Source organism: Halanaerobium salsuginis (genome assembly GCF_900114545.1).
GTDB lineage: Bacteria > Bacillota > Halanaerobiia > Halanaerobiales > Halanaerobiaceae > Halanaerobium > Halanaerobium salsuginis.
The window spans coordinates 1-47,843 of sequence record NZ_FOTI01000024.1 but is presented as its reverse complement, the minus strand read 5'-3'; the positions used below and the strand labels follow the sequence as shown (position 1 = coordinate 47,843).

The window sequence follows — 47,843 nt, the reverse complement described above, 5'->3', positions numbered from 1 at the left end:
GGAGTCTAAAAAAGATAACCAGATTTAGTCCCTGAAAAACTGAGAGTTCAACAGCCTCGCCATTAGTGTTCACCAGTAAGTTTTGAGTACAAAGGCAGCTGCCTGCTAAAGCAGCAGAAAACAAATAGGACACAGCATACGTGTTAGGAGTTCATATCAGTCTCAGGGGATCAGACTTTTAAAGTAGTCATGTAATTACATGCCACAAGGGGGATCAAAATCTACCCTGGATATCTTTAAATATCATTATATCAGGGACTAAATCTAAAATTAATGGAAACAAGAAAGTTTATATTTAAATGGTGATATATTTCAATATCACTAAGTATATTATACGAGGAGGAATTGTTTTGTATTTATTAACTGTCGGGATTAATCATAAAACAGCACCTCTTGATATTAGAAATAGTTTATCACTGCAAGAAAAAGAGCTTAGAAAAAAACTCTTAAAGAAACAGCAAGAATTAAAGATGAATGAATTTCTAATTTTAAGTACCTGCAATCGTTTTGAAATTTATATTTTTTCGGAAAGTGATAATTATAAACAGCAATTTTTAAAAGATTATTTTTATCAATTTTTCTATCAAAATTTGCGAGAAGATCTGCATTATAAGTTAGATAGTCTTAGTAATTATCTTTATTTTAAATTTGATTTACAGGCAGTAGAACATCTTTATCGAGTTGCAGCTGGTCTAGACTCGCTTGTTACAGGTGAAACACAAATTCTGGCCCAATTAAAGCGACAGTTTAACGATTACCAGACTCATAATCTAACCGATAGCTATTTAAATCAGCTTTTTCTGGAAGCAATCCGGATTGGTAAATTGGTTAGAACTGAAACTAAAATCAGTGAAAAGGCTGTTTCAGTTAGTTATTCGGCAGTTGAGCTGGCCCGAAATATATTTGGCGATTTACAGGGAGAAAAAGTAATGATTTTAGGAGCAGGAGAAACTGCTGAACTGCTGTTAAAAAATTTAGTTAACTATGGTGTAGAGGGAATAATAGTTGCTAATCGAACCTATAGTAATGGTCAAAAATTGGCTGATAAGTATGGCGGTGAAGTTATTCACTGGCAGCAATTAACTGATCGCATTGCTGAGGTTGATATTATTATTGCTTCAACGGCTGCTCCTCATACTGTTTTACATAAAAATGACTTGAAAGCAGCAATGCAAAAAAAGCATGGTCCAATGTTTTTAATTGATATTGCTCTACCACGTGATATTGATTGTCAGGTTGAAGAACTGGCTGGAGTCCATCTTTATAATATTGATGATCTTCAGCAGGTAGTTGATCATAACCTTGACATAAGAGCTGGTGAAATTTCTAAAGCAGAAGCTATTATTGCACAGGAAAAATATAAATTCAGACGCTGGCTGCGTGAAAGAAGCTGTGTGCCTCTAATTAAGGAAATGCGGGCAGATGCAGAACAAATTAAAGCAGACGAGGTAGCAAGGGCTCTTCATCTGCTGGCTACTTCTGAATTGTCGGCTGAGGAAATTATTGAACAGTTAGGGCATCGACTTTTAAATAAATTATTACATCAGCCAACGATAGGATTAAAAGCAATAGCAGCAGAAGAACCGGTTCATAAAAAAGAAAAGTTAGCAGTTATTAAGAAAATATTTGCAGTTGGAGATTAAAAAATGGGAAAATATCCAGTTAATTTAGAACTTAAAGATAAAGCAATTTTATTAATCGGTGCTGGTTCGGTTGCGCTGCGTAAATTTAAACGTTTAGCAGCATCGGGAGCAGTAATTACAGTAGTTAGTCTCTATTTTTCAGCTGAATTTCGAAATTATTTAATTAAGGAGCTTGAGAAAAATAAAGCTGTTCAGCAGGCGGCAGCTGTAATTAATTTATGTCAGCAAAATGATAAGTTTAAGCAGGATAGTTTAAAATTAGAATTTAAGTTAGCAGAGCAGAGCTGTAAAATATTATTAGTTAAACGAGCTTTTAAGGCCGATGATTTAACTGGAAAGTTTTTGGTCTTTGCAGCTACAGCAGATTCTGAGTTAAATTATCAAGTCTTTAAATTAGCTCATCAAAATGATATTTTAGTTAATATAGCAGACGCTAAATACAGTAATTATTCTGATTTTACTCTACCGGCTTTAATCCAGCAGGGAGATTTACAATTGACAGCTGCAACTGGCGCTAATTTGCCGGCTCTTGCTAAAAATATAAAACAGCAATTAGCAGATCAATTTGGTTTTGAATATCAGCTTTTATTGGCTGTTATGGCTGAAATAAGACCGCTTGCTCTTAAGAAACTTAAATCAGCAGAACGCCAGCAATTTTTTAGAACCATTGCAGCAGCAGATTTTTTAAATAACTTAGCTGAATTAGGAAGAAATTTATCGAAAGTGGAATTACAACAGCAGCTTAATCAGATAAGCCAGGGGAATAAAAATTCATGGCTTTATCAGACTGCCCGTCAAAAAATTATTAAATTATTAGCCTCATATCAGAAAAAGGCCAGGTAATTGAACAGATAAAGGATGATAAATTTGCAAAAAAAATTTGTAATTGGAACTAGAAGCAGTAAGTTAGCTTTACAGCAATCTCAATTAGTCCAGAAAAAGCTCCAGCAGCTGGCTCCAGAATTTGAATTTGAAATCAAAAAAATTTCAACTGAAGGTGACCGCAAAAGAAATAAACAGTTAAGTGAGTTAGCAACTAGCGGACTTTTTATTCGAGACTTAGAAATTGCTTTATTGACAGGAAAAATTGATCTGGCAGTACATAGTTTTAAAGATTTACCAACTATTCTACCTGAGCAGCTTAAAATTGGTGGAATAATTGAACGCGCTAACCCCCTCGATGTTCTGGCTGGATCTACTCAAAAATTAGCTGATTTACCGCCTGGAGCAAGGCTTGGCACAGGTAGTTTAAGACGTAAATCGCAATTATTGGCGTATCGACCTGATTTGAAAATTATTCCAATTAGAGGTAATATAGAAACTAGATTAAATAAAATTAAAGAAGTTAATCTGGCAGGAGTGATTCTGGCAGCAGCCGGTTTAGAGAGGCTTAATTTAACTGAAGAAATAACTGAGTATATCAGTCCTGGTATTTGCCTGCCAGCAGCTCGCCAGGGTGCAATCGCAGTTGAAATAAAAAAAGATAGCAAACAACTACAAGAACTTTTGAAAGCAGCTGAAGATGAACAAATTGCGATTCCAGTTTGGGCAGAACAACAATTTTTAAAAAAAATGAATGCTGGTTGCCATGCTCCGCTTGCTTGTTATGCCAGGCTAGAAGCAGAACAGCTTGTTATTACTGCTGCAGCAGCTGCTCTGGATGGTAGTAATTTAATTCGACAGCAAAAAATATTGGAAAATTATACTTTAACTACAGCTGTTAATACAGCTGTTCAGCTGGCTGAAGAAATGATGGCAGCAGGTGCTGAACAACTAATTGCAGCAGTGAGAAAATAAAGGAGGGAAAACAGCTAATGGCAAAAGTTTATTTAACCGGAGCTGGCCCAGGAGATCCAGCCCTATTGACTTTAAAAGCAAAACAGGCTCTGGCTAAATCAGATGTTATTTTATATGATCGATTGGCTAACCAGCGTTTTTTAGATTATGCTTCTGAGACAGCTGAGAAGATCTATGTTGGCAAAAAAGCAGCAGATCATCGCTATACTCAGTCTGAAATAGAGTCACTAATGCTAGCTAAAGTAGAGGCAGGCAAAACAGTTTGTAGGCTTAAAGGTGGTGATCCTTTTGTTTATGGTCGAGGAGGGGAAGAGGCTTTGCGTTTAGCCGAATTAGGAATTGACTTTGAAATTATTCCTGGTATTAGTTCGGCCCTGGCCGTTCCACTTTATGCTGGTATTCCACTTACTCAAAGGCACCTGGCTTCTTCTTTTGCTGTAATTACTGGTCACGAAGCAGCTGCTAAGAGCAGTAGCACTGTTAAAATTGAAGAAATAGCAGCAGCAGTTGATACGCTTGTAGTTTTAATGGGAGTTGGTAAACTTGCTAAAATAGTAGAACGGGTAATAGCAGCAGGACGTGATCCAGAAACTCCGATTGCCTTGATTCGCTGGGGAAGTCGTTCCCAGCAGCAGGTTATTAAAGGCAAATTAGCCAACATAGTTGTTAAAGTAAAAACAGCTAAGCTCAAGCCACCAGCTGTAATTATAATTGGAGAAGTTGTCAGGCTAAGAGAGCAATTAAACTGGTTTGAAAAGAAGCAACTTCTGGCCAGAAATATTTTAGTAACTAGGCCAGCAGAACAGGCAGCAGAATTTGTAGAGTTAATTGAAAGCGAAGGAGGACAAGCAATTCTGGCCCCAGCAATAAAAATTAAAGAGGCTGCTAACCCACTTCCACTAAAAAAAGCTATCCGGGAATTAACTGCTTATAATTTTATTATTTTTACATCAGTTAATGGAGTTGAATTTTTCTGGCAGGAATTACAGCAGGCTGGTCTGGATGCAAGAGCATTTGCTGGCCATAAAATAATCTGTATTGGTAGTAAAACAGCAAAAAAATTAGCTGAGTTTGGCCTGCAGGCTGACTATCTGCCTGCTGATTACTCAACAGCGGGGATTTTAAATTTATTAGAAAATTTAGCTGCAGCAGGTGAAATTAATTTTGCTGAAAGTAATTTTCTACTTCCGAGAGCTAATCTTGCTTCCCGTGATTTAGCAGATCAATTAATTAACTGGGGAGCTGCGGTAACTGATCTAACAGCTTATCAGACTGTGCCAGCTGAACTACCAACAGACTTAATTAAATTAATTAAAAATAATCAACTTGATTTGCTTACTTTTACCAGTTCTTCAACAGTTAGTAATTTTATGAATGGCATTAAGAATTTAGCAGCAGCAGAAACTGACCTGGAAGATTTGATGTTAAAATTGCAAGAGATTCCTGTTATTTGTATTGGACCAGTAACCGCTGCTTCAGCCAGACAAGAAGGACTAGCAGTTAATTTAATCGCCGAAGAATATACAATTAATGGTTTATTTAAAGCAATTATTAATTATTTTACTAAATTGGAGTGAATAAATATGCATTTAGTTAAACGTCCTCGACGTTTGCGTAGTTCTAAAAATATTCGTAATTTGGTCCGGGAAACTATTTTAAATCCAGCTGATTTTGTTAAACCATATTTTGTAGTACCAGGCCATGAGATTAAAGAAGAAATATCTGCTATGCCAGGTAATTATCATTTTTCGATTGATCAATTATTGCTTGAACTAAAACGAGTCAGTCAGCTTGGACTGCAGTCAGTTATCTTATTTGGCTTACCTGAATGTAAAGACAGCGAGGGTTCAAGTGCCTGGCAGAAAGATGGTATTGTTCAGCAGGCATTACGGGCAATAAAAGCAGAACTGCCAGAATTATATTTAATTACTGACCTTTGCCTCTGCCAATATACTGATCATGGACACTGTGGAATCATAAAAAATGGTGAGATTGTAAATGATCTTACCTTAGAAAGGCTGGGCAAGATTGCTCTTTCTCATGCCAGGGCAGGTGCAGATATGATTGCACCTTCTGATATGATGGATGGTCGAGTAGCTAAAATTAGAACAGTACTCGATCAGAACTCTTTTAATAATATAGCAATTATGGCTTATTCTGCTAAATACCAGTCAGCTTTTTATGGACCATTTAGAGAAGCTGCCCATTCTGCTCCTGGTCAGGGAGATCGCAGCACTTATCAGATGGATCCTGCAAACAGCAGAGAAGCACTGCGAGAAATTGAACTTGATCTGGCAGAAGGTGCTGATATAATTATGGTTAAGCCAGCACTGGCCTACCTTGATATTATCAAGCAGGCAGCAGTGAAATATAATGCCCCTCTGGCTGCCTATAATGTCAGTGGTGAATATGCAATGATCAAAGCTGCAGCAGAAAAGGGTTGGCTGGATGAGAAAAAAGTTGTATTGGAAAGTTTAACTGCAATTAAAAGAGCAGGAGCTAAGATTATTATAAGTTATTGGGCTGATCAGGCAATTAAATGGTTAAAGCAAGATAGAGCATAATCTAATTTTAAGCTTAGAGTTAGATCTTGCAACAGGCAGCGAAACTGTTGTTGAGCAGTTTAAATAAATCATAAAGGGTGTTTTTATGGATAAAGTTAGTAATTTACTAGCACAGCTTTCCGAAAAACTGATTAGCTTTTGCTTTTATAGTTATATTGATTTTGTTTATAAAACAAGTAAAGTTAATTTAGTTGGACAGGCAGAATTTTTTAAAAGTGATTACCCAGAAAAATTTGTTTTTTTTATCTGGCATGGTGATAGTTATTGCTTTTATCCACTTTTAAAAGGAGAAAGACTAAATATAGTAACAACTAAAAATAAGCGAGGTGGAGTAATCAGCAGAATTAGTCAGGCCTTTGGCTATGATGTAATTAGATTACCTGATTATTCAGAGAATGGTGACTATATTTTTAAATTAAGGAGCAAAATTAACTCTGGTGGTAATTCAAATCTAGTTGTTTCGGCTGATGGACCACTCGGTCCTTATCATGAACCAAAAGAATTTGCTTTTATTATGGCTCTTTTTTCTCGTCGGAGAATTGTACCAGTTAATATTGAAGTAAAGCGCAAGATTGAACTTAAAAATCGCTGGGATAAATTAAAATTTCCACTGCCTTTTAATCAAATTAATGTAAGTGTTAGTCAACCAATCAAACTTAGTAAAGCAGATCGGAAAGATAGATTTGCTGCTGCCAGAGATAAAATAAAATCAGTTATGGATTAACAATTAATTTACTAATCGAGAAAGTTTAAATTTAAGATAAGGAGTGAACAAATTATGGGGATTAGTTGGTCAAAGTCAAGCCAGGCTTTTGCAAGAGCTAAGCAGTCTATTCCAGGAGGAGTTAATAGTCCAGCCCGGGCTTTCACAGCTGTAGAAATGGATCCTCTTTTTATTGAAAGGGGAACAGGTGCTTATTTATACGATTTAGATGGTAATCAATACATAGATTATGTTAATTCCTGGGGACCGATGATCCTGGGGTATAATCATCCTCATGTATTAGCTGCTTTAAAAGATCAGCTGGCAAAGGGGAGTAGTTTTGGTGCCCCAACAGAGGTTGAAACAGAATTGGCTGAATTAATTAAAGAATTTTGTCCAGCTATTGATAAAGTCCGAATGGTTAATTCAGGGACTGAAGCAACTATGAGTGCAATTAGATTGGCTCGTGGTTATACCGGCAGAGATAAGATAGTTAAAATTGAGGGCTGTTATCATGGTCATGCAGATAGTTTATTAGTGGAGGCTGGTTCTGGAGTGGCAACTCTTGGCATCAAAGGCAGCCCGGGTGTTACCTCTAATACAGCTTGCGAAACAATTGTAGTTCCTTTTAATGATCAACCAGCTGTAGAACAGGTATTTACTGAATATGGTTCTGAAATTGCAGCTTTAATTTTGGAACCAGTTACCGGTAATATGGGAGTAATTGCTCCTCAAACTGCTTATTTAAAATTTTTACGTTCAATTACTAAAAAATATCAAAGTTTATTAATTTTTGATGAAGTTATGACTGGTTTTCGCCTGGCCAGAGGTGGTGCTCAGGAATTATATAATATAGCAGCTGATCTAACTACTTTTGGAAAGATAATTGGGGGAGGAATGCCGGTTGGGGCTTTTGCTGGCAAAAAAGAAATTATGGATTACATTGCCCCAGATGGACCTGTTTATCAGGCAGGAACTCTGTCGGGTAATCCAATGGCTATGCAGGCAGGTTTAGCAACTCTAAAAGAACTAAATGATTCGCAAAAATATCAAAAATTGGCTGAGTTAAGTCAGCAGCTAGCAGCGGGAATTGAAAAAAATATTGCTGAGCTTGATTTTCCAGCTCATTTGAGTAAAGTTGGTTCTATGTTTACCTTATTTTTTAGTAAGGAGGAAGTTAAAAATTATCATGATGTTCAAAATTGTCGGCTTGATCTGTTTGCTTCATATTTTAAGCTGATGCTGGCCCAGGGAATTTATTTGCCTCCATCTCAATTTGAAGCTAATTTTATTTCACTTGCTTTAAGCAAAGCTGATTTAGAAAAGACTATTGCTGCTAATTATCAGGCATTAAAGCAGTTAAGGACTGATTTATAATGAAAGAAGCTTTATTAGTAGTTAGTCATGGTAGTAAAAATCAAGCAAGTAGGCAGGAATTTGCAGAATTCATTAATAAATTAAGGACAGTTAAGCAGAATTATTTTAGCAAAATTGATGGAGCTTGTCTGGAATTCGCTGATCCTCAGTTAGAAACTGCAGTTAAGAAATTAGTTGCAGCAGGATATTCTAAGCTGGTAATTTTACCACTTTTTATTTTTGCAGGTTATCATGTCCGTAAAGATATTCCAGAGCGTCTTGACTCATTAAAAAAAGAGGTGCCAGAGTTGGAATATAAAATTTTGCCTCATCCGGCTAGTTCTACAGATTTTGCTGACTATATTTATCAAATAGCTCATAATTTTACAATTAACTAATTTGCTAGATAAATAAATTTAAATAAATTAAAACCGAACTCTCTTCAACTGAATGAAGAGAGTTCGGTTTTTTAGTTAATAATTACTATAATTTACTAATCATTTCTTTAATTTAATAATCAAATTCACCAAAGTCAGGATCAATTAGCCTATTATTAGTATTTAATTTATCCATTTCTGTTCTGGCTTCTGCAGGAAATTCCCAGTCAAAAAGAGAAAAATTAGATTTTAAATGCTCTTCAGAACTTGCTTTAGGAATGGCAACAATATTTTTATCAATCAGCCATTTTAAAGCTAGTTGAGCAGGGGATTTATCATATTCTTTAGCTAATTTTTGAATTGCTTCACTTTCAAATACTTCTCCCCGGGCCAGCGGACTGTAAGCTGTTAAAACAATATCATTTTCCTGGCAAAATTCCAGCAGATCTTTCTGATAAAGACTTGGATGAAATTCTACCTGATTGACGGCTATTAAATCCGGATTAATCTTAAGTGCGTCCTGTAGATGATGGATAGTAAAATTACTTACTCCAACATTTTTAGTTAAGCCAGCTTTCTTAACTTCTGCTAGAGCTTTTAAACTTTCAGTTAGCTCAATCTTATGATTAGGCCAGTGAATTAACAAGAGATCTAAATAATCAATTTGCAGTTCAGCTAAAAATCTTTTTGTATTAGTTTTAATATCTTGATAAGCTAGATTTTCTGGTTTTATTTTAGAAGTGATAAAAACATCGTTTCTATCTAATGAACTATTCTTTAAACCGGTTCCCACTGCCTGATGATTATCATATCCGTCAGCAGTATCAATATGCTCATAACCCATTGCTAGAGATTTTTCTACTATTTGACTACATTCTTTTCCTTTTAAACGCCAGGTTCCTAATCCTAAAAGCGGCATTTTATCACCAGATTTTAATTCGACATAATCCATTTGATCATCCTCCAGTTTAGTTGTTAAGATAACTTATTATTCTTTAAACTGATTAAATACTAAAAAAGGTTAATTTAAACCTACCTACTACATTATTATACTTAAGTTGAGATTAATTATCAACTTAAGTATAAAAAAAGGATATTCACTAATTTTGTTGAACTAAAATGTTAGAGGAAAGTTAAATTAGTAGTTAAAGAGTTTAGACTAAACTTATTGATAAGTCAGTAAAAGTTAAGGAGTTAAAATTGAAATTAAAAATTCTGCATAATATTGAAAATAAAATATATTTTATTCCATCGCTTTATGCAATTTCAGCTACTTTTTTGTCAATAGCTGTTATTTTACTTGAACATAGTTATGGTAGAGTGTTAGCTGATCTTTTACCAGCTTATTTTTTTACTTCATATGATTTATCTAAGACTATTTTATCTACAATTGCTGGTTCTTTATTTGCTATGATTACAGTATCTTTTTCAACAATAATGGTTGTATTAACAATGTATTCTTCGCAATTTTCACCCCGAACTATGCAGGACTTTTTGAAAAATAAGATTACATTAAAAGTTTTGGGGGTATTTATTGCTGGATTTATTTATTCGATTCTAACCCTACTTTTTTTAAATGATACTTTACAGGGGACAGGTGATGCTAATATATTTTCAGCAATGATTGGGGTTATTGTTGCTATTGTTTGTCTGGGGTATTTTGTTTATTTTATTCATCATGCTGCTAATTCAGTTCAGGTTAATTTATTGATAGAAAATCTGAAAGACGAAGTTATTGAAATAGTTGACTCAATAGAAGCAAGAAATAATAGTAATGACCAAATTAGAAATGATCCACCGGCTAATTTAAATACTTTAACTAATCGGGAAGCCTATCAAATCAAGCCCCAAAAAAGTGGCTATATCCAGAAAATTTATGATCTTGAACTGACAAAATTAGCAGATGAGCAGGATCTAATTATTAGGGCTGAAAAAATGATTGGTGATTATGTAACTGAAAATACCGTTATATTTAAAGTGTGGCAGCTTTATCCAGCAGCTGAATTTAAGGAAGATTTTACTGACATTAGTGAAAAAATATTAACTAATTTGGTAATTAATAATGAACGTAGTAAAAAAAATGATATTGAGTTTGGATTATTAAAACTAACTGAAGTTGCTTTAAGAGCAATTTCACCGGGAATTAATGATCCTAATACAGCAATCTTTTGTATTAATCAATTAGGCTGGGTCTTATCTCGAATAGCTGTTGCTAATTTAGAGAATACTTACTATTATAATGATAAAGATGAGCTCTGCTTTATTCTAGAGGATATTTCATTTTGGGATTTACTCTATAAGACTTTTTATCAACTGAGTCATTATGGTAATCAAGATGTTTCTGTTGCTGGTTCAATTCTTGATGCTCTAGTAATTATTGCTGAAGGAAGTCCGCAGTCAGTTAAAGAACAGGTCTGGCACTTTAGTCATTATATTTTAGGAGGGTTTTCTAAAGAAGTATTAGAACAGGAAGATAAGAAATTTCTTAATCATAAAATTTATCGGCTGGCCCGGGAAACAGGTCATAAAAAAGAAAAAGAAAACTATTATCAAGTAGAAAATTCTTAGATCAGTTAATTATTCACTTTTATTTTAGTTATAAATAAGTTAAATTAAAGTTAATGATTAAATTGGGAAAATAAATATTTTTAGTTAAGAATTTTATTTGCAGCTAAATCTGAGCTGTTAATAAATTTTAAAAGAATAGATTTGTGTTTGAAAATCATACTTTATTTGAGGTGAATAAAATGAAATTAACAGGCAAAAAAATTGCAATTTTAATTGGCCCGGGTTATGAAGATCTTGAATTCTGGGTTGTTTATATGAGAATGATTGAGGAAGGAGCAGAAGTAGATATAGTAGGTGTAGAAAAAGGTAAAGAATATAAGAGCAAACATGGCTGTTTAACTAAAGCAGCTGATTATACTGCTGCTGAGGTTTTAGAAAAAGATTATGATGGTATTCTCATTCCAGGTGGCTGGACTCCTGATAAAATTCGCCGTGATAAAGATATAATTAAACTAGTTAAAAGTAATTATCAGGCAGATAAAATAATTGGGTTGATCTGCCATGCAGGATTGGTAGCCATTTCAGCTGGAATAGTTGCTGGTCCAGCAACTGGGTCGTTAGGAATTAAAGACGATTTAATTAATGCAGGGGGGAGCTGGGTAGACAAACCAGCTTTTCGTGATGGTAATCTTGTCTGGGGTAGAGTTGTTAAAGATATTCCAGACTATTGTCGAGAATTAGTTGCTGCTCTGGAGGAGGGATAGGATGGCTGATCAAGAATTTTATCGCCAAACCGCTCAGCAGACTCTGAGTGATCTTAAGAGTTCTAAATCTGGTTTAGATGAGTCTGAAGCAGCTAAAAGATTAAAGGCAAATGGTAAAAATGAGCTTGTTGCTGGTCAGCAGAGATCTTTAGTTAAAATATTTTTACTGCAGTTTAAAGATGTATTAGTAATTTTACTACTTGCTGCTGCTTTAATGTCATTTATAATTGGTAGTTATCGTGATGGAACTGTAATGTTGGCTATTGCGATTATTAATTCAGTAATTGGTTTTATGCAGGAGTTTAAGGCAGAAAAGATAATGGATTCTTTAAACAAGCTGGTTAATTCACCTTCAAAAGTAATTCGTTCAGGTCAGGTTAGTGAAATTCCACAGCAAAATTTGGTTGTAGGAGATTTAGTTAGTCTGGAAGAAGGCGACAAAGTCCCGGCTGATTTGAGGATTATTGAATCATTTAATTTAAGAACAAATGATGTTTCTTTAACTGGTGAGTCAATGCCTCAAGAAAAACAATCAAATCAAATTAAAGAAGAAAAACCACTGGCTGATCGAGATAATATGGCTTATTTAGGAACTACAGTTGCTTCTGGTTCAGCTAAAGGAGTAGTTGTCAGAACAGGTATGGAAACTGAAATGGGTAAAATTGCGGCTTTAACTCAGGAAGAGGATAAGTCAAAATCACCTCTGCAGAGTGAACTGCAGTCAGTAGCCAATAGAATTGCAGTTTTTGCAGTTGTTGTGGCCTTACTTTTGTTTGGAGTAAGTATCTATCAGGGTTATGGTATTAATTTTGCTTTAATTTATGCTCTGGGAATTGCTGTTGCTGTTGTACCACAGGCCTTACCAATGCAGGTAACTGTTGCTCTTTCGCAGGGAGTAGATCGTTTAGCTAAAAAAAACGCAGTTGTAAAAAAGTTATCTTCAGCCGAAACACTTGGTTCGACTAATGTTATTTGTACTGATAAGACTGGTACACTGACTAAAAATGAAATGACTGTAAAAAAGGTCTATTTTGATGGCTCTGAATATGACGTAACAGGTTTAGGTTATCAACCAGAAGGAGAAATTTTAAATTCTGATCAAGAAGCTTTAACAGAAGAAGAAATAGCAGAGATGGAAATTATCTTTGATGCAGCAACTATGGCTTCTAATGCTGAAATTCATAAACCAGATGATGAACATCCTGGTTGGTATGCAATTGGAGATCCAACCGAAGCTGCTTTGATTACTCTTTCAACTAAACTGGGTACACGTTCACCAACTGAGGATCAGGATAATCCAGAATTACATGAATTTAGTTTTGATTCTGATCGGAAACGAATGAGTTCAGTTAGAGAGTTTGAAGATGGCAATTATTTAAAAATGAAAGGTGCTTTAGGAAGTGTACTTTCAGTAACTAAACATATTTTGAAAGATGGTAAAATAGTAGAATTTACAGCAGAAGATCGTAAAGAACTAGAAGAGTTAAATCAAAAGTATTCTAGGCAGGCAATGCGGGTATTGGCAATTGCTTACCGAAAATTGGAAGCTGATGAAACTGATTATGTGCTGGAAGATATTGAAAAAGATGTAGTATTTTTAGGCTTAGTTGCGATGATTGACCCCCCAAAAGAGGGGGTTAAAGAAGCAATTGCCCAGTCACACAATGCTAAAATTGATACCTATATTATGACAGGTGATCATGCGATTACAGCTCAAGCTGTTGGAAAAGAGATTAAGCTTGATGAAAGTGGGCAGGATGTTCCGGTCTTTACCAGTCAGGATTTGGCTGCCATGAGTGAAACTGAATTAAGGGAACTAATGGAAGCAAATCAATCTTTAATTTTTTCCCGAGTTTCACCAGAAGATAAATTAAGAATTGTTAAAAACTTAAAAGATCAGCAGAAAATTGTTGCTGTAACTGGAGATGGAGTAAATGATGCTCCAGCATTAAAGAGTGCTCATATTGGTGTAGCGATGGGACAGATGGGAACTGATGTTTCGAAAGAAGCTTCTGAACTTATCTTGTTAGACGATAGTTATCCAACCCTTGTTTATGCAATTAAAGAAGGTAGAACTATTTATAATAATCTTAAAAAAACAGTTATTGCTTCTCTAACTACTAATGGAGCTGAACTTACAATAGTACTGCTTGGTTTACTTGCTGCTGCTTTATTTGGACTGCCAATACCGATTCTAGCAATCCAGATTTTGTCTATTGATTTACTGGCAGAAATCTTACCCTTAACTGCGCTAACTTTTGATCCAGCTTCAGAAAGGTTAATGGAATCACCGCCGCGTAGTCAGTCAGATCATATTGTAAACAAAAGGAGTTTTAGTGAGGTTGCTTTTCTGGCTATTTTAATGGGAAGTCTTGCTTTTACAAACTTTTATTTATTTATCAATGATCAAACTCAGTTGGTTGAAGCAGGTAGTCAGCTTTATTCAAGAGCCACTACAATTTCATTTTTAACAATTGCTTTTTCTCAGTGGGTTAATATCATGTCAAGACGTTATGAATTAACGAGTATTTTTAATTCAAACTTTTTTAGTAATCAAAAGATGATCTATTCTATTCTTATTTCTATAGCAATGGTTTTATTGATAATTTATACTCCAGTTAATTCACTGCTTGGTTTTGCTGCAGTAACTGGAGCTGATTGGTTAAGAGTTGTTGCTGGCGGAGCTATCTTTTTGTTGGGACATGAAGTAATTAAGTTTTTCAAAAGAAAAAATAATTAAATGTTTATCTGAATGCAGGAGGTAAGTTAAATGTTTGCAATTGAATTAAAGCGAGAAAGTGGGCAAAATTTATATAATCAGATCTATGAAGCAATTAGAGCTGAAATTCTGGCTGATTTATATACACCAGATACTAAATTGCCTTCTATTAGAAAACTAGCTTCTCGACTTGATGTTAATCCAGAAACAGTCGTAAAGGCTTATGATTTGCTAGCTGCTGAAAATTTAATTTATAAAAAGGAAGGCAGTGGTAGTTATATTGCACCGGCTGCTTCTAAAACTGATCCAGCAGACCATCGACTTAGAATTTTAACTTCTAAGACTTATACACCTCCTGCTGAAAATATTGATTTACGAGGTCCATCAGGTAAAAAAGAATATCTGTCTGAATATGCTTTTGATTTAATTTATGACCGTTATTCTGCTGATGAGGCTGGAGCAGTTTTTAGTTCAAAACCTAATGGATGTTTAAGCTGGTTTAAAAAGCTCAAAGAACAGGCTAAGAGATATTCTTTTTTAGATCAGCATCTAGTTTTTAATTCTAGAGTGCAGCTGCAGCATATTTTAGCTAACATAATTGATCTGCAGGCAGAATTTTTATTTGCTGGATTGAGTGATTTTTCTCTGCTTACTGAAATTTTGCAAGAGCAGAATCAACCAGATAATTTATTTAATTCTGTTTCAGCTGATTATGAAAAGCTAGTTGATTATCTGGATCAAGCTAAAATTGATTATTTAGTAATTAGTGATGAAACTGCAGCTAAAAGTATCTTTAACTGGCCGCAATCTAAATTGAATTCACTATTTGAATTAGCTAAAATGTTAGAATTTAAATTAATAATTATACAGTTTTATTCCCTTTATGAAAATCAGCCACAATTATCGAAACAATTGTTGAGCGAATATAGTCAGCATTTAATAGTAGTAGAAAATTTAACTGCCAGGGTTTTTCCTGGCCTTAATTTAGGCAACATCTATTTTGAAAAGGAAGCTAATTATAACCAAATGGAAACTAGTTCTCTACTGGCTAAATATAGTTATCAACAGCAGTTTAAGCGAAATGATTTTTCAGCTGGAGATAATATAGTTAATAATTTGCTTAGTTATTATATTGACAATAACTATCTAGATAAAAGAATTAAACTGCTTGCCCAACGTTTACTAAATCGCAGACTGATAATTAAAGAAGAAATAAAAGCTCATTTTAAAGAAGCTGTTCTAAAAATTGAAAATAATGCTCTTTTCTATTTTAAATTAACCTTAAATCAACCACTTAATCAAGCTGGTTTTAAAGCTTTTGCTGCTAAGAACTCTGTTTTACTGCCAGACTATCGATTGTTTTTACAAACAAAGCTAAACTCAGATTTAATAGTATCTGTGGCCGCTTTAGATCAATTTGAACTTAAACAGGCAGTGATGGCTTTAGCTAAAATATATTGGCAGTTTGTTAATTAGTAATTTGTTAGTTTATGTTTAAAAAAATACATTTTATAAATTTAGAACTCACTTAATCAGTGTTTATTGATAAGTTAAATTAATAGGGGGTAAATAAAGATGGCAGAAGTTAAGTTAGCTATTTTAAAAGATCTTATTCAGACTGAATCAGAACCCTGTGTGTCAATTTATATGTCAACTAAGGCTGTTCATAAAGGCGAGTTCAAAAAATTGATGATTAATTTTAAAAACTTAATTCAAACTGTAAGAAAAAAATTAAAAGAAAACTGGAATCTCAAGTCAGATTTAATTGACGATTTGCTGACTCCTGCCTTAAAATTGCAAGAAAATAGTGGTTTTTGGCAGCAGCAGCAAGAAGGACTGGCTATATTTATTGCTCCAGATAAATTTGAATACTTTAAACTTGCTGTGGATGTACAGACTGAAAACTATGTTAGTCATTATTTTAATATTAAACAATTAATTTCTGAGTACTGGGATAACAGAAGTTATTATTTATTAGCATTGTCTCCAAGCTATAATCAACTTTTCTTGGCAGATAAAAATAATTTAACAGAAGTTAAAATAACAGAATTACCAGCAAATTTGCGTGACTTTTTGAATTTAGATACTGAAGCTGAAGAAAGTTATCACTCCATTACTTCAGGTGGAGCTGATGCAGTTTTCCACAGTCAAGCTGCAGAAAAAGATGATCAGGCAGATTTAATTCATTATTTAAAAGAAATTAATTCTATTTTAAAAGATAAGCTTGAAAGCGAGCCATATCTGCTGCTTGCTGCAGATGATAATATATTTTCGCTGTATCAGCAGTTAAATAGTCATGCTAATTTATTACCTGAAAACTTAAGTGGTAATTTTCAGGATCTAAATAAAAAAGAATTAAAAGAAAAAAGTTGGAATTTAATTAAACCTCATCTGCATGATTATTTACAGAAAGATAAAGATCGCTATTTAGAGCTTAAAGCTAGTAGTAAAACTGCTGCTGATAAGGCAGAAATTGTGGCAGCTGCTTATTATGGTAAAATAGATGTTCTATTTTTAAATAAAACAGTTAGCTGGTTTGGTAAATTTAAAGCAAAAACAGGTCAAATAAGTGAATCAACAGCTAAAGATAGTTATGATCTTTATAATTTTGCTGCTTTACAAACTATTTTAAATGGTGGTAAAGTATATGCTCTAAATCAGTCAGAAATTTTTGGGGAAGCTGATTTATTAAGTATTTATAGATATTAATTAGAAAAAAATATTTCAAATAATTTATTAAAATAGATATTCAGCTTTAAAGCTGAATATCTATTTTTTTTTAGTTGCAAAGATTTTAAAATATATAGTATAATAAAAGCATTCGATTTTAAAGTTGATAATTAAGGTATATTATAAGTTTGATTTATAAGTAGGGTATTTATGCAGTTATGGAGGTAGTAGAGTTGCCTAAAATACTTATAGTGGAAGATTTAAAGTTTGACAGTTCAATTATTAAAGAAATTATAACTGAACTAAATTACACAATTAGTGGATGTTTTGAAAAGGCAGAAGATAGTTGGGATTATTTGAATAGTTCTCTTAAAAAAGAATTACCAGATTTATTAATTATTGATTTAGTATTAAAAGGTAAAATGACGGGTCAGCAATTAGCTAAAAAAATAAAAGAGAAATATAATTTACCAATTATATTTTTGACAGCTAAAACAGAGGAATTCAATTTTGCTCAAAGTGATTTGCATAAATATTGTGATATATATTTAACTAAGCCAATTAAAAAAAGTGAGCTTAAAAACAATATTGAAATTATATTTAATCGTGATAAAATATTTAACTATTGTTCGGGGGATATAAATCCTAAAATACTGGCTGGTTTTGATAATATGATCTGCTGTTTTAGTGATCCATATACATACAGTGTAGTTAATAAAAAATATGCTAGTTTTATTGGTAAACAGGCTGCTCAACTTAAAGGAGAAAAAGTTTTTGATATATTTCCTTTAAAGATTGCAGAAACAATTGTAAGAGAAAATATTAGAATTATGCAGAATAAGCAGCCTGTAAAGAAAGAAAAATGGATTCTAAACTATAGAGGAGAAAATAAACTTTTAGCTATTAAAAAGCAGCCTATTTTTACCAGTGATGGCAAAGTTAAAAGTATTATCTGTGAAATGGAGGATATTACAGAAAAAAATATTCTGGAGAAAGAATTAAGAAGAAATAGAGATAATCTCCAGAAAATCATCGAAACAATTCCTGATTTAATTTTCTTGATTAATGAATATGGTAAAATTATTGATTTCTGGACAGTAGATGAGAATAATTTATTATTTAGTAAATCAGAATGTATTCAGAAGAATATCAAGGATATTTTAACTCCTGATTTAGCAGCAGATTACTTTAAAAAAGCCGAACAGGTTTTAAAAGGCCAGGAACCAGTGACTTTTGAATATTCTTTACAAAATAAACAAAATAAACAGGAGACACTTTATTATGAGGCTAAAATGACCAGTTTAGAAGATGATACATCTGCAAAAAAATTATTAATTAGTGTGCGTGATATTTCAGCTAGTAAAAAAATTAGATTGGAGTTAGAACAGCTTTATCATGAATATGAAGTAATACTGTCTAATATTGATAATTCTATATTTTTATTAAATGTTGAAAATGAAAGTTTTCGCTATCAACGCCTCAATAAATTTCATCAAAAGTACATAAAAATTAAAGCTGTAGATATTGAAGGAAAAACTCCTGTTGAAGCTTTTGGAGAAGAATTGGGTAATAAATTTGCTGAAAAATATAGTAAATGTCTTAGACTTAAAGAATCAATTAGTTATGAAGAAGAAGTTGTTTTTTCCCAGCAAAAAAGAATTTTCTTAACAAAATTAACTCCCGTTTTTAATCAGACTGGCGAAATAGAGAAAATAGTAGGAAGTTCTCTTGATATAACTGAAGAAAAAGCTAGAGATGCAGAAATTAAATATTTATCATTTCACGATGAAATGACAGGGCTATATAACAGGCGTTATTTTGAGAAGAAGCTAAAAGAAGTAGAAGTTGATTTTAAACTTCATCCAGCTGCAATTATGATAGCTGATCTGGATGGTTTAAAGTTTGTTAATGATAATTATGGACATAAGTGTGGAGATAATTACATCAAAATGGCTGCCAAATTAATAAAATCAGTTACAGAAAGTAATGAAATTGTTGCCCGAATAGGTGGAGATGAGTTTGCGATTATTTTAACTAACACAACTGAGACTAAAGCGCAAAATTTATTAGCTAAAATTAAAGCAGCCAATGCAAATGTACAGAAAGCGAAAAACTTAAAATATAAATTTTCAATTTCAATTGGTTATGCGGTTCAGAAAAAAAAGGATAATACTGCTATTTCCTTAGAAACAGTTTTTACTCGAGCAGATCGGAAAATGTATTGTGATAAAGAAAAAAACAAGTCTAATTTAGCAGCTGACAATTCGGCTAGTAGAGCTTAAACTAATTGTTACTAAAATAATCTTTTAACTTTTGACCAGCCAGATAAGCAGTCGAAAAAGCAGCCTGAAGATTATAACCACCAGTATCTCCATCAATATTTAATATTTCTCCAACTGCAAATAATTTATTACATAGTTTTGATTCCATTGTACCAGGATCAATTTCTGTTAGATCTATACCACCAGCTGTAATCATTGCTTTATTAAAACCTGCTAAGTGAGAAATATCAACTTTAAACTCGCAAAATAGCTGAGCAATTTTATGAGCTTCCATTTTACTTAAATGAGCAGAGTTTTTATTAATATTGAGCTGAGCCATTGGTAAAATTTCTGTAATAATACGGGTAGCTAACTGATATTTTTTTAGCAAGTTTTTTAAATTCAAGCTGCCATATTGCTGACTTTTTTTAAGTAAATCATTTTCGAAATCTGTTTTATTTTTAAAGTCAACTAAATTTAATTTTAGCTGATCACCTATTTTAAAATAGCGAGAATAGTTTATAATAGCCGGACCAGATAGTCCCTGGTGAGTAAATAAAATATCATCCTGCCATTTCTGCAAAAAATTGTTATTTCTCCAGAGGGAAATTTCTACATTTTTTAAAGAGATACCTGCTAAATTAATTAAGTGCTTATTTTTATTAATGAGAGAAGTTAAAGCAGGCTGAGGAGTGATAATTTTATGACCTAGCTGCCTGGCAAATTCGTAACCATCACCAGTCGAACCGGTTTTAGGATATGATTTACCTCCGGTAGCTAGAACTAAATAATTGCTTTTATAAATGTTTTCAGCAGTTTCTATAATAAAAACTCTCTTTTTTTTATCATAGTTAACCTGTTCTACAGCAGAATTAAAATTAAATTTAATCTTTTTTACTTTGCATTCTGCTAATAGAGCTTCTAAAATATCAGCTGCTTTATCTGATTCAGGAAATATCTTTCCCTGTTCATTAGTAATAAATTTTAACTTGTGTTGATTAAAATAGCTAAGTAAACGAGAGTTATCAAAGCTATAGAGAGCACTCATTAAAAATTTATTATTTTTACCATAATGGTTAAAAAAATCTCTAATATCACCAGAGTGAGTTATATTACATTTTCCTGAACCAGTAATTAATAATTTTTTACCAGCCGTAGAATTTTTTTCTAAAATGAGTATATTTTTATTATTTTGAGCAGCATTAATTGCTGTAAAAATTCCGGCAGGTCCTGCCCCAATGATTGTTAAGTCAACTTTAATCATACGAAAATCTCCTTTTAAAAATATATAAAAAAAAGACCGCTCAGTTAAGAACGGTCATCATAGTTGATATATCAATGGTGCCGAAGGCGGGGGTCGAACCCGCACGACCGTAAGGCCACTGGATTTTGAATCCAGCGCGTCTGCCAATTCCACCACTTCGGCATCAACACTGACTATTTTAACATAGAAAGAACTTAAAAGCAAGCAAGAATAATTAAATGCCAAAACAGATATTTCGACAAATTATGCTGATTATAGCTCTTGAATTATAGTCTTTAGTTTAGTAAAATATATATATAAAAATGATATTTTATTACATATATGGGCAAAGCTGTTGTGAAGCAGCGACGCAAAGCCATGGGTCTTCTTAGTTAAGATTGCCAGGTTGCACTTATTTACTTTATTTATTGCCCGACCAATTATGGTCGGGTTTTTTATTTGGAATGATTATTTAGTAGTTGAGCAGCTAAAGTAAAACAATGCTAACAGAAAGTTGATTTTTGAAAATAATCTTAATTACAGGAGTGGCAGCATGGATATCATTTTCAAGTTAAAAGAAAAAATAAAAAAAAACAATCCTGATCGAGAAAGTTTAATCTTAATTACCAAATATTTAGCCCTGGGGTTTTTTTGGTTAATAATTTTCAAAGGCTTTTGTAAACTAATTTTACCAGAAGAACATCCTTTTACAATTTTTTATATTTTAAGTGAATTAATTTTTATTATAATATCTGCTATTTTTATTTATCTATTGCTAAAGAAAAAGTTGTTGAATAAGTATAAATTCAACCAGGAAATTATTAATGATATTGAAGAAATAGAACAACAAGAAGAAAAAAATAGTCGCTTTAATTTAATTGAAGATATGGTTGACATTGGTATTTGGGAATATGATTTACGAGAAAAAAAACTTTATCTTTCATATTGGGCTCAAAATAAATTAAATAAACATTATAATTATATAAACAAAGATCCAATAGAAATGATAATTGATTTTATTCATCCAGAAGATAAAGAGCAGGCCAGGCATAAATGGCAGGATTATCTGACTGGTAAAACAGAAAAATATTATAATACTTTTAGAATATATAACAATTCCAAATATATATATTTAAAACACAGTGGGCGCTTTGTGAATGACAACTCTGGGAACAAAACTAAAGTGATTGGAATCACTAATGAAATAACTAGAGAAAAAGAACTAGAAAATGAATTATATCACTTAGCCTATTATGATGATCTTACAGCTTTGCCAAATGAAAAATATTTTCAGGATAAATTAGAGAAATTGATCAAAGAAACTCGTCAAAAAGAGCATATTTGTTTTGCTGTTTTTTATTTAGAAATTAGTGATTTAGATAATATTTCTAATATAGTTTGTTCTTCACATGCAAATTATACTGCACGAATAATTGCAGCTGAGTTAAAATACGATTCTGATCTGAAATTGTTAGGTTATTATTATGGTGATAAATTTTTACTTCTTTATCAAGGAATTAATTCTAAAGAAGAAATAGCAGAGAAAGCTAATAAAATCTTGGCTATACTTAAAAATCTCTGGGAAAAAGATAAGATTGAATATTATTTAAACTGTAAAATTGGGATTAGTCTTTATCCTCTTAATGGAGGTGATGCCCGAACTTTAATAACCAGAGCTCATCATGCAATGCATACTATTGAAGATGCTAATACTTTTTTTCATATCTATAATCAGGAAATGTATTATAAAAAGTTAAATAACGTCCGTCTTAAAAATGATTTACGCAAAGCAGTAGAAAATAAGGAATTATATCTTGTTTATCAGCCAAAATTGGATCTTAAGCAGAAAAAAATAGTTGCTTTAGAAGCATTAACTCGCTGGAAACATCCACAGATTGGTAGTATTTCACCCGAGTTTTTTATTCCAATTGCAGAAAATAGTAATCTAATCAATAAAATAGATAAATGGGTAATTAAACAGGTAATAAGTGAATTAAATAAAAATGATATTTTAAAAAAATATCAAAAAACAATTTCAATTAATTTATCTCCTTATGATTTAAAAGATAACTCTTTACCGATTTTTTTAGAAGAGTTAATTGAAAAAGAAAAAATTAATACAAATCAAATTGATTTTGAAATTACTGAATCTGTTTTACTTGATTCACTTAGTAATGAATTAGATAATTTGAATAAATTAAAGGAACTAGGTTTTTTGATTTCACTTGATGATTTTGGTAAAGGATATTCATCTTTAAGTTATTTAACTAAACTTCCTTTAGATATTCTTAAAATTGATAAGTCTTTTATCAAAAATATTAATTTTGGTAGTAATAAAATTTTAATTGAAAAAATTATTGAATTATCACATCAACTAAATTTAAAAGTTGTTGCAGAAGGAGTAGAGAATAAAAAAGAAGTTGAAATTTTACAGAAGCTAAATTGTGATTTTGTTCAGGGATACTATTATTACAGGCCAATGCCACTTGAGGAAATAGCAAGAATTATTGACAGAAATTGAAAATATAACTTGACATGATATAATATTTATAAGAATTAGACAAATATTTGCCTAATTATAATAACGGCAGTATTAAAGGGGATGGGAAAATGTTCAATTCAATTCGCAGTAAAATGTTAATAGCAATTTCAGTTTTAGTTTTATTAGTTGTTGCAGGTACTGGAATTTTATTGTATAGACAGTCAGCAGAAATATTGCAGGAAACTATTCAGGATAATGCAGTTAATAGTGCAGAGCAGAACTCTGCTATTATTGCTGAATGGTTGTCAGGAGGAGAAGTTTTTCTAAAAAATCTGGCTGAAAATAATGATATAAAAACAATGATGTGGAGCAGTCAAGAACGTTATTTAAAAGAAGTTAATAACCCTGATCTGGAGAATATAGCTATTGCACATCTAGATGGTAAAACTAATGTTGTTAATGGGAATACTGTTGATCTTAGTCAGGATGAATTTTTCCAACAGGCTATAAAAAATGAAGGGGTAAGTTATTCAGGAGTTAAAACCAGCAGAGTTAATCAAAATAAAGTTATTTATATAGCTGTACCAATTGAAGATATGTCAGAAAGAGTTGGGCTGTTAATTGGCACAGTATCTATTGACTATTTACAGAATTTAATTAATAAAATGAAATTGAATGGAGAAGGTTATGGCTGGATAATTGATCAGAATAAAAATACTATTGCCTATCCCCAAACAGAATATCTAGCTAATTCTAAATTGGCTAATGCTAATGAACAATTGGGTAAAATTACGGATCAGATGATAGCAGGAGAAGGTGGAACTAGTTATTATCAATATCAGGGTGCTAATAAAATAATTGCTTATAATCCTGTCGGAATTAATGGTTGGTCGGTTGCAATGATAGCTGATCGAGATCTTGTTTTAAGTAGTATGAATAAAATGAAAAATAGTAGTTTAATTATAGCAGTAGCAGCACTAATTTTAGGGATAATTATTGCAGTAATTATTGCAAGCTATCTAGCTAATCCACTTGATTACGTAAGTGAAGTAGCAGCCCAAATTGCAGCAGGTGATTTTCGAGTTGAGATTAAAGATAAATATCAAAAACGCCAAGATGAAATAGGGAAACTGGCTAATTCTTTTAAAGAAATGATAGCTAATCTAAAAATTATGATTTTAGACGTAAAAAATATTTCAGAAAAAGTAGCTGCTTCCAGTGAAGAATTATCTGCCAGTGGTAATCAGGTTGGGGAAACAGCTCAGGAAGTAAGTAAAGCAATTCAGGAGGTAGCTTCAAATACTGAAGAACAATCAGCTCAAGTTGAAGAAACAACTGCTACCATTACAGAATTAGATAAACAGATTAAAATGATTACTACTTCTTCAAAAGCAATGGATAGACAGTCAAATGATGTTATGACTAATATAGCAAAAGGCAATCAGTCAATTGAGCAGTCAGCTCAGGAAATAGGCAAAGATATTTCTTCTCAGACTAATCTGCTGGCTTTAAATGCAGCTATTGAGGCAGCTAGAGCTGGAGAAGCTGGTCGTGGTTTTAGTGTAGTAGCTGATGAAATTCGTGAATTAGCTGAACAGTCAAATAAGGCTACAGATGAAATTGCTGATCTAATTACAGGTATTCAAGCTGATATTGGTAGTTCAGTAGAGAATATGCAGGAAACAGGTCAGGTAGTTGAAAGCAGTGTTAATTCAATTGAGGCAAGTGGAACTGCTTTTACTGAAATTGAAAATGCAGCTCAGATTTTAGGTAATATTATTGAAAACATTAATAATAAAGCTCAGGAAATGAATGTTACCAGTGGAGAAGTAGAAACAGCAGTTAAGCAGATAGCAGCCGCCAGTGAGACAGCGGCAGCTAACTCAGAGGAAGTGGCTGCTTCAAGTCAGGAACAGAATGCAGCTACAGATGAGATAATAACAGCAGCCCGCGAATTAGCAGAAATGGCAGAAAGACTGGCAGAATCAACGGCTCAATTCAAACTAAATTAACTAAAAATAAGCTGTAAAGCTGAAGTTTAATTAGTTATTTTTATCAATAATTTATGTAGTTTAAATTAACTTCAGAAAAATTTGACAAATGAAAAAAATGGTGATATATTGAACTTGCTGAGTATTCTAAACTATTTTCATTTACTCAGTTTAAATCTTAGGAGGAAGATATTAATATGGTTTACACAGGTACAGTAAAATGGTTTGATGGTAAAAAAGGATATGGCTTTATTGAAAGAGAAGATGGTGACGATGTATTTGTTCATTTCTCTGCTATTCAGCAGGAAGGATTCAAGACTCTTGAAGAAGGACAAGAAGTAGAATTTGAAATAGTTGAAGGCGACCGTGGTCCTCAAGCAGAGAATGTTGAAGTAATATAATTTAAATTGAAATGTAAAATGCCCTGGTAGGATTTTAGTCCTGCCAGGGCTTTTCTACATTAATTTATTAATGAGCTTTTAAACTTATAAATCTGTTGCAATATAGGTTAATTAAATTTAATTATGTTTGTTTAAATTTAATATTGATTTTTAAAGAAAGTCGAGATACAATAATATTTACAGAGTTAATTAGTTTTGATTCTGTAGTTAACTTTAGTTGGCAATAAATTGTAGTGGAGGTTATTTAAATGGACTTTAGGATATTGGTTGACAGTTGTTGCGATTTAACAAAAGAATTGCGCAAAAGATTTAATATTGTTACTGCTCCTTTAACAATAAATATTGAGAATAAAACTTTTATTGATGATGAAAATCTTGATAAAGAAGATTTATTGAAGACAATGCAAGCGAGTAATGAGGCTCCTAAAACTGCCAGCCCTGGTCCAGAACCATTCCTTAAATTTTATCAAAAACATGATAATGTATTTGTAGTTACTCTTTCTAAAGAATTGAGTGCAACCTATCAAAATGCTGTTTTGGCCAAAAATCTTGTTCTGGAAGAAACTGAGCATAAATTCATAAAAGTGTTTAATTCTTTTAGTGCTTCGGTAGGAGAAACTATGATTGCTGTTAAATTAGGAGAATTAATTGAGTCGGGTCTAAAAAAAGAACAAATTTTAGAAAAAGCAGACAAATATATTAGTGAGATGCAAACTTTATTTGTACTTGATTCACTTGATAATTTAATTAAGGCTGGACGGATGGGAAAAATAAAAGGTAAAATAGCTTCCTTTTTTAATATAAAACCTATTTTAGCTGGTTCGGAAGCAGGAACAATTACTTTACTTGATAAAGCTAGAGGAAGTAAGAAGGCAATTAAAAAGATGATTGATAAGATTGGTGAAAAGGGAGAAAATTTAGAAGATAAGATACTTGGTATAGCTCATTGTAATGCGTTAGAGAGAGCTGAGTTTATTAAGCAGGAAGCTGCCAAAAAATATAATTTTCGAGAGATAATTATTGTTGAAACAGCAGGGATTAGTTCTGTTTATGCTAATCAGGGTGGTATTGTAATCGCTTTTTAAAATCTGCCGGTGTAGCTCAACTGGCAGAGCAGTGGTATCGTAAACCACAGGTTGCAGGTTCGATTCCTGTCATCGGCTCCATTCAAAATTTAATTATGCAAAGTAAAAGCTGCCCTAAAATTATTTTATATAAATTTTTTCAGAGGCAGCTTTATTTTATAAATTTCTATTTAATAGATTTTTTTAATAAAGAGGAATATTATACCTAAATTAACAATTAAAAAAGGATTTTTAGTCTCTATAAGGAATAATAATATAAGTAAAAGATTATTTATAAATTTATACTGCAAAGGATAATTAGTATGGAGAATTTAAAAAATAGTAAAAATATTTCTATTCAAACTTTAATTATTATTTCTTTTATAATTATTATCCTTACTACTTCTTTGCTTATTGGTTATATTATTTTTAAAGGTTGGCTGGGACTTGCTGATCGCAGCATTAAGCAAACTTTAAGCCATGTTGATAAAGAAATATTAAGCCAGGTAAATCAATTTATCGATATTCCTATTCATTTATTAGAAGTAAATAAAGAACTAATTAGTCAAGGTGTGATTGATTTAAATGATCAAAATCAGCGAGAAAGTTTTTTTACCAGTGTGCTTGCTAATCATAGTCAAGATATAATTTATAGTTTTAGTTTTGGCAGCAGTAATGGCAATTATTATGGGGCAAGAAGGAATTTATCAAATAAGATAGAAATAATGCGAAATAATCAGGCTACTGCTGGTCATTCCTGGTATTATTCAGTAGATAATAATTTTAGAGCTGCTAAAAAAACTGTTGATGCTGGTCAATTTGATCCCCGGACTAGGGCCTGGTATAAAAGAGCAATAGATAATGATCAAATTGGATTTTCTGAAATTTACAAACATTTTGTGATGGATGACTTAACTGTTTCCACTTCGACTGCTATTTATAATAAACAAGGTGGTCTGCAGGGGGTCTTGGGAGCACATATAGTTTTACGAGAAATTAACAAAATGTTGAAAAAAATATCAGATGAAGAACAAACAGAAACAATTATTGTAGAAAAAAATTCGGGTAAACTGGTTGGTAATTCATTTAATTTAGTTAATTTTAAGAATTTAAATGATAATGATTTTACCAGAATAAATATTAAGGAAATAAATAAACCAATTCTCACTAAAGCTTATTCTGAGTACTTAACGCAGAACAGGCCAGGATTTGACTATTATTTTCGTAATCAAAAATTTTATTTAAGTGTGATTCCTTTCAATAGAAATGGTCTTGACTGGTTAATAATTTCTTCAATTCCGGTAAGTATTTTTTCTAATGCTATTTATCATAGAATGAAGTTAGCTGGCCTTTTAATTTTAATTTCCCTTTTAACTTCAATCACAATTTATCTATATTTAACCAATAGATTTTTAAATCCTATTAATCAGTTAATTGAAGTAACTGAAGATTTTTCGGCTGGGAAGCTTTCCCAAAGAGCTGAAATTACTGGGAGTGATGAAATTGCCCGCTTGGCAATTTCTTTTAATAATATGGCAGCTACAATTAATAACTTAATTAATAATCTAGAAGAAAAAGTAGCAGAAAGAACTGTTGAATTAGAACAGAGTAATGATGCCTTAAAAGATAATATAGAAGAAATTAGTTATATTAGTTATCATGATTCTTTAACTGGACTTTATAATAGAAAATATTTTGAAAAGCAGTTAAAAGAGAAAGATAAGCAGGAAAACTTGCCAATTGCTATTATCTTTGCAGATTTAAATGGCTTAAAGCTAACAAATGATATTTTTGGACATGATGCAGGAGATGAACTTTTAATCAAAGCAGCGCAGATTTTGAAGAATTTTTGTCGGAGTGGAAATGATCGTTCAGAAGACATTGTAGCCCGAGTTGGAGGAGATGAATTTGCAGTTTTGCTGACTAAAACTGAGCTTAAAGTTGCTAATTCAATTATTGATAGAATAAAAAAACAGTTTAATCAAGAAAAAATTAGAGCTGTCAAAGCAAGTATTGCTATGGGCTGTGATGTTAAAGATCATATTTTTCAGAACCTGGAACGGATTATGGATAATGCTGAACATGAAATGTATAAAAATAAAACTTTAAACAGAAAAAAAGTTAATCATCAGATGATAGAAACTATTATGGATACTCTACATAATCGTAGTTCTAGAGAACGAGAACACTCTTTATTTGTTAGTCAGCTGGCTGTTAGGCTGGGTAGAAAATTAGGTTTAAATCAGGGTAAGTTAAAACAGCTTAAAGTAGCAGCTTTTATGCATGATATTGGTAAAATAGTTTTAAAGAGTGATTTATTGGAAAAAATAAGTAATCTAAACGAGGAAAAAGGCTTAACTTTTTTAAGTGAAGAGGAGAAAAAATCTGTAGAAGAACATCCAGTTATTGGTTATAGGATTTTAAACTTATTTGATGAAACTGTAGAACTAGCAGATATAATATTATCACATCACGAAAATTGGGATGGAAGTGGTTATCCCCGTGGTTTAAAAGGAGGAGAAATTCCAGTTATGGCTATGGTTATTAAGTTAGCTGAAAATATGAATTGGACACTTAATTTTACAGATGAAGAAAAAAGTTATGCAGAAATTGCTGCTGAGTATAAAGCAGATGCTGGTAAAAGATATGATCCTGAATTAGTAGCAATTTTTTTAGAGGTTATAAAAGAAGCTTACTTTTTCAAATCTAATGAGGAATGAGGTAGATTATGAACCAGTTAAATAATAATAAATAAACTATTTAATTATTGTGGCCAGATATTTCATAAAAGCAAAATTATTAAAAGATAATTACGCAAAGCAAGGGGTCTAAGGCTAAATGCTATGATAGCCCGGCTGCCACCTAAACTAAAGTTTTGATGAGTTCATTATGCTAAATAAAGTAGGTGAGATAATGGGAAATAAAGATGGTACAATTGAAATAAAAGCTGAGCAGGTTAAGGTTGTTAATCCAACTGGTTCAGGTAGTTATCCGCTTTTAAAAGTGGATCAGAATGTCAATGTTTACTTAGATGGTGAAAAAATAGATGAAGAAACAGTAGTTTTTGCTGATAGTAAAATTGAAATAGAAAAAATTGAAGAAAAGTCTCAAAAAGATTTAAATCTAAAAATTACTCAGGAAGCTCTGCAGGCTTATCTAAATATAAATATAAAATCAGGCTATAAAGTAAAGATAAAAGATCATCCCCCTGCTTCTGTAGTGAAATTAGAAACAGAAAAAATAATAACTGACCCAGTAGAATTAACTGAGTCTGATATTTCAATTTTATTGCTAAAAAATAGAGTTCGTTATGGAGTTAAAAAAGAACTTTTAACTAAAATAATTAATAATAACCAGACAGGAGAATTTTTAATTGCTGAAGGAGATAAGCCAGTTTCTGGTCAAGATGCCCGGATCAATTTAATCGAAAAAGAAGATGAGCAATGTAAATCAGGTGATTTTAATTGTATAACTTCTTTTGCTGAAGGAGAAATAGTTGCAGAAAAGCAACCAGCTGTACCAGGAAAAGATGGCATAAATGTTTTAAGAGAAAAGATTACTGCGCCACCTGTTAAAGATTATCAATTAGTGGCTGGTAAAGGCAGCAAATTAATTAACGATGGTAGTCAGGCAGTTGCTACTGAAGTAGGCCGTCCTAAATTAGAAAAGAAAAAAGACCAGTTTATTGTTACAATTGTGCCTCAATATATAATTGAAGGTGATGTTGACAAAACTACTGGAAATATTCGCTATCAGGGAGATTTAATTGTTCAAGGTAATATCTTTGATTATTTTGATGTTAGAGTTGGCAATAATCTTCATATTGCTAAAAGTATTGCAGGTTGTAATGCTAATGCAAATGGTGACATTATAGTTGGACAAAATATAGTTAACAGTCAGATTAAGGCTGGCCTATATTTATCGCGAAAATTAGTTGCTGATCTGAAAAAACTTTTTAAAGAACTTGAAGATATGATTGCAGCTGTAAATGAAATTTTAGGAGCTGCTCAGGAGAGAATGGGTTTTTTGCAGAGAAATCTGCAGTTAGGCAGGATCTTAAAACTATTATTAATAGATAAGTTTAAGCAGATCCCTATTTTAATTAATAAGTTAGCTGATAAAACATCTACTTATGATTATGATTGGGAAGCAATTTCTACTATCTCTGAAATGAAGCAGCTTTTTAAAGGTTATAAAAAAATATTGCGAATTAATGATTTAGATATTTTCATTAAATTAAAGGATCAGCTAGAAGTTATCATTGATGCACAGCATAATTTAAAAGAAGCTAATGTATCAGCAGACTATATTCAAAATTCAACTATTAATGCAGCTAGTAATGTAATTATTAGAAATAAAGGTTGTTATAATTCAGAAATTTCTGCTGGCAAAAATATAATTAATATTGGTCAGCAGGGTTTTGTCAAAGGGGGTAAATATTCAGCTGAAGATTTTATTTACCTTAAAGTAGTTAATAGTTCATTAAGTAGAACTGACTTTCGAATTGGAAAGGGAATTTATGTTCAATATATAGAAAGTAATGTTAAAATTGAGAGTGACAATGATGTAATTTTTATTGATCAGCCCCAGAATAATCTTTACTTAGCAGTTAACTCTAAAGGAGAGTTAGAGCAGCAAGCTGGTAGTCCTGATTTTAAAGAATTAAAAAAACTTGTTAATTATCAATCAGAAAGCAGTAAAAATTAGTTATAAAGTAAAGGGGGAGATTTATGATGATCAATAAAGAGTTAAAGTTAATTTTGTTAGTACTTGAAGCACATGATCTCCATAATCAAAATCATGTTCAACGGACTGCTATTTTAGCAGATAAATTGGCTCAAAAACTTTTGCTGTCTGATCAACAAAGAGAAAAGTTAAAAACAGGGGCTTTATTACATGATATTGGTAAATTAATGCTGCCTCATGCTATTCTTAACAAGCCAGGTAAGTTAGATCAGGATGAAAAAGAAATAGTTGAATTGGTAAAATATCATCATGAGTGGTGGAATGGAAGTGGCTATCCAGAAGGATTAGCAGGCGATGATATTCCTATTCTGGCTCAGGTAGTTGCTATAACAAGTTCCTTTGATATAATGACTACTGAAAGGATTTATGATAGTTTATTGACACCTGCTGAAGCTTTAGCTGAGTTAAAAGATTATAGTGGACTTCAATTTTCAAGTGAGTTGGTTAAAATATTTAGTGAGTTAATTAAAAAAATTAATTAACTTTAATAGCTTATAGATGCTGTTTTTATTCTGTTAAGATATAATCCAATAAATTAAAGATTCATTATCTTAAAAACAATTTAATTTAGCTTGACAGTGAAGGGTTATAAGTTATAAAATCTATATTAGACCGTAAAATTATTGGAGTGATTTTTGTGAGTGATTTATTAATAATGACACCTGGCCCAACTGAGGTCAGCGAAGAAGTTAGAATGGCTATGAGCCGTAAAATTACTAATCCTGATCTTGATCCTGAATTTTTTGATTTTTATCTTGATGTAAGCAGTAAATTACAGCAAGTTTTAAAAACCAAAAATGATGTAATAATTATGAGTGGAGAGGGAATTTTAGGACTTGAATCTGCCTGTGCTTCTCTAATTGAACCAGGTGATAAAGTTTTAGTCTTAGATAACGGGATTTTTGGTCATAGTTTTGCTGACTTTGCTGATCTTTATGGGGCAGATGTTACAAGATGGGAATTTTCTTATCAAGCAGAAATTGATATTGAATTACTTGAACAAAAATTAGCAGAAAAAAATGATTTTAAATTTGCTACGCTTGTTCACTGTGAAACCCCGACTGGAATTATTAATAATTTAGCTGACATAACTGCTTTGTTGAATAAATATAATATTTTATCAGTAGTAGATTCTGTATCTGCTATTGGTGGTGTCCCAATAGAAGTAGATAAATGGGGAATAGATATTATTTTAGGTGGTTCTCAGAAATGCCTTTCTGTACCACCAGGTTTGACTTTTATGAGTGTCAGTGATGCTGCCTGGACAGCAGTTAATCAGAGAAAGACTGCTGTAAGAGGTTATTATACAAATTTACAGCTCTGGCAAAACTGGTATGAAGAAAAATATTTTCCTTATACACAGGCAATTAGTGATATTTATGCACTTGATGCAGCCCTTGATAAATGGTTAATTGATAAAGATATTTTTAAAAGACACCAAAATATAGCAGCAGCTGTTCGAAAATCATTTCAACTTTCTAATTTGAATTTATTTGCCCAAAATGGTTATTCAGATACTGTAACTGCAGTTGAAATTCCTGCCGGGATTAATTATGCTGAACTAAATCAGCTAATGACAGAAACTCATAATGTTATGATTGCTTCTTCTTTAGGGAAATATGAAGAAAAACTGCTGAGGATTGGTCATATGGGAGAAAATTGCTATGAAGGCAAATTATATAGAACTTTAAAAGCTCTTGATCAGAGTTTACGTGAGTTAAACTTTGACCCAGGTATTAAATTACATAAAACATTTATTAATGAAATGTTATAAATCTTATTTAAAAAAAGGTAAAAAATTAAATTAAATTTAAAATATAAATTTAAATTTTCAAAATATTTTACTTGCTATTGACACCGGCATCTTTTAGTGTTAAACTAAGTCACAATAACAAAAAAATATTAGATCCTTTTAAATCAGTCCAGAGAGGCTGGAAAAGGTATATAAACAGGGAATAAAGCTGATAAGTTAGGAAAACTATATTGTTCTTATTAGTAGACTTAACCTGTCCTATTATGTAATTTGACCTTCAAGCCATTCTTTCTGGTGAGAGGGTTTTATTTTTATAAAAGCCTTTATTAATTTACCTTAGCAAAGTAAATTTAATAATATTTGTTTTTAATTAGTAGTCTAGTAGGCAATAAAAAGTGGAGGTAGTTAAATGCAAAAAGCAAAACTTGTTCTTGAAGAAGGGAGTATTTTTGAAGGCACTATCTTTGGTTCAGTTCAGGAAAGTAGCGGAGAAATTGTCTTCAATACCAGTATGACAGGTTATCAGGAAATCTTGACTGATCCTTCCTATAAAGGAGAGATAGTTTGTATGACTTATCCTTTAATAGGTAATTATGGGATTAATGCAGTGGATTTTGAGTCATTTAAGCCACATGTAAATGGATTTATTGTAAAAGAATTTGCCCTGGAACCTGAAAACTGGCGTCTGCAGAAAAAATTAGAGACATATCTGAAAGAAAACCAGATTACAGCAATTAGTGGGATAGATACCCGTGCTCTAACCAAAAAGCTGCGACGACAGGGAACAATGCGAGGAATTATAACTACTGAAGATTTATCTAAACCGGAATTAACTAAACGAGCTCAGGCTGCTCCAGGTCTTTCGGGTAGAGATTTAGTTGCTACTGTAAGTAGAAAAGAAGTTGAAAAGTATGGAGTAGGAAATAAATATCGGGTAGTTTTAATTGATTGTGGTGCTAAAAATAATATTAAGGAATCACTATTAGCTCGAGATTGTGAAGTGATTATTGTTCCAGCTATTACTAGTGCATTTCAGATAATGGAATATGAGCCAGATGGAGTTATGGTTTCAAATGGACCAGGAGATCCTGAAGATGCGGATTATGTAGCTAATACAATTAAAAAATTGCTCGGTAAAGTTGCTATTTTTGGAATTTGTCTGGGCCACCAATTATTAGGCAGAGCCTGTGGTGCAGCAAGTTATAAGCTTAAGTTTGGTCACCGGGGAGCAAATCATCCTGTTAAAGACTTAGAAACAGGTAGAGTTTACATTAGTTCTCAGAATCATGGCTTTGCAGTTGAAGCAGATTCTCTGGCAGAATTGGGCCTTGAACTGACCCATATTAATGTTAACGATGGTACAGTAGAAGGATTTAAGCATTGTAAGTATCCAGCTTTTTCTGTCCAATATCATCCGGAAGCTTCTCCTGGACCAGAAGATTCGCATTATTTATTTGATCGTTTTATTGCGATGTTTAGATAATAACAAAATTTATTTAATAGATCTTTTAAATAATAATATATAGCTAAGCTAAAATTTTTAAGGAGGATAAGATGCCTAAAAGAGAAGATATAAAAAAAGTAATGGTTATTGGTTCAGGACCAATTATTATTGGTCAGGCAGCAGAATTTGATTATTCCGGGAGCCAGGCCTGCCGCGCTCTCAAAGAAGAAGGTTTAGAAGTTGTCCTGGTTAATAGTAATCCAGCAACTATCATGACAGATGAGAATATGGCAGACCGAGTTTATATTGAACCACTAACAGTAGAGAGTATAATTGAAATTCTTAAAAAGGAAAATCCCGACGGGTTAATTCCTACTCTGGGTGGGCAAATTGCTTTAAATCTGGCAATTGATCTGGCTGAAACTAATATTTTGGCTGAATTAGATGTAGAATTGCTGGGAACTCCAATCAATACAATTCAAAAAGCGGAAGATAGAAACACTTTTAAAGAATTAATGACAGAAATAGGAGAGCCTATACTTGATAGTAAGATTGCTGAAAATATAACAGAAGCAGCTCAAATAGCAGCTGAAATTGGATATCCTGTTATAGTAAGACCCGCTTATACTATGGGAGGAACTGGGGGGGGAGTTGCTGAAAATATAGCTGAATTAAAAGAAATAACTGCCCGGGGTTTTAAACATAGTTTAATTGGTCAAGTTTTAATAGAAAAAAGTATTAAAGGCTGGAAAGAAATAGAATATGAAGTAATGCGGGATGCGTCAGATAATTGTATAGTAGTTTGTAATATGGAGAATTTTGATCCTGTTGGTGTGCATACAGGTGATAGTATAGTAGTAGCACCGAGTCAAACTTTAAGTGATAAAGAATATCAAATGTTTAGAAGTTCTGCCCTTAAAATTATTAGGGCACTCGGTATTGAAGGTGGATGTAATGTCCAGTATGCACTTGATCCAGCTAGTTTTAAATATTATATTATAGAAGTTAATCCCCGGGTAAGCCGGTCAAGTGCTTTAGCTTCGAAAGCTACTGGATATCCAATAGCCAAAGTATCTGCCCGAATTGCGCTTGGCTATCGACTTGATGAAATAGAAAATGCAATTACAGGTAAAACAACTGCCTGTTTTGAACCGGCTCTCGATTATGTAGTTTTTAAAATACCGCGGTGGCCATTTGATAAATTTCAGTCTGCTAATCGTGATCTCGGTACTCAGATGAAGGCTACAGGAGAAGTGATGGCAATTGCCCGGAATTTAGAAGCGTCTATTCTAAAAGCAGTACGTTCACTGGAAATTGATCGCTATGGCCTTTATCTGCCCGAACTGAATAGTTTAACTGAAACTGAACTAGCTCAGCGTTTAATTGAAGTTGATGATGATCGGTTATTTATTATTGCTGAAGCTTTTCGTAGAAAATGGTCAGTTGCTAAAATTCATCAATTAACTAAAATTAGTACTTTCTTCTTAGCTAAAATAGCAAATATTGTTAAGTTAGCAAATAAATTGGCTCAGCCAGATAAAAAATTGGCAGATCAACCAGCTGTATTTAAAGAAGCTAAAATAAAAGGATTTTCTGATCAAGAGATTGCTCTTTTAAGTGGACAATCACTGGCTGAAGTTAGTGCAATTAGGGATAAAATGAATTTAAAACCAGTTTATAAAATGGTTGATACCTGTGCAGCTGAGTTTGAAGCAGAAACTCCCTATTATTATTCTTCTTATGAGCAGGAAAATGAGGCATTACCAACTTCTACGCCTAAGGTAATGGTTATTGGTTCTGGTCCTATTAGAATTGGCCAGGGAATTGAATTTGACTACTGTAGTGTTCATTCTGCCTGGTCATTAAATGAAGCAGGTTATGAGTCAATTATAGTTAATAATAACCCTGAAACAGTAAGTACAGATTTTGATACTTCCGATAGATTATATTTTGAACCTCTTACTAGTGAAGATATTCTACATATAATTGAAGTTGAAAAACCAGTAGGAGTTATTGCACAATTTGGCGGTCAAACTGCAATCAATTTAGCTCAACCATTAGCAGAAGCAGGAGTTAAAATTCTTGGAACTCAGGTTGATTCCATTGATTTAGCAGAAGATAGAGATAGATTTATAAATTTGTTGCATCAGTTAGATATACCTGTACCAGCTGGCAAAGTTGCTGCTTCAGTTGCTGAGGCAGAAAAGATTGCAGCAGAAATTTCTTATCCAGTTTTAGTAAGACCTTCTTATGTTTTAGGAGGAAGAGCAATGCAGGTAGTATATAATAAGCTGGAATTAAAAGAATATATGGAGAATGCTGTTAAAATTTCACATGACCGTCCTGTACTGGTTGATAAATATTTGACCGGGAGTGAAATTGAAGTTGATGCGATTTCAGATGGAGAAACAGTTATTATTCCTGGAATTATGGAACATGTCGAAAGAGCTGGTGTTCATTCTGGTGATAGTATTGCAGTCTATCCTCCTCAGCACCTAAGTTCTAGTTTGCAGCAGACCATAGTAGATTATACAATTAAAATAAGTCGTGCTTTAAAAATTAAAGGGGTAGTAAATATTCAATATGTAGTCAGCAATAAGCAGGTTTATGTAATTGAAGTTAATCCCCGTTCCAGTCGGACTATACCTTATTTAAGTAAAGTTACTGGTGTCCCAATGGTTGATCTAGCAACTAAAGCTTTGCTGGGAGAAAAATTAAACGAACTTGGTTGGAAGAATGGTTTAGTTGGTGAAAAGGGACATGTAGCAGTTAAAGTTCCAGTCTTTTCATTTTCTAAATTGACTAGAGTTGATACTAATTTAGGACCAGAAATGAAATCAACTGGAGAAGTACTTGGGCTGGCAGATAGTTATGAAAAAGCGCTTTATAAAGGACTTATTGCTGCTGGTCTTAAAATCCCCCGGCAAGGAACTATTCTAGCTACTATAGCAGATAAAGATAAAGCAGAAGCTATAGATTATATCAAGCAATTTGCTGAGCTGGGTTTTAAAATTACTGCTACTGCTGGAACAGCAGCTGCTCTTAGTAAAGCTGGTTTGACAGTAAAATCAGTGAAAAAAATAGATAATGGCTCTCCTAATGCTTTAGAATTAATTGCAGATGATCAAATTGATCTTGTAGTTAATACCTTAACTAAGGGTAAAATACCAGAGCGAGATGGTTTTAAAATTAGGCGTCATGCGGTAGAAATGGGAATTCCCTGTTTAACATCACTTGATACTACGCGAGCTCTTTTAAAAGTTTTAACAGAAATGGAAAAAGGTAATCAGATTGAGTATAAAGCTTTACAGGACTATGTAAAATGATTAAAGCTGCTGTCAGTTTAATTTCTGGCAGCAGCTTTTTTATTGCAAATAATAGTTGACTTAATTAGTTATTTCTGATATTATTATTTAAAATAAAATAATTAATTATTCTTTTAAATTAGTCCAGAGAGGCTAGTAAGGGAAAATATAGATTTTAGCAACCTTCTTACTTGTCTTAAGAAGGTTATTTTTTTGTTAAGCTAAATTATGTATGCTCCCGCAAAGGAGGTAAGTAAGTTTGAATAAATCAGAGATGAATGTAAAAAAAGAATTAATTGATGCAGCTGCCATGGAAAGAGCAATTACTAGAATTGCTCATGAAATTCTTGAAAAAAACAAAGGCACAGAAGATCTGGTTTTAATTGGAATTAGAACTAGAGGAGTTCCGCTTGCGAATAGGTTAGCTGCTAAAATAGCTGAGATAGAGGGACTCAAGCCAGCAACTGGAATTCTTGATATTACTCTTTATCGGGATGACCTTTCTACTGTTGCTCAGCAGCCGATTGTTCATCGTACAGAAATCCCTTTTGATATTACTGGTAAAAAAGTTGTTTTAGTTGATGACGTTTTATATACTGGTCGGACGGTTAGAGCTGCTTTAGATGCATTAATTGATCTGGGGCGACCACTTCAAATCCAGCTAGCAATTATGATTGACCGTGGCCATAGAGAACTGCCAATTAGAGCAGATTTTGTCGGCAAAAATTTACCGACTTCGCGCCGGGAAGTAGTTGATGTTAATCTGGCAGAAAGTGATGGTCAAGATAAAGTATTATTGCTTGAAAAAAATTAAATTAAGCTATTGCTTACTTTAATTAAGAGTTTGAAAATCTAAAAATTGAATAAATGATTTTCCTTTAAATTAGCCCAGTGAGGCTGATAAGGAGTTTATTAGTAGTCAGGTTTAGATTTAAATTAGTTAACTAATTTAAATTAGATTACCTAATATATTTTTTAACTCTCTGTCAGTTTAACTGGCAGAGAGTTTTTTGTTTTAAATTATATTTAAGAGATTATTAAAATTTTAGGGAGGAATAATATGAGTTTAATTAGTACAACAGAAGCTAATTTTAAGCAATTAAAGCAGGATGGGATTAACAAGAAGAGGTTATTTATTTTATCATTACAGCATATGTTTGCCATGTTTGGCTCAACTGTTTTAGTTCCTGCATTAACTGGTTTAAATCCTGCTGTAGCCCTATTTACATCAGGTCTGGGAACTTTAATTTTTCATTTAATTACAGGAGGTAAAGTACCTGCGTATCTTGGCTCTTCATTTGCTTTTATTGCTCCAATTATTGCTGCTCAAGAACAGTTTGGCCGGGATGGAGCTATGCTGGGGATTATTACAGTAGGTGTTGTTTATGCACTAATGTCACTTGTAATTAGACTTTTAGGCACTGATTTTTTCAGGAAATTATTACCACCTGTTGTAGTCGGACCGGTTATTATTACTATTGGTCTAGGCCTGGCACCTACAGCTAAAGATATGGCTTCTGAACATCTTTTAACTGCTTTTATCACTCTTGCAATAGCAATTTCTATTAGCGTTTTTGCTAGAGGGATTTTTAAAGTAATTCCAATTTTAATTGGAATTATGGGAGGCTATATATTTGCAATCTTTATGGGGCTGGTTGACTTTACTCCGGTAATTAATGCTGCCTGGTTTGCTCTACCTAAATTTTCTCTACCAGTGATAGATGGTAACTTAAAAGCAATATCCCTAGTAGCACCAATTGCTCTGGTAACGATGGTTGAACATTTAGGTGATGTGCTGGCAATTAGTTCAACTGTTAATAAAGATTTTATTAAAGAGCCAGGGCTGCATCGAACCTTACTTGGAGATGGAATAGCTACTCTTGTAGCTGGTTTATTTGGCGGACCTCCTAATACAACTTATGGAGAAAATGTTGGAGTATTAGCTTTGACTAAAGTTTATAATCCATTAATTATTCAGTTAACTGCAGTAATTGTAATTTTATGTTCTTTTGTCCAGAAGATTGGAGTTTTAATTAGAACTATTCCAAATGCTGTTATGGGAGGGATTGTCTTTCTGCTCTTTGGGATGATTGCTTCGATTGGCCTAAGAACTCTGGTTGAAAATAAAGTTGATCTATCTCAAAATAGAAATTTAGTTATTGTTTCAGTAACCTTAGTAGTTGGAATTTCTAATTTAGCAGTTAAAGCTTTTGGACTCGAGTTTTCTGGGATGGGCTTGGCTGCTCTAGTTGGCATAATCTTAAACTTACTTTTGCCGGTTGAATCAGACAAGCAAACAGCAGTAGAGGTAGAAGTTGAAAAGTCAAAAGTTAAAAGAAAAGTAAATAAATCAGAACTAAATAGTTCAGAGCTGGGATATGAGAGTAATTAATAATTGATTGAGCAGTTTAAGTAGTTGAGGAGGATACAAAATGAGTTTAACTAAAAAAGACTTTTTGGGCCTTTATAATAGTTCAGCCGCTGAAATTGAAGAAATTTTAAATACTGCTGTTGCAATGAAAGATGTTTTAACTAGAAGTGTAAAAAAAGTACCTACTCTGCGTGGTAAAACTGTAATTAATCTTTTTTTTGAACCAAGTACCAGAACAAGATTTTCTTTTAATCTAGCAGCCAAAAGATTAAGTGCTGATGTAATGAATATTAATAAATCAGCCAGCAGTATTGTTAAAGGAGAAAGTCTGCTGGATACAGCCCGAACGATGGAAGTAATGGGGGCAGATGTAGTTGTAATTAGACATAGTGCAGCAGGAGCTGCACAATTTTTAGCTAAAAATATTAGGGCAAGTGTTCTAAATGCTGGTGATGGAGCTCATGCTCATCCAACCCAGGCTCTGCTTGATATGTATACTATTCGTGAAAAGTTAGGTAAAATTGAGGGAGTTAAAGTGTTAATTATTGGAGATATCGCTCATAGCAGAGTAGCAAGATCTAATATCTGGGGATTAAAAAAGTTAGGAGCTAAAGTTAGTGTAGCTGGTCCGCAGACATTAATTCCTCTGGAAATAGAAAAGATGGGAGTTAAAGTTTATACAGATCTTGATCAGGCTTTGCAAGAAACTGATGTAGTTAATATTTTAAGAATTCAATTAGAACGTCAGGAAGCAGGCCTTTTCCCATCCTTGCGTGAGTATCGAGAAATATATGGAATGAATGAAAAACGCTTAGATAAAATAGGTAAAAAAGCTTTAGTTATGCATCCTGGACCAATGAATAGAGGTATTGAAATTGAGAGTTCAGTTGCTGATAGTCAGCAGTCTGTAATTACCGAACAGGTACGAAATGGAGTTGCAATTAGAATGGCACTGCTTTACCTTTTAGCAGGTAGGGAGGCAAATAATGAACAGATTAATTAAAAATGCTATGGTATATGATGCTCAAAATGATAAACAGGGTAAATATGATATTTTAGTAAATAACGAAAAAATAGCGGCAATTGAACCACTAATATCAGATTCTGGCATCAATAATTTAGAAGTAATTGATGCAGCTGGTAAAGTAGTTATTCCGGCTCTAATCGATATCCATACGCATCTTAGAGAACCAGGTTTTGAAGAAAAAGAAACAATTAAAACTGGGGCAGAAGCAGCAGCAGCGGGAGGATATTCGGCAGTAGCAGCTATGCCAAATACTAGTCCTGTAGCAGATAATCCAGCTGTAATTGAACAGCTTAAACTAAAAGCTGCTAAAGCAGCAGTTAGAATTTATCCAATTGGTAGTATAACCCAGACCAGCCAGGGAGAGAAACTTTCAGAAATTGGAACATTGGCCCGGGCGGGGGCAAAAGCACTTTCTGATGATGGTAATCCAGTCATGAATTCAGAAATAATGCGGCGAGCAATGGAGTATGCAGCTGCTTTTGAGCTGCCAATAATTGATCACTGTGAAGATAAAAATCTTTCTCGAGATGGAGTTATGCACGAAGGCTATTATTCAACAATTTTCGGCCTGCAGGGAATTCCTGCAGCTGCAGAGGAGATAATGGTAGCTCGAGATATTATCTTAGCTGAAATGACTGGTGTTCACCTTCATTTAGCTCATTTAAGCACTGCTGGAAGTTTAAATCTAGTTAAAGAGGCCAGAGCCCGGGGAGTTAAGTTAAGTTTTGAAGTTACACCTCACCACCTTCTGTTAACTGACCAGGCAGTAAAAGATTATGATCCTGTTATGAAAGTTCATCCACCCCTGCGTTCCGAAAAAGATAGGCAGGAACTTGTTAATGCTTTAAAAAACGGGGAAATAGATATTTTAGCTACTGATCATGCTCCTCATACATATGAAGATAAACTAGGTGAATTTGATTATGCAGCTTTTGGTATTTCAGGTCTGGAAACTGCTTTAGCTTTACTTTATGATAATTTTATTAAAACTGATTTAATTAACTGGGATGATCTATTAAGAATGTATTACTATAACCCAGCTCAAGTTCTTGCTATTGAAGCAGAAGGATTAAAAGTTGGAGCAAGAGCTGATTTCTTAATTTTTAATCCAGAGCATAATTGGACTATTGATAAAAATAAATTTAAATCAAAAGGTAAAAATACTCCTTTTAATGGTTGGCAGCTTTCTGGGAAAAATGAAATGACTTTTGTAGCTGGTAAACTAGTTTATGATGATCGGGAGGGAAGAAATGAAATTATTTATTGATCAACTACAGGAAAAAATGATAGCAAAGAATTCCAGAATTTGTGTTGGCTTAGATCCGCACCTTGAATTATTACCTGAGACAGTGCTCGATCCTGAACTTTTGCAGGATCAAGCAGCAAATCAAGTAGAAATTGCAGCAGCAGTTCTGAAGTTTAATCAGGATATTTTAGCTGCAGTAGCCGATTTTACAGCGGTAGTTAAACCACAGATTGCTTTTTATGAGAAGCTTGGCTCAGCTGGCTTTAAAGTACTCAAAAAATTAATAAAAAAAGCACAAACAGAGGGCCTGCTTGTCTTATTAGATGCAAAGCGAAATGATATTGGATCAACAGCAGCAGCCTATGCAGAAGCTTATTTTGCTAAAGAAACTGCTGCTGATGCGATTACTATAAATCCTTATTTAGGTAGAGATGGTATCTTGCCTTTTTTAAAAAATAAAAATAAAGGCGCTTTTGCTTTATTAAGAACTTCCAATCCTTCTGCAGTTGATTTACAAGATTTAAAATTAGCAAACGGTAAGCTGTTTTATCAAGCTGTTGGTGATTTTCTGGCAGAATTAGGTGAGCCTTATCTAGGGGAATGTGGTTATTCTAATTTAGCAGCTGTGGTAGGCGCTACTTATCCAGCTGAGTTAGCTGCAATCAGAAAACAACTGCCGCAAACATTCTTTTTGATTCCTGGTTATGGTGCTCAGGGAGGCGGAGCCTTAGATATTAAAGCTGGTTTTGATAGTCAAGGACAGGGAGCAATTATAAATTCTTCACGAGGTATAAATTTTGCTTATAGAGCAGCTGCTTATAAAAATTATGGAGCAGAAAATTATGCTGAAGCAGCTCGAGCAGCTGCCCGGGAAATGCGGACTGAAATTAATGCAGTTCTTAGTCTAAAATAAAGCTAGTCAACTTTGCTAATAGTTGAGCGAAAAAAGTTAAATTTCAAAACTAGCTCTAACAATTTTGAAGGCTGGTTATGAGGAGGAAAAGATGTTTAAAATAATAGCTAATCGACTTGTTGGCCCTAAAATTTATGAAATTATTATAAAAGCTGATAAATTAATAGAACAGCCGCAGCCAGGTCAATTCTTTAATCTAAAAGTTAATAAACTAAAAAGCAAAGATCCTTTTTTAAGACGTCCCTTTAGTGTTTTTGATTTTAATCCAGTTAGTCAGCAGTTAACTTTTGTTTATCGAGTAGTTGGGCGGGGAACAGAGATTTTAAGCAGCTTTAAAGTAGGAGATAGCCTTGATTTGCTTGGTCCGCTGGGCAAAGGTTTTACTCTACCAGAAAACAAAAAAAGTCTGCACTTAATTGGTGGGGGAATTGGAATTGCCCCTCTTTATTATCTAGCTAGAGTTCTTGCTGATCAACAGCAGTTAAGTATCTATTTAGGTGCTGAGACTAAAACAGAACTAAACTTTTTTCAGCAGAAGTTTAGTGAATTAAAATGTTCAATTAAGCTAACTGCAATGGCAGAAAAACTTGATTTTAAGGGAACTGCTTTACAGCTCTGGTTAAAAAATTTACCTGCTAATAAAGCGGACTTCATTTATGTATGTGGTCCTGAAAAAATGCTGCTTGCTGTAGAAAAAGAAGCTTTAGCAAGGAATATAGATGGGGAATTATCGGTTGAAAAAAGGATGGGTTGCGGAATTGGTATCTGTCTTTCCTGCAGCTGTCAGAGTGTAGAATCACCTCTAACTAGAAAACGTGCCTGTATTGAAGGGCCAGTTTTTAAACTAGGGGAGGTAGAGTTAGATGAATAAGCAACAATCAGCAACTGATTTAACAGAAAAAATTGATCTAGCTACTGTTTTAAAAGCAAAGAATGGCTCTCATTTAAAATTGAAAAATCCTTTAATAACTGCTTCTGGAACCTGTGGTAATGGTCATGAGTTAGCTAAATTTTTTGACCTTAATCAGTTAGGAGCATTTACTACTAAGGGTATTACTCTGCAGGCTCAGCCAGGCAACAAAACACCGCGTATTGCAGAAAGTGCTGCTGGTATAATCAATTCAATTGGACTTGAAAACCCTGGTGTAGATCAATTTATTGCTAAAAAACTTCCTGAAACAGCTCAGTATAATCTACCCATTTTAGCTAATATTTCTGGTTATCAGGCCGATGATTTTGTCAATATAGCAATTAAATTAGCTGAACAAAAAGAGATTAGTGGTCTAGAAGTTAACTTATCCTGTCCTAACATTAAAGGTGGGGGAATGATTTTTGGCACCGATCCTGAAAATGTTTTTCAAATCACCAGAAAGATTAAGCAGGTTTATCCAGGTTATATAATTGTTAAACTGACACCAAATATTACTGATATAACTACAACTGCTCTGGCAGCAGAAGAAGCTGGGGCAGATGCTGTAGCCTTAATTAATACATTAAGTGCAATGAAAATCGACATTGAAAAGCAAAAACCATTACTGGCCAATACTTATGGGGGGCTATCTGGTCCAGCAATTAAGCCAATAGCTGTTAAAATGGTTTATCAGAGTTATCAAAAATTGACAATTCCAATTATTGGTTTGGGAGGAATCTGCTCAGGAAGTGATGTAATAGAATTTTTGCTGGCAGGTGCTACAGCAGTTGGTCTGGGCAGTATTAACCTGAGAGAGCCAGCTGCAGCTTTACGAATTTTGGCTGAAATTAAAGATTATTTAAAAAAACATCAGCTTAATAAACTAAGTTCATTAATTGGAGCTGCTCATCAGTAGCTATCTTATACGAGGAGTGATTTAATATGAAAAAGAAAGAAATTAGGCAGCTGTTAGAAGCAACAAATGTAATTCAACAGGGACACTTTGTTTTAAGTTCTGGCAGGCATGCAGATATTTATATGCAGTGTGCAAAAGTTCTTCAGCATCCCAACCATGCAGCAAAATTAGCAGCAGAAATAGCTGTTAAATGGCAGGGCCAAAATATAGATTTAGTTATCGGTCCAGCTCTGGGAGGAGTTGTTTTGTCTTATGTAGTAGCAGAACAACTTGGAGTTCGTTCTTTATTTAGTGAACGAAAAAATGGAGAAATGAAAATTAGGCGGGGTTTTGAACTTAATGCAGGTGAAAAGGTATTAGTTGTTGAAGATGTCGTTACAACTGGGGGATCAGTTAAAGAATTATTAGATCTTTTAGAAAAAATGAATGTTGAGATTGTCGGGATTAGTTCTATTGTTGATCGCAGTAATGGCCTGGTTGAATTTAACTATCCTTTTAAAGCACTGCTGCCGATTGATATTAAATCTTATAAAGCTAATCATTGTAAATTATGTCAAAAAGAAATCCCGATCACAAGACCGGGAAGTAAGGAAAATTGAATTATTTAAGTTTAAGCTTTCATCATTTTATGGTGGAAGCTTTTTAATTTTTCACGAAGTTCAGACGCTTCAGAAGCGGTTAATCTAGTTGTCTTAAGAATTTCAGCTGGAATACAACGTGCTTTCTGGCGTAATTCTAAACCTTTTTTAGTTAAACTAACTAATACAACTCGCTGATCCTTAATCGATCTCTTTTTGCTCAAATAACCACTTTTAATAAGTTTTTTTACTAAAGGTGTTAGAGTTCCAGAATCTAAAAAAAGCTTTTGTCCCAGTGATTTAATGGTGATTTCTTTTTCTTCCCAGAGTACCAGCATAGTTATATATTGAGTATAAGTTAAGCCTAATTCGTCTAATAAAGGTCGATAGAGATTAACTATGGCCCGGGAAGCAGCATATATGCTAAAACAAAGTTGATTATCGAGCTTAAGTTCTGGTGGAGTCTTTTTTTTATTCTCATCAGTTTTCATTTAACTACCTCCCTATTTAAAAATTAAATTTAAAGTAATGATTTAATCCTGGCTTCCATTTCTTCAGGTTCAACTGTTGGTTCAAATCTATCTACAATGTTACCATCTTTATCAATTAAAAATTTAGTAAAATTCCAGCGAATTTCATGATTTTCTAAATAAGATGGATAGTGTTCAGTTAAAATTTCTTTTAGTTTTGCTGACATTTCTTTGTCTTCTTCAAAACCATGATCAGGTGCATTTTCTTTTAAATAATTAAAGAGAGGGTGAGCATTTTCTCCATTAACTTCAACTTTAGCAAATAGGGGAAAAGTTACTCCATAGTTGATTTTACAAAATTGTTTAATTTCTTCGTTATTGCCTGGATCTTGTTCTAAAAATTGATTACAGGGGAAACCGAGCACTTCAAAACCGGCTTCATTATGTTCTTGATATAATTTTTCAAGTCCTTCGTATTGAGGTGTAAATCCACATTTACTTGCTGTATTAACAATTAATAATACTTCTCCTTTGAAGTCAGCCAGCTTTTTTTCCTGGCCATTATTAAGTTTAGCTTTAAAATCATAAATATTCATTTTAATTCCTCCTAATTTAATTTGATACAATTTAATTTGATACAATCAATATACCACTTTTAAAAAAAATTGTCAACTTTAAATTTATAATGAATAATTATTGACTACTCAGAAAACAGTTTGCATTTTTGAAGATTAAAATTTATAATTAGAAAAGAAAGGAGTAGTGATATAATGCAAAATTATAATTTTGTTCATTCTTGTATTCGAGTTATGGATCTTAAAAAATCCATAAAATTTTATGAAGATGCTTTAAATTTAAAAGAAACTTGTCGTAAAGATTTTCCAGAAGCTAAATTTACACTGGTTTATTTAACTGACCAGGCAGAAAGTTTTGAGTTAGAACTAACTTATAATTATGATCAAGAAGAACCTTATACTATTGGTAATGGTTACAGTCACATTGCTGTTAAAGTTGCTGATTTAGAAAAGTCTTATCAGCGTCATCAGAAAGCTGGTTATCAAGTTGGAGATTTAAAAAGTTTAACTGGTAATTCAAATAGCTATTATTTTTTAACTGATCCAGATGGTTATCGAACTGAAATTATAGCTAAATAATTTAAAGTACCATAAAATTACAAAATAATAGTTTTTATTAGATCCATAATCTGTATAGATTATGGGTTTTTTTATAAAACTTAACTTGATATTAACTTTTCTGCAATCTTCTGCTAATAATTATTGGTTGTATAATTAATGTTGTGAAGAAAAAACTGTAAATCTAAAAATATCTAAATAAAAAAGGCATTTGCCTGGCTCCGTTGAATTAAATAGTTACAACACCAAAAATTCAATAAAGGAGTCAAGCAAATGCATAATAATCTTATCACAGATTTAATGGATTTACCAGACCTAGTTGCAACAGATTTAATTAAAACGGAGGAATATTTAGTTTTTGTAGCTGACTATAAAATAGATCATGTTAAATGTCCTGTCTGCGGCAAAAAAGCAGAAAAGATTCATGATAGAAAAACTCAAATGATTCAGGATACTTCTCTTCGAGATAAAAAAACAGTTATTAGACT

38 protein-coding genes, 2 tRNA genes and 2 riboswitches are annotated in these 47,843 nt (G+C 32.9%); of the genes, 35 read left to right on the top strand and 5 right to left on the bottom strand.

Annotated features, from left to right (window positions below; genetic code table 11):
• The first annotated feature begins 350 nt into the window (after window positions 1-350).
• The 8 genes from hemA to BMZ74_RS08770 all read left to right on the top strand — a co-directional run bounded on the left by hemA (window position 351) and on the right by BMZ74_RS08770 (window position 8,461).
• Entirely contained in the window at window positions 351-1,643 is a 1,293-nt protein-coding gene (hemA, locus tag BMZ74_RS08805) for a glutamyl-tRNA reductase (protein WP_089861873.1), read from the top strand.
• Window positions 1,644-1,646: 3 nt separating this feature from the next.
• Window positions 1,647-2,486, top strand: a complete 840-nt coding sequence (locus BMZ74_RS08800; protein ID WP_089861872.1) for a precorrin-2 dehydrogenase/sirohydrochlorin ferrochelatase family protein — start codon at window positions 1,647-1,649, stop codon at window positions 2,484-2,486.
• A 24-nt stretch (window positions 2,487-2,510) separates the two neighbouring features.
• Complete coding sequence (gene hemC / locus BMZ74_RS08795) at window positions 2,511-3,440, top strand: hydroxymethylbilane synthase (RefSeq protein ID WP_177181409.1); 930 nt, start codon at window positions 2,511-2,513, stop codon at window positions 3,438-3,440.
• 17 nt (window positions 3,441-3,457) lie between these two features.
• Window positions 3,458-5,017 (top strand): uroporphyrinogen-III C-methyltransferase, encoded by a 1,560-nt coding sequence (gene cobA / locus BMZ74_RS08790; RefSeq protein ID WP_089861870.1) that lies wholly within the window; start codon window positions 3,458-3,460, stop codon window positions 5,015-5,017.
• Between the two features lie 6 nt (window positions 5,018-5,023).
• Window positions 5,024-6,004, top strand: coding sequence for a porphobilinogen synthase (gene hemB, locus BMZ74_RS08785; protein ID WP_089861869.1), 981 nt, complete (start codon window positions 5,024-5,026; stop codon window positions 6,002-6,004).
• 85 nt (window positions 6,005-6,089) lie between these two features.
• Window positions 6,090-6,728, top strand: coding sequence for a hypothetical protein (locus BMZ74_RS08780; protein WP_089861868.1), 639 nt, complete (start codon window positions 6,090-6,092; stop codon window positions 6,726-6,728).
• 54 nt (window positions 6,729-6,782) lie between these two features.
• On the top strand, window positions 6,783-8,084 hold the full coding sequence (gene hemL, locus BMZ74_RS08775; RefSeq protein ID WP_177181408.1) for a glutamate-1-semialdehyde 2,1-aminomutase: 1,302 nt from the start codon (window positions 6,783-6,785) through the stop codon (window positions 8,082-8,084).
• Window positions 8,084-8,461, top strand: a complete 378-nt coding sequence (locus BMZ74_RS08770) for a sirohydrochlorin chelatase (protein ID WP_089861867.1) — start codon at window positions 8,084-8,086, stop codon at window positions 8,459-8,461. The genes hemL and BMZ74_RS08770 overlap by 1 nt, the downstream gene beginning before the upstream one ends.
• Before the next feature lie 112 nt (window positions 8,462-8,573).
• Here the strand turns inward: BMZ74_RS08770 and BMZ74_RS08765 are convergent, their stop codons facing one another.
• On the bottom strand, window positions 8,574-9,392 hold the full coding sequence (locus BMZ74_RS08765; protein ID WP_089861866.1) for an aldo/keto reductase: 819 nt from the start codon (window positions 9,390-9,392) through the stop codon (window positions 8,574-8,576).
• Between the two features lie 248 nt (window positions 9,393-9,640).
• Here BMZ74_RS08765 and BMZ74_RS08760 point away from each other — a divergent pair, with 248 nt between their 5' ends.
• The 6 genes from BMZ74_RS08760 to BMZ74_RS08735 all read left to right on the top strand — a co-directional run bounded on the left by BMZ74_RS08760 (window position 9,641) and on the right by BMZ74_RS08735 (window position 19,383).
• Complete coding sequence (locus tag BMZ74_RS08760) at window positions 9,641-11,008, top strand: DUF2254 domain-containing protein (RefSeq protein WP_089861865.1); 1,368 nt, start codon at window positions 9,641-9,643, stop codon at window positions 11,006-11,008.
• Between the two features lie 179 nt (window positions 11,009-11,187).
• The gene (locus BMZ74_RS08755) at window positions 11,188-11,712 is read left to right on the top strand and encodes a type 1 glutamine amidotransferase domain-containing protein (protein ID WP_089861864.1); all 525 of its coding nucleotides are present in this window, start codon (window positions 11,188-11,190) and stop codon (window positions 11,710-11,712) included.
• A 1-nt stretch (window position 11,713) separates the two neighbouring features.
• Window positions 11,714-14,452 carry a cation-translocating P-type ATPase gene (locus BMZ74_RS08750; RefSeq protein ID WP_089861863.1) on the top strand — a complete coding sequence of 913 codons (2,739 nt, stop codon included), beginning with the start codon at window positions 11,714-11,716 and terminating at the stop codon, window positions 14,450-14,452.
• Between the two features lie 30 nt (window positions 14,453-14,482).
• Window positions 14,483-15,907 (top strand): GntR family transcriptional regulator, encoded by a 1,425-nt coding sequence (locus BMZ74_RS08745; RefSeq protein ID WP_089861862.1) that lies wholly within the window; start codon window positions 14,483-14,485, stop codon window positions 15,905-15,907.
• Between the two features lie 99 nt (window positions 15,908-16,006).
• A complete protein-coding gene (locus BMZ74_RS08740; RefSeq protein WP_089861861.1) occupies window positions 16,007-17,140 on the top strand; it encodes a baeRF7 domain-containing protein in 1,134 nt (377 codons plus the stop codon).
• 194 nt (window positions 17,141-17,334) lie between these two features.
• The gene (locus BMZ74_RS08735; RefSeq protein ID WP_177181407.1) at window positions 17,335-19,383 is read left to right on the top strand and encodes a diguanylate cyclase domain-containing protein; all 2,049 of its coding nucleotides are present in this window, start codon (window positions 17,335-17,337) and stop codon (window positions 19,381-19,383) included.
• Window position 19,384: 1 nt separating this feature from the next.
• Here the strand turns inward: BMZ74_RS08735 and BMZ74_RS08730 are convergent, their stop codons facing one another.
• Window positions 19,385-20,626 carry a BaiN/RdsA family NAD(P)/FAD-dependent oxidoreductase gene (locus tag BMZ74_RS08730; protein ID WP_245750858.1) on the bottom strand — a complete coding sequence of 414 codons (1,242 nt, stop codon included), beginning with the start codon at window positions 20,624-20,626 and terminating at the stop codon, window positions 19,385-19,387.
• A 75-nt stretch (window positions 20,627-20,701) separates the two neighbouring features.
• Window positions 20,702-20,788 (bottom strand) — tRNA-Leu (locus BMZ74_RS08725).
• Between the two features lie 152 nt (window positions 20,789-20,940).
• Window positions 20,941-21,019, top strand: a riboswitch (cyclic di-GMP riboswitch).
• Window positions 21,020-21,158: 139 nt separating this feature from the next.
• On the opposite strand from BMZ74_RS08725, the gene BMZ74_RS08720 reads away from it, so the two are divergent.
• From BMZ74_RS08720 to pyrE, 19 genes are all read left to right on the top strand, one after another.
• Window positions 21,159-23,126, top strand: coding sequence for a bifunctional diguanylate cyclase/phosphodiesterase (locus BMZ74_RS08720; RefSeq protein WP_089861859.1), 1,968 nt, complete (start codon window positions 21,159-21,161; stop codon window positions 23,124-23,126).
• A gap of 89 nt (window positions 23,127-23,215) precedes the next feature.
• A complete protein-coding gene (locus tag BMZ74_RS08715; protein WP_089861858.1) occupies window positions 23,216-25,099 on the top strand; it encodes a methyl-accepting chemotaxis protein in 1,884 nt (627 codons plus the stop codon).
• 176 nt (window positions 25,100-25,275) lie between these two features.
• The gene (locus BMZ74_RS08710) at window positions 25,276-25,479 is read left to right on the top strand and encodes a cold-shock protein (protein WP_089861857.1); all 204 of its coding nucleotides are present in this window, start codon (window positions 25,276-25,278) and stop codon (window positions 25,477-25,479) included.
• A 248-nt stretch (window positions 25,480-25,727) separates the two neighbouring features.
• Complete coding sequence (locus BMZ74_RS08705; RefSeq protein WP_089861856.1) at window positions 25,728-26,564, top strand: DegV family protein; 837 nt, start codon at window positions 25,728-25,730, stop codon at window positions 26,562-26,564.
• 5 nt (window positions 26,565-26,569) lie between these two features.
• Window positions 26,570-26,645 (top strand) — tRNA-Thr (locus BMZ74_RS08700).
• 221 nt (window positions 26,646-26,866) lie between these two features.
• Window positions 26,867-29,263: a diguanylate cyclase gene (locus tag BMZ74_RS08695; RefSeq protein ID WP_089861855.1), complete on the top strand. Its 2,397-nt coding sequence runs from the start codon at window positions 26,867-26,869 to the stop codon at window positions 29,261-29,263.
• A gap of 59 nt (window positions 29,264-29,322) precedes the next feature.
• Window positions 29,323-29,406, top strand: a riboswitch (cyclic di-GMP riboswitch).
• A gap of 26 nt (window positions 29,407-29,432) precedes the next feature.
• A complete protein-coding gene (locus BMZ74_RS08690; protein WP_089861854.1) occupies window positions 29,433-31,250 on the top strand; it encodes a FapA family protein in 1,818 nt (605 codons plus the stop codon).
• Window positions 31,251-31,273: 23 nt separating this feature from the next.
• Entirely contained in the window at window positions 31,274-31,771 is a 498-nt protein-coding gene (locus BMZ74_RS08685; protein WP_089861853.1) for an HD-GYP domain-containing protein, read from the top strand.
• Window positions 31,772-31,926: 155 nt separating this feature from the next.
• A complete protein-coding gene (locus BMZ74_RS08680; protein ID WP_089861852.1) occupies window positions 31,927-33,063 on the top strand; it encodes a pyridoxal-phosphate-dependent aminotransferase family protein in 1,137 nt (378 codons plus the stop codon).
• Between the two features lie 388 nt (window positions 33,064-33,451).
• On the top strand, window positions 33,452-34,525 hold the full coding sequence (carA, locus tag BMZ74_RS08675; RefSeq protein ID WP_089861851.1) for a glutamine-hydrolyzing carbamoyl-phosphate synthase small subunit: 1,074 nt from the start codon (window positions 33,452-33,454) through the stop codon (window positions 34,523-34,525).
• 71 nt (window positions 34,526-34,596) lie between these two features.
• Entirely contained in the window at window positions 34,597-37,812 is a 3,216-nt protein-coding gene (gene carB, locus BMZ74_RS08670; RefSeq protein WP_089861850.1) for a carbamoyl-phosphate synthase large subunit, read from the top strand.
• Window positions 37,813-38,065: 253 nt separating this feature from the next.
• On the top strand, window positions 38,066-38,605 hold the full coding sequence (gene pyrR / locus BMZ74_RS08665) for a bifunctional pyr operon transcriptional regulator/uracil phosphoribosyltransferase PyrR (protein ID WP_089861874.1): 540 nt from the start codon (window positions 38,066-38,068) through the stop codon (window positions 38,603-38,605).
• Window positions 38,606-38,851: 246 nt separating this feature from the next.
• The gene (locus tag BMZ74_RS08660; RefSeq protein ID WP_089861849.1) at window positions 38,852-40,183 is read left to right on the top strand and encodes a uracil-xanthine permease family protein; all 1,332 of its coding nucleotides are present in this window, start codon (window positions 38,852-38,854) and stop codon (window positions 40,181-40,183) included.
• Between the two features lie 40 nt (window positions 40,184-40,223).
• Window positions 40,224-41,165 (top strand): aspartate carbamoyltransferase catalytic subunit, encoded by a 942-nt coding sequence (locus BMZ74_RS08655; protein WP_089861848.1) that lies wholly within the window; start codon window positions 40,224-40,226, stop codon window positions 41,163-41,165.
• Window positions 41,149-42,456, top strand: coding sequence for a dihydroorotase (locus BMZ74_RS08650; RefSeq protein WP_089861847.1), 1,308 nt, complete (start codon window positions 41,149-41,151; stop codon window positions 42,454-42,456). Before BMZ74_RS08655 ends, BMZ74_RS08650 begins: the two co-directional genes overlap by 17 nt.
• Window positions 42,440-43,348, top strand: a complete 909-nt coding sequence (pyrF, locus tag BMZ74_RS08645; protein WP_089861846.1) for an orotidine-5'-phosphate decarboxylase — start codon at window positions 42,440-42,442, stop codon at window positions 43,346-43,348. Before BMZ74_RS08650 ends, pyrF begins: the two co-directional genes overlap by 17 nt.
• A 91-nt stretch (window positions 43,349-43,439) precedes the next feature.
• Window positions 43,440-44,219 carry a dihydroorotate dehydrogenase electron transfer subunit gene (locus tag BMZ74_RS08640; protein WP_089861845.1) on the top strand — a complete coding sequence of 260 codons (780 nt, stop codon included), beginning with the start codon at window positions 43,440-43,442 and terminating at the stop codon, window positions 44,217-44,219.
• Window positions 44,212-45,174 (top strand): dihydroorotate dehydrogenase, encoded by a 963-nt coding sequence (locus BMZ74_RS08635; protein WP_089861844.1) that lies wholly within the window; start codon window positions 44,212-44,214, stop codon window positions 45,172-45,174. Before BMZ74_RS08640 ends, BMZ74_RS08635 begins: the two co-directional genes overlap by 8 nt.
• 26 nt (window positions 45,175-45,200) lie before the next feature.
• The gene (gene pyrE, locus BMZ74_RS08630; protein ID WP_089861843.1) at window positions 45,201-45,773 is read left to right on the top strand and encodes an orotate phosphoribosyltransferase; all 573 of its coding nucleotides are present in this window, start codon (window positions 45,201-45,203) and stop codon (window positions 45,771-45,773) included.
• Window positions 45,774-45,784: 11 nt separating this feature from the next.
• Here the strand turns inward: pyrE and BMZ74_RS08625 are convergent, their stop codons facing one another.
• On the bottom strand, window positions 45,785-46,243 hold the full coding sequence (locus BMZ74_RS08625; protein WP_089861842.1) for a MarR family winged helix-turn-helix transcriptional regulator: 459 nt from the start codon (window positions 46,241-46,243) through the stop codon (window positions 45,785-45,787).
• 29 nt (window positions 46,244-46,272) lie between these two features.
• Window positions 46,273-46,818, bottom strand: a complete 546-nt coding sequence (locus tag BMZ74_RS08620) for a glutathione peroxidase (protein WP_089861841.1) — start codon at window positions 46,816-46,818, stop codon at window positions 46,273-46,275.
• Between the two features lie 174 nt (window positions 46,819-46,992).
• Between BMZ74_RS08620 and gloA the strand changes: the two genes are divergently transcribed.
• Together gloA and BMZ74_RS08610 are read left to right on the top strand one after the other, a co-directional pair.
• Window positions 46,993-47,376: a lactoylglutathione lyase gene (gene gloA, locus BMZ74_RS08615; RefSeq protein WP_177181406.1), complete on the top strand. Its 384-nt coding sequence runs from the start codon at window positions 46,993-46,995 to the stop codon at window positions 47,374-47,376.
• A 252-nt stretch (window positions 47,377-47,628) separates the two neighbouring features.
• Window positions 47,629-47,843: transposase family protein (locus BMZ74_RS08610; RefSeq protein WP_177181383.1), on the top strand; the 215-nt coding region annotated here is incomplete at its 3' end.

Excerpts from the sequence above, each read along its gene's own strand:
- cobA (WP_089861870.1), top strand. The coding sequence starts at position 3,458 with ATGGCAAAAGTTTATTTAACCGGAGCTGGCCCAGGAGATCCAGCCCTA.
- BMZ74_RS08770 (WP_089861867.1), top strand. The coding sequence starts at position 8,084 with ATGAAAGAAGCTTTATTAGTAGTTAGTCATGGTAGTAAAAATCAAGCA.
- carB (WP_089861850.1), top strand. The coding sequence starts at position 34,597 with ATGCCTAAAAGAGAAGATATAAAAAAAGTAATGGTTATTGGTTCAGGA.
- BMZ74_RS08755 (WP_089861864.1), top strand. The coding sequence starts at position 11,188 with ATGAAATTAACAGGCAAAAAAATTGCAATTTTAATTGGCCCGGGTTAT.
- BMZ74_RS08715 (WP_089861858.1), top strand. The coding sequence starts at position 23,216 with ATGTTCAATTCAATTCGCAGTAAAATGTTAATAGCAATTTCAGTTTTA.
- BMZ74_RS08635 (WP_089861844.1), top strand. The coding sequence starts at position 44,212 with ATGAATAAGCAACAATCAGCAACTGATTTAACAGAAAAAATTGATCTA.
- BMZ74_RS08620 (WP_089861841.1), bottom strand. The coding sequence starts at position 46,818 with ATGAATATTTATGATTTTAAAGCTAAACTTAATAATGGCCAGGAAAAA.
- BMZ74_RS08740 (WP_089861861.1), top strand. The coding sequence starts at position 16,007 with ATGGCAGAAGTTAAGTTAGCTATTTTAAAAGATCTTATTCAGACTGAA.
- BMZ74_RS08685 (WP_089861853.1), top strand. The coding sequence starts at position 31,274 with ATGATGATCAATAAAGAGTTAAAGTTAATTTTGTTAGTACTTGAAGCA.
- BMZ74_RS08780 (WP_089861868.1), top strand. The coding sequence starts at position 6,090 with ATGGATAAAGTTAGTAATTTACTAGCACAGCTTTCCGAAAAACTGATT.
- BMZ74_RS08710 (WP_089861857.1), top strand. The coding sequence starts at position 25,276 with ATGGTTTACACAGGTACAGTAAAATGGTTTGATGGTAAAAAAGGATAT.
- BMZ74_RS08745 (WP_089861862.1), top strand. The coding sequence starts at position 14,483 with ATGTTTGCAATTGAATTAAAGCGAGAAAGTGGGCAAAATTTATATAAT.
- pyrF (WP_089861846.1), top strand. The coding sequence starts at position 42,440 with ATGAAATTATTTATTGATCAACTACAGGAAAAAATGATAGCAAAGAAT.
- pyrR (WP_089861874.1), top strand. The coding sequence starts at position 38,066 with ATGAATGTAAAAAAAGAATTAATTGATGCAGCTGCCATGGAAAGAGCA.
- hemL (WP_177181408.1), top strand. The coding sequence starts at position 6,783 with ATGGGGATTAGTTGGTCAAAGTCAAGCCAGGCTTTTGCAAGAGCTAAG.
- BMZ74_RS08800 (WP_089861872.1), top strand. The coding sequence starts at position 1,647 with ATGGGAAAATATCCAGTTAATTTAGAACTTAAAGATAAAGCAATTTTA.
- hemB (WP_089861869.1), top strand. The coding sequence starts at position 5,024 with ATGCATTTAGTTAAACGTCCTCGACGTTTGCGTAGTTCTAAAAATATT.
- gloA (WP_177181406.1), top strand. The coding sequence starts at position 46,993 with ATGCAAAATTATAATTTTGTTCATTCTTGTATTCGAGTTATGGATCTT.
- BMZ74_RS08640 (WP_089861845.1), top strand. The coding sequence starts at position 43,440 with ATGTTTAAAATAATAGCTAATCGACTTGTTGGCCCTAAAATTTATGAA.
- BMZ74_RS08695 (WP_089861855.1), top strand. The coding sequence starts at position 26,867 with ATGGAGAATTTAAAAAATAGTAAAAATATTTCTATTCAAACTTTAATT.
- BMZ74_RS08655 (WP_089861848.1), top strand. The coding sequence starts at position 40,224 with ATGAGTTTAACTAAAAAAGACTTTTTGGGCCTTTATAATAGTTCAGCC.
- BMZ74_RS08765 (WP_089861866.1), bottom strand. The coding sequence starts at position 9,392 with ATGGATTATGTCGAATTAAAATCTGGTGATAAAATGCCGCTTTTAGGA.
- BMZ74_RS08650 (WP_089861847.1), top strand. The coding sequence starts at position 41,149 with ATGAACAGATTAATTAAAAATGCTATGGTATATGATGCTCAAAATGAT.
- BMZ74_RS08750 (WP_089861863.1), top strand. The coding sequence starts at position 11,714 with ATGGCTGATCAAGAATTTTATCGCCAAACCGCTCAGCAGACTCTGAGT.
- BMZ74_RS08730 (WP_245750858.1), bottom strand. The coding sequence starts at position 20,626 with ATGATTAAAGTTGACTTAACAATCATTGGGGCAGGACCTGCCGGAATT.
- pyrE (WP_089861843.1), top strand. The coding sequence starts at position 45,201 with ATGAAAAAGAAAGAAATTAGGCAGCTGTTAGAAGCAACAAATGTAATT.
- BMZ74_RS08720 (WP_089861859.1), top strand. The coding sequence starts at position 21,159 with ATGGATATCATTTTCAAGTTAAAAGAAAAAATAAAAAAAAACAATCCT.
- BMZ74_RS08690 (WP_089861854.1), top strand. The coding sequence starts at position 29,433 with ATGCTAAATAAAGTAGGTGAGATAATGGGAAATAAAGATGGTACAATT.
- BMZ74_RS08625 (WP_089861842.1), bottom strand. The coding sequence starts at position 46,243 with ATGAAAACTGATGAGAATAAAAAAAAGACTCCACCAGAACTTAAGCTC.
- BMZ74_RS08660 (WP_089861849.1), top strand. The coding sequence starts at position 38,852 with ATGAGTTTAATTAGTACAACAGAAGCTAATTTTAAGCAATTAAAGCAG.
- carA (WP_089861851.1), top strand. The coding sequence starts at position 33,452 with ATGCAAAAAGCAAAACTTGTTCTTGAAGAAGGGAGTATTTTTGAAGGC.
- BMZ74_RS08705 (WP_089861856.1), top strand. The coding sequence starts at position 25,728 with ATGGACTTTAGGATATTGGTTGACAGTTGTTGCGATTTAACAAAAGAA.